The following is a 57,671-nucleotide window of genomic DNA, read 5'->3' as shown; positions in this document are numbered from 1 at the left end:
GAAGAACGGCAACATCCACTACGACTGGACCAATCCGGGCGAAAGCGCCGCGCGCGAGAAGTTCGTCGCCTACACCCACATCAAGGACTGGAACTGGGTCATCGGCGGCGGCACCTACCTCGACGAGATCACCGCCGCCGCGACCGTGCTGCGCAACCGCTTCATCCTGATCGGCCTGGCCGCGCTGGCGGTGCTGGCCGCGATCCTGTACGCCGTGGTGCGCGCCGCCGTCGCGCGTCCGCTGGCCCAAGTGCGCGACGTGGCCAAGCGCATTGCCGAAGGCGACCTGACCGCACGGGTGGACAGCACCCGGCGCGACGAGATCGGCCTGCTCACGGAGGCCATCAACACAGTCGGCGCCAGTTTGTCGACCGTGGTCGGCAAGGTGCGCGAAGGCGCCGAGCAGATCGCCAATGCCTCGCAGGAGATCTCGGCCGGCAACCTCGACCTGTGCCAGCGCACCGAAGAGCAGGCAGTCAGCCTGGCCAGCACCGCGTCCTCGATGGACCAGCTGACCGCGACCGTGCGCCAGAATGCGGACAACGCACGCCAGGCCAACCAGCTGGCGCTGAGCGCCTCCACCGTCGCGCAACAGGGCGGCGCCACCGTGGCCCAGGTGATCGAGCGCATGGACGCGATCAGCCAGTCGTCTCGCAAGATCTCGGACATCACCAGCGTCATCGACGGCATCGCCTTCCAGACCAATATCCTGGCCCTGAACGCGGCCGTGGAAGCGGCGCGCGCCGGCGAACAGGGGCGCGGCTTCGCCGTGGTCGCGGGCGAAGTGCGCAACCTGGCCCAGCGCTGCGCCGCCGCGGCCAGGGAAATCAAGGGCCTGATCGACGCCTCCAACGGCCAGGTCGACGCTGGCAGCAAGCTGGTGGCCGAAGCCGGCGTGACCATGAACGAGGTGCTCTCGAGCGTGGCGCGCGTGACCGACATCATGTCCGAGATCACCGCCGCCAGCCAGGAGCAGACCAGCGGCATCGAGCACATCAACCGCTCGGTGGGCGAAATGGATGAAGTGACCCAGCAGAACGCCGCCCTGGTCGAAGAAGCCAGTGCCGCCGCCCAGTCCATGCAGGACCAGGCAGCCGAGCTGGCCCGCGCGGTGCGCCTGTTCCGCCTTGCGGAAGACAGCGCGGCAAGTGCCGTTTCCGGCCCCAAGGCCCGGCTCGCGCTCGCTGCACGCTGATCCGCTTCACCGCGCCGGCAGCTTCGGTGTAGAGTGGCAGGCTTCCGACTGGAGCCTGCCTTGAACGACACCGAACTGCAACGCCGCTGCCACACCATCTTTCCGGGCCACCGCGCCCGCCCTCCCGCCGAACTGTTCGCCGCCATGGCCGCCTGGTGCGAAGCCCAGGGCGTCGAGCATGACGTCTACGGCCAGGGCGTTTTGCTGCAGGAATTCGAAGCGAAAATCGCACGCCTGCTCGGCATGGAAGCGGCGGTATTCTGCATCAGCGGCACGATGGCCCAGGTGACCGCGCTGCGCCTTGCCTGCCAGGACCGCGCGCGCGACCTGGTGGCGCTGCACCCGACTTCGCACATTTTTGTCCACGAGCGCTCCAACTACCAGCTGCTGGGGCACTTCAAGGCGCTGCAGGCGGGAGATCGCCATCGGCCCTGGTTCGTTTCCGACCTGGCCGCAATTCCCGACAGGCTGGGCGCGGTCGGCATCGAACTGCCGCTGCGCGAGATCGGCGGCCAGCTTTCGCCCTGGGCGGAACTCGAGGCGATCAAGGCGCACTGCAGGGAACGCGGGACCCACCTGCACATGGACGGCGCGCGCCTGTGGGAAGCCACCGCCGGCTATGGCAAACCGCTGCACGAGATCGCGACGGGCTTCGATTCCGTCTACGTCTCGCTGTACAAGGGGATCGGCGGCCTGGGTGGCGCCATGCTGGCGGGGACGCGCGAATTCGTCGAGCGCGCCGCCGAATGGTTCCGGCGCGAAGGCGGCAACGTCATCCACCGCTCACCCTACGTGGTTGCGGCGGCGATGCAGTTCGACGAGCGCCTGGCCGCGATGCCGGACTACTTCCGGCGCACCCAGTTCCTGTACGAGGCGCTGGCGGCCCATCCCATCATCCGCGTGAACCCGGCCGCGCCCCAGGCCAACATGCTGCACCTGCATCTTCCGGTGCCGCCGGAACGCGCGCTGGCGATCCGGCGCGCGCTGGCCGAGCGCCATGGCATCTGGATGTTCAACCGCATCGCCAGCGCCACCCTTCCCGGCACCAGCTCTTTTGAACTGTACGTCGGAGACAACCTTTTGCATGCGCCGGACGACAAGGTGCACGCAGCCCTGGCGCTGTTCGCGCAGGCGCTGGCGGCCGAAGCCTAGCCGCCGTCCTGCGGCGGCAGCGCCGCGTACCACTGCGCGTAAGGCGTATTGGCTACCATGCGCCGGTTGTAGTCGGGCGCGCCGTCGTTCCACCACACCGGGCCGCGCTCACCGAGACCGCGTTTGGCCGCATCGACGTCGGCGCGCGCCGCGTGCTCCGCCTGCACATCGCCTGCGCGCTTGGCCACGCCGACCTGGCGGCGCGCCCGCATCAGCCGGTCGACCAGCTCCTGCCGCACGTCAGGCGCGAGCGCGGGATTGCTGGTGCGCCAGAGGCGGCCCTTGACGACGAAGTAGCGGCCGTCCGGCGTGCCGGGATAGCGTGGAGAATTGGGCATCGCCGCACTATACGCCCCAGCCGCCTGCAGCGTCGCGGCGCTGGCTTGCTAGAATTGCAGCTTATGACCCAGCCCGCTTCCATTCCACGACTTGCCTTCGCCAGGGCGCCGCTACTGGCGCGCGCGCTAGCCGCCTTCCTGTGCGCCTTGTTCGCGCTGCTTTGCCTGTCCAAGGCGCGCCTGATCGGCGACGGCATGGAATACCTGACGATGGCGCAGGGCTTCGTCGCACATGGCTCGCCCGAGCTGCGCCGCAGCGACGTCGAGGCGATCAAGGCCATGCCGCCGGCGGCGCTGGCGCGCGGAGGACTGCCGGCCGACCTGCTCGAGCGCACCTACCAACGCGTCGCGCAGGAAGGGGCGATCGAGGGCGGCTACGCGCGCGCCCAGGACGGCGGCGTGCAGGCGATCCACTTCTGGCTGTATTCGCTGCTGGCCGCGCCCTTCCACCTCCTGGTAACCCTGCTCGGCAAGAATCCCTTCATGTCCCTGGTCGCGCTGAACCTGGCGATCCTGCTGGCGGGCGCGCTGTGCCTGCGCGCCTGGCTGCCGCACATCAAGCTGCCGGAGCTGGCACTGGCCGCGCTGCTCGGCCCCCTTTACTACACCGTCTGGATCGGCCCCGAAGTGATGGCGGGCGTCTGCGTGCTGCTCGCCACCCTGGCCGCGCTGCGCCGCGACCTGCCCATGACGGTGCTGCTGGCCGGCCTGGGGGCCACCCAGAATCCCTCGATCGCCGGCCTGATCCCCGCCGCGGGCGCCTACGCGCTGCTGTACCGCGCCTTCCCGGCGGCGGCGCTGTTCCCGCCGCGGCCGCAGCCGGCGTCGCGGCTGCGCGCCGGCGCGCTGGTGGCGGTCGGCATCGTCGCCGCGGCCCTGCCCTTCCTGTACAACCAGGCCCTGTTCGGGATGCCGAGCATTATCAGCCGCTACTACTTCGACCTCGGCCTGGTGACGCCGGAGCGCCTGTTCTCCTTCCTGTTCGACCTGAACCAGGGCCTGGTGATCGGCCTGCCCGCCCTGCTGTCCACCGCCGCCGTCGTACTGGTCGCGGGCGAACCCGGCCGGCGCCGCATCTGGCTGCTGCACCTGGCGATCGCCGTGCTGCTCATGCTGGGCATGGCGCTGCCGACCCTGGCTGCCACCAACTGGAACAGCGGCGCCCTGTTCGTCCCGCGCTACGCCTACTGGACTTCGATGCCCATCCTCGCGGTCTGCCTTGCGGCCCTGGTGCGCCTGGATACCCGCACCCGCGTGCTGGCGCTGGTGCTGGCCGTCGTCCTGCAGGGCCTGGCCGGCTATCAAGCCTACCGCGGCAGGACGCCGGCCTTCATCGCGCAGGGCCGCGTGGCCGACTGGGTGCTGGACCATGCGCCGCGCTACTACAATCCCGACCCAGAGATCTTCGTGGAGCGCGAGCGCCACAATGACGGCATCATGAGCTACGACGACGTCGTCATCCACCGCGGACCGGACGGTCCGACCAAGCTGCTGCGCTACTGGTCGAACGCGGGCGACGGCGGCATGTGCGCGCCCGGCACGCAGCTGGCCGCCGACCATGTGGTGAACCTGGCCTCCGGCTGGCGCTACTACAACGCGCCGCTGCGCTGCGAAGCGAGCACGAATGCCGCCCTGCGCATCGCGGTCGGGCCGTCGATGCCGGACATCCTCGCGGGCGGCTGGTCGAGCGTGGAAGGCAGCGCGGTCTGGACCGACGGTCCACGATCCTCCCTGCGGGTGCAGCTCCCGGCAGGACGGCGGGTCGCGTACCTCGGTATCGATGGCCGCTACTTCGACGGCGTGCGCGCTTCGCGCGTGCGCATCAACGGCATCGACCTGGGCGAACGCGAGCTCGGGCGCGGGCTGCTTTCGATTCCGCCAGCCCTTGCCTCCGCCCCGCAGCTGGACATCACGCTCGAACACACGCTGCCGCCGCGGCCACCCCAGGCTGGCGACCAGCGCGCGCTCGGCTTCTTCCTGCGCGGCGTGCTGGTCGAATTCCGGCCATGAACCGATTCGCGCGGACGGCCGCCAAACTCTGCTAGAGTCATGCGGCACAACGCCGATCCACTTGACAAGGAATCCGCCATGCCGCTGGTGCTCTACGGTCATCCATTTTCTTCCTACACGCAGAAGGCCCTGATCGCGCTGTACGAGAACGACATCCCCCATGAGTTCCGTTCGCTCGATCCCGAGACGCCCCAGCACGCGCCGGAATGGCTGCGCCGCTGGCCGCTGCGCAAGTTTCCGCTGCTGGTGGACGGCGAGCGCAACGTGGTCGAGACCAGCATCATCATCGAATACCTGCAGCTGGCCCATCCCGGTGCGGTGCGCCTGATCCCGGGCGATCCGAGGGAGGCCCTCGGCGTGCGCTTCCTCGACCGCTTCTTCGACCTGCACGTGATGGATCCGGTGCAGCAGGCGGTGGCCGGCGCGCTGACCGGCGACGCCGCCAAGCGCGAGGATGGCGTGCTGCTTGCACGCGAACGGCTGGAACGCGCCTATGCCTGGCTGGAGGGCGAACTGGCTGGCCGCACCTGGGCCGCGGGCGAAGCCTTCTCGCTGGCCGACTGCGCCGCCGCCCCATCGCTGTTCTATGCCGACTGGACCCACCCGATCGGCGCCGACTACCCGGCCGTCACCAGCTACCGCGCGCGCCTGCTGGCCCGTCCGTCGTTCGCGCGTGCAGTCGACGAGGCGCGCCGTTTTCGCCACTACTTCCCGCTCGGCGCGCCGGCAGGCGATTAAAAGATCGGGCGCTGGATGTCGAATCGGCGCCATGTCGTTCGTCGTGCCGGCAGAGGGATGTCCTCGACCAAGGGAGACCATCATGTCCGCCAATACCGTCCAGCTGCACCGCGTCTTCAAATCAAGCCCCGACCGCGTCTACCGCGCCTTCACCACCCCGGGCGCTTTCGCCAAGTGGCTGCCGCCATACGGCTTCTTCGCCACCGTCCATGACATGGACAGTCGGGTTGGCGGGGCTTACCGCATGTCCTTCACGAACCTCACCACCGGGGACAGCCATTCCTTCGGCGGCGAATACCTCGAACTGGCGCCCGGCCGGCGCGTGCGCTATACCGCCGCCTTCGACGATCCTCATCTGCCCGGGCAGATGCAGACCACCGTCGACTTGCACGAGGTGAGTTGCGGCGTCGAGGTCCGCATCGTGCAGGAAGGAATTCCCGAGATGATCCCGGTCGAATCCTGCTACCTCGGCTGGCAGGAGTCGCTGATGCAGCTGGCGACCCTGGTCGAACCGGAGATCAAATAGTTAGGCAAACGCAGTCCGTATTGACAACTTTGCCGCCGCACTCGGTTACAATATCGGGCTGTCACCCATAGTCCATCCGAATGCGCCAATACCTCGAGTTCATGCGCCATGTGAAAGAGCATGGCGCGGTCAAGACCGACCGCACCGGCACCGGCACGCTGTCGGTCTTCGGCTACCAGATGCGTTTCGACCTGCAGCAGGGCTTCCCCCTGCTCACCACCAAGAAGGTCCACCTGAAGTCGATCATCCATGAGCTGATCTGGTTCCTGCAGGGCTCGACCAACATCGCCTACCTGAAGGAAAACGGCGTCAGCATCTGGGACGAATGGGCAGACGCCAACGGCAACCTGGGCCCGATCTATGGCTACCAGTGGCGCAGCTGGCCGACGCCCGACGGCGGCCACATCGACCAGATCACCCAGGTGCTGGACCAGATCCGCAACACCCCGGACTCGCGCCGCATGATCGTCTCGGCCTGGAACGTGGCCGACGTGCCGAACATGAAGCTGCCGCCCTGCCACGCCTTCTTCCAGTTCTACGTGGCCGACGGCAAGCTGTCCTGCCAGCTGTACCAGCGCAGCGCCGACATCTTCCTGGGCGTGCCCTTCAATATCGCGTCCTACGCGATCCTGACCCACATGATGGCCCAGCAGGCAGGTCTGGAAGTGGGCGACTTCATCTGGACCGGCGGCGACTGCCACCTGTACAGCAACCACATGGAGCAGGTCGACCTGCAGCTGTCGCGCACACCCAAGGAGCTGCCGCGCCTGGTGATCAAGCGCAAGCCGGAGTCCCTGTTCGACTACCGCTTCGAGGATTTCGAGGTGACGGGCTACGATCCGGATCCGGCGATCAAAGCGCCGGTGGCTGTCTGAATGCCGCCACGCGCCGTGCATATTGCTTGACTTTCTGCTTACAAAGAGACAACATTTTAAACTGGAAATTACTTAAGAATGGTGACGGGAATGGGCAATGGGGTATCGCACCAGGTGCTTGCGGAAGGCAGCGTGAGCAGTGAGCCCACGCCGCGCCTGACCCTGGTGGTGGCGATCGATGCCCAGCGCGGCATCGGCGTCGACAACCAACTGCCTTGGCACCTGCCGGAAGACCTGGCCCATTTCAAGCGCGTCACGCTGGGCAAACCGATCGTCATGGGACGCAAGACCTTCGACTCGATCGGGCGCCCGCTGCCCAAGCGCCGTAACATCGTCGTCACCCGCAATCCTGACTGGACCCACGACGGCGTCGAGGTGGCGGGTTCGCTGCAGGCCGCCATCGAGCTGCTCGCCGGCGAGCCGGCCAGCATCATCGGCGGCGCCCAGATCTTCACCGAATCCATGGCCCTGGCCGACTGCATGATCGTTACCGAGATCGATCATGTGTTCCGCTGCGACACCTTCTTCCCGCCGATCGACCCAGCCCTGTGGCAGGAAACGGCGCGCGAAGTCCATCATTCCGAGGCGAACGGCTACGGCTACGCCTTCGTCACCTATACCCGAAGGAAAGCATGAACATCACGGACCAGGCAATTCGTACCCCGGGCACGCGGGGTGGAGACGGTTTTGCCGGCAAGGTGGCGGTCCTGATCGCCATCCTGGCCACGCTCGGCACCATGTTCGGCTTCATCGGCAGCGCCTCGCACAACAATGCGGCCCTGTACAAGAGCAATGCGGCGATCGAGAAGACCAGTGCGGCCAATGCCTGGGGCCATTACCAGGCCAAGACCAGCCGCCAGAACCTGGCCGAGCTCGCATCGGAAATGCCGGGTGTCGACCAGGCCCATTACCGCGAAGAGATGCGCCGCTACGGTGTCGAGAAGGACGCGATCCGCAAGGAAGCGGAACGCTTCGAAGCGGTCTCGAGCGAGTGGAATGCCCTGTCCGAGAAAGAGCTGCACCGCCACCGCCAGTGGGCCGCCGCCTCGGTGGCGCAGCAGATCGCGATCTCGCTGGCCGCCATCACCCTGCTGTCGCGCCGCACCTGGCTGCTGACCCTGACCAGCGCGGTCGCCGCCTTTGGCGTCACGCTGGCCTTCTTCGCCGCGATCCAGGCAGATCCGATGCCGTTCAGCGCCGGGCCGCTGATGGCCGCGGTCGGGGCGGCCGTCCTCACCGAAGCCTTCCGCCGGGTCGGGCGCAGGCTTGCGAGCTAGTGTGCGCCAGCAATTGCGTGAACTGCTTAGTCTTCATAGCTAGATTCGCAAAATAATTGCACCGGCGCGCCTGATTTCTGCGAAAATCCGTTTCCTCTTTTTTCCGGTGCCGTGGCCGGCGGATCGACCCATCGGGGTCAGCCGCTTCCACGGCGCTTAGCTTTGGAGCTGTCCATGAAATTTCGTTTCCCCATCGTCATTATTGACGAGGACTTCCGTTCCGAGAACACCTCCGGTCTCGGCATTCGCGCACTCGCGGCCGCGATGGAGCAGGAAGGCATGGAGGTGCTCGGCCTGACCAGCTACGGCGACCTGTCGCAGTTCGCCCAGCAGCAGTCGCGCGCCTCGGCCTTCGTCCTGTCGATCGACGACGAGGAATTCGGCGGCGGCTCGGTCGAGGAAACCGATTTCGCCCTGACCCGCCTGCGCGCCTTCGTGCTCGAGATCCGCCACAAGAACGCGAACATCCCGATCTACATCTACGGCGAGACCCGCACCAGCCGCCACATCCCGAACGACATCCTGAAGGAGCTGCACGGCTTCATCCACATGTTCGAGGATACCCCGGAATTCGTTGCACGCCACATCATCCGCGAAGCCAAGGCCTACCTCGATTCGCTGGCGCCACCCTTCTTCCGCGCGCTGGTCAACTACGCCTACGACGGCTCCTACTCGTGGCACTGCCCGGGCCACTCGGGCGGCGTCGCCTTCCTGAAAAGCCCCGTGGGCCAGATGTTTCACCAGTTCTTCGGTGAGAACATGCTGCGCGCCGACGTCTGCAACGCGGTCGAGGAACTCGGCCAGCTGCTGGACCACACCGGACCGGTCGCCAAGTCCGAGCGCAATGCCGCGCGCATCTACAATGCCGACCACTGCTACTTCGTGACGAACGGCACCTCGACCTCGAACAAGATGGTCTGGCACAGCACCGTGGCGCCGGGCGACATCGTGGTGGTCGACCGTAACTGCCACAAGTCGATCCTGCACTCGATCATCATGTGCGGCGCGATCCCCGTGTTCCTGATGCCGACCCGGAACAACCTCGGCATCATCGGCCCGATCCCGCTGGAAGAGTTCACGCCCGAATCGATCGCCCGCAAGATCGAAGCGAATCCGTTCGCACGCGATGCGGTGAACAAGAAGCCGCGCATCCTGACCATCACCCAGTCGACCTACGACGGCGTGGTGTACAACGTCGAGACCCTGCGCGAAATGCTGGACGGGAAAATCGACACCCTGCACTTCGACGAAGCCTGGCTGCCGCACGCCGCCTTCCACAGCTTCTACCAGAACATGCACGCGATCGGCGAGAACCGCCCGCGCGCCAAGCAGTCGATGATCTTCTCGACCCAGTCGACCCACAAGCTGCTGGCCGGCCTGTCTCAGGCCTCGCAGGTGCTGGTGCGCGAATCGGAAACCGTGAAGCTCGACCAGGATGCCTTCAACGAGGCCTACCTGATGCACACCTCGACCTCGCCGCAGTACTCGATCATCGCGTCCTGCGACGTCGCCGCCGCGATGATGGAAGCGCCGGGCGGCACCGCCCTGGTGGAAGAATCGATCCTGGAAGCGCTGGACTTCCGCCGCGCCATGAAGAAGGTCGACGCCGAGTTCGGCGACGACTGGTGGTTCAAGGTCTGGGGCCCGGACGTGCAGTCGGAAGAAGGCATCGGCACCCAGCAGGACTGGATGATCCACGCCGAGGACGACTGGCACGGCTTCGGTAAACTGGCGCCGGGCTTCAACATGCTCGACCCGATCAAGTCGACCATCGTGACCCCGGGCCTGTCGCTCGACGGCCGTTTCGGCGAGACCGGCATCCCGGCATCGATCGTGACCAAGTACCTGGCCGAGCACGGCGTCATCATCGAGAAGTGCGGCCTGTACTCGTTCTTCATCATGTTCACCATCGGCATCACCAAGGGCCGCTGGAACACCCTGGTGACGGCGCTGCAGCAGTTCAAGGACGACTACGACCGCAACAAGCCGATGTGGCAGGTGATGCCGCAGTTCGCTTCGGCCAATCCGCGCTACGAGAACCGCGGCCTGCGCGAGCTGTGCACCGAGATCCACCTGTTCTACAAGCAGTACGACGTGGCACGCCTGACCACCGAGATGTACCTGTCGGACATGGTCCCGGCGATGAAGCCGTCGGACGCTTTCGCGAAGATGGCGCACCGCCAGATCGAGCGCGTCGCCATCGACGAACTCGAAGGCCGCATCACCGCGATCCTGCTGACGCCTTACCCGCCGGGCATTCCGCTCCTGATCCCGGGCGAGCGCTTCAACAAGACCATCGTCGACTACCTGCGCTTCGCGCGCGACTTCAACGAGCGCTTCCCGGGCTTCGAGACCGACGTGCACGGCCTGGTCAAACGCGAGGTGGACGGCAAGCGCGGCTACTTCGTGGACTGCGTGATGCAGGACGCGTAAGCGGTCTGCTCGAAACGAAAAGAGGAGCCGCGCGGCTCCTCTTTTTTTGCGCTAAGCTGGCGGGTCATGGACCCCACCCTCTTCTTCACCGAACGCCGCCCGCGCCTGCAGCGCATCGCCTACCGCATGCTCGGCTCCGTCGCGGAAAGCGAGGACGTGGTGCAGGATGCCTGGCTGCGCTGGCACGGCGCCGACCGCGCCGCCATCATCGAGCACGAGGCCTGGCTGGTGCGCACGGTGACGCGCCTGTGCCTCGACGTGCTGAAATCCGCGCGCGTCAAGCGCGAGCAGTACGTCGGCCCCTGGCTGCCCGAGCCCTTCATCGAAGCAAGCGACGAGGGTGACGACATCACCCTGCCCCTGATGCTGGCGATGGAGCGCCTGTCGCCGCTGGAGCGCGCGGCCTTCCTGCTGCACGACGTGTTTGAGCTCGATTTCAAGGAGGTCGGCGAAGCGATCGGCCGTGAGAGCGCCGCGGCGCGCCAATTGGCCAGCCGCGCCCGCACGCACGTCGCCAACGCGCGTCCGCGCTTTCCGGTGCCGCTCGAGGAACAGCAGCAGATCGCCGGCGCCTTCTTCGCGGCCACGCGCGAGGGCGACCTCGCGCAGCTCAAGCAGCTCCTGGCCGATAACGTGGTGTTCTACGGCGACGGCGGCGGCAAGCGCAGTGCGGCCGTGAATCCGATCCATGGACTGGACAAGGTGGCGCGCTTCCTGCACGCGCTGGCGCAGAAAGGATGGAGCAAGGCCGAGGTGCTGCGCGAAGCCCTGATCGGCGGCTTGCCGGGACAAGTCACCCTCGAGGCGGACGCGCTGCCGCAGGCGATGGCGGTGCAGATCGACGGAGGCAAGGTCACGGCGATCTACGTCGTGCGCAACCCCGACAAGCTCGGGCACCTGGCTAGCGGCGCTTGAGCTCCACGGTGGCGGCAAGGGGCGCTGCCGCGGAGCGCAGTTCACGGCGCGCCTGGGTGATGACGGAATAGGCCGCCGTCAGGCCGAGCAGGCCCATGATGGTGGCGACCAGCAGGTCCGGAATGCCGCTGCCGGTCTGGGCCACGCCCAGCGCCGCCAGCATCACGGCCACGTTGCCGATCGCATCGTTGCGCGTGCACAGCCACACCGAACGCATGTTGGCGTCGCCGTTGCGATAAGCGTAGAGCAGCACGGCTGCCAGGCAGTTGGCCGCCAGGGCCGAGAAACCGATCCAGCCCATGGTGTGCGCTTCCGGCACGCTGCCGGTGCGCAGGTGCCAGAAGGCGCTGCCCAGCACGAAGACGCCATAGCCGCCCATGGTCGCGCCCTTCACCAGCGCGGTGCGCGAACGCCAGACCGGCGCCAGGCCCAGGACGAACAGGGAAATACCGTAGTTGGCGGCGTCGCCGAGGAAGTCGACCGCGTCGGCGAGCAGCGAGACCGAGCCGGCGCTAAGTCCGCCGACGATCTCGACGCCGAACATCAGCGCGTTGACCCAGAGCGCGATCCAGAGGATGCGCCGGTATTTCGGATCGGCGGGCGGCTTGCCGGAGGAGCAGCCGCCGCTACAGCAGTCGGACATGGTGGCTCAGCCCATCGATATGATTCATTTTCGGCAGCCTGCCACGAAAAAATGAATCAGGTTTTCGGCAAGGTGACGCCGTGCTGTCCCTGGTACTTGCCGCCGCGGTCCTTGTACGAAGTCTCGCAGACTTCGTCGGATTCGAAGAACAGCACCTGGGCGCAGCCTTCGCCCGCGTAGATCTTGGCCGGCAGCGGCGTCGTGTTCGAGAACTCCAAGGTCACGTAGCCTTCCCATTCCGGCTCGAACGGGGTCACGTTGACGATGATGCCGCAGCGCGCATAGGTCGATTTGCCGAGGCAAACGGTCAGCACGTTGCGCGGGATGCGGAAGTACTCGATGGTGCGGGCCAGCGCGAAGGAGTTCGGCGGGATGATGCAGACATCGCTCTTCACGTCCACGAAGGAATTCGAGTCGAAATTCTTGGGGTCGACGATGGTGCTGTTGATGTTGGTGAACACCTTGAACTCGTCGGCGCAGCGGATATCGTAGCCGTACGACGAAGTTCCCCACGAAATGACCCTGCGACCGTCCGATTCGCGCACCTGGCGCGGCTCGAAGGGTTCGATCATTCCGGTCTCTTCCGCCATGCGGCGGATCCATTTATCGCTTTTGATAGCCATTGTCGATATTCCAAGAAATCAATCCCGCGATTTTACGCTAAATGACCGCCTCCGGCACCTTCACCGGCAGCAGCCGTTGAATCATTTCATGCGTGAGGCGCGCGGTCTCCTCCGGTTTCTCGAGCGGATACAGATGCCCGCCCTCGATCATCACGAGGTTGCCGCCCACCAGCTTGCGGGTCGCATCCAGTCCGGCCTGGCGCAGTTCCTCGGAGGTGGTGCCGGCGATGAAACCGATCGGCAGCGGATACGGTTCGCGGATGATCGCGCCCATGTGGTGCGGGAGGGTGTTGTAGATCCGGGTTTCGACAGCGCGGTCGAAGCGCAGCTGCACGCCTTCCGGATGCGGCTTCAAACCATGCTCGAGGTAATCGTCGAGCGCGCCCGGCGCCCAGGCCTGGAACATCGGCTTCGCCATGAAGTGCTGGTAGGCCGCGGCGCGGTCGGGCCAGACATTACGGCGGCGCTCCGAAAAGCGCGCCGGCGAAAAACGCGAACCCATGCCGCGCCGCTTCACCAGCTTCCACAGGAAGGCGCGCCAGCCGGCCACCACGGGCGAATCGAGCATCACGACGGCGCGCGCCAGGTCTGGGCGCTGCTTGGCCGCCATCATGCTCAGCATGCCGCCGAGGGAATGGCCGACCAGGATCGGCGGCTGCTCGTAGGCCTCCAGGTGGTGGATCAGTTCGTCCACCAAGCCGTGCCAGCCATCGCCCACCGGGAAACGCGGGTCGTGGCCGAACATGTCCTGGGCGCGCACCTCGTAGTGCTCGCCCAGGGCCTGGAACAGCCGGCTATAGGTGCCGGCGGGATAGCTGTTCCCATGGGAGAAATGCAGCAGGGGTTTGCTCATGGACACGGCCTGGTGATGTTGACAACGGCCATTGTAAAGAAAGACGCCCCGCCGCGAACCCCATTTAGAAGGAAACGCCTACAGTCAGCGTCGCCACGTAGCCCTGGGTGGGATTGCCGGTGACGGTCGCCATTTGCAGCGCAGTACCGTCGCTGAACACCATGTCGGTCGCAAAGCTGATACGCGCCAGGTTGCTGACGCTGGCGCTATAGCCACTGGTCGCATAGGCCTCGTTCGTTGTCGCCAGCGGGAAGGCGAACTGCGAGGTCTTGATGCGGTTCGACGCATTGCTCGCTTTGGCCAGCGTCGGATAGACCTCGAAGTGCACGTGCGGCATGCGGCCGTCGTAGCAGCCCGGGAAGATGGTCTGGAAAGTGACCACACCCTGGCTGTCCGCTTCCTGCACGCCGCGCAGGAAGTTCTCGCCCGTGATCCCGCTCGAATACATCGAGTAGCCGCCCTCGCGGGTACAGTGCCACAGGTAGACCGCGGCGCCGCTCGCCGCCGCGCAGTTGGCGGCCACGTTCACCAGCTGCAGGCGAATCGTCAGCGGGATCCCCTGCGCCACACCGGTCGCCCCGGCCACGCTGGCGCGGATGTCGCTGCGCACGATGCCAGACAGGACCAGCGCATTCGCCACGCCGCTGGCATTGCGGTTGGTGCCGTCGCCCGGATAGGGGCCGCCGGTTTCTTCCGGGATGACCGAGCAGACGTTGCCGCTGCTGCCTGTGCCGCCCGTGCTGCCGGTGCTGCCGCTGCTGCTGGTGGACGATGCGGTGGCGCTGCTGTCCTCGCTGCTGCCGCCGCAGCCCGCCAGCGGGATCGCGGCGGCGCCGGCGAACAGCCAGCGCAGCGACTGGCGCCGGCTGGCGGCGCCGGCGAGCATGCGTTCGAGGTCTTCGCTCAAGGTGGTGTGGTCGTGTGCCATGGTTCTTCTCCTGGGGTCAATCGCGCGGGCCGCGCGGCGCACGGTCCTTGCGCTGCGCTTCGCGCTGCTGCGGGGTGAGCAGGGCCATCGCCTGGGCTTCGGTACGCACGCGCAGCAGTTCGTCGGCGGCCACCGCCTGGCCCAGCGCCTGGGCCGCCGCGGCGGCTTTGGCGTCGTCGAAACTGGCGCTGGCGGCTGCCTCGCGCAGGGCCTCGTGCGCCTTGCGCCGCGCCTTGTCGATCTCGCGGCGCTTGGGCGCCGCCTCGTGCATGATGGCGAACAGGCGATCCTGCTGGGCCTCGCTCAAGTCGACGCCGCGCAGGAAGTGCGGACCGGGACCGCCCGGGCCGCGGTCCAGGCCTGGAGGCGGTGGCCCGTCCTGGGCAAAGGCCGGCGCGCCGGCCAGGCAGGCGGCCGCCAGCAGGGCGGCGGCGCGGAGGGAAGTGAATGTCATGCTCGTGTCCTTCATGGGTTTCGGTGGCTGCATTCTGCTGTCCCGCCATGTAAAACGCGGTAGGACCCGTGTAAATCCGGGTAAAACTGCTCAACAAGCAACAGTCGAGCTGCGCGCCTTTTGCTATGCTGATGACATGAACCATGTTTTACTCATCGACGACGACGTCGAACTCGTCGGAATGTTTTCCGAGTACCTCGAACAAGAGGGTTTTCGCACCACTTGCGTCCACAATGGCGCGGACGGGGCGCGCGAGGCCCTGCGCGGCGACTATGCGATCGCCGTCCTCGACGTGATGATGCCCGGAACGAACGGTATCGACGCCCTGCGCCAGATCCGGGCCGCCAGCCGCATCCCGGTCCTGATGCTGACCGCGCGCGGCGACGATGCGGATCGCATACTCGGCCTGGAGCTCGGCGCCGACGATTACGTCGCCAAACCCTGCACCCCGCGCGAACTGACGGCGCGGGTGCGCGCCATCCTGCGCCGCACCCATGCCGCGGCCGGCGCCGGCCCCGGCGCGGTGCTCAGCGTGGGTAAGCTCAGCATGTACCCGGAACAGCGCCGCGCCACCTGGGACGGTGCGGTGGTGGAGCTGACCAGCACCGAATTCAACCTGCTCGAGGTGCTGGCGCGCCATGCCGGACGGGCTGTCAGCAAGAACGAGCTGTCGGAACAGGGCCTGGGCCGGCCGCTGGCGCGCTTCGACCGCAATATCGACGTCCACCTGAGCAGCCTGCGCCAGAAGCTGGGCATGCTGGCCGACGGCCGCTCTCCCCTGCAAACGATCTACCGCCAGGGCTACCAGCTGATACGGGACTGACATGGGCCGCCTGTTCTGGAAATTCTTCCTCTGTATACTGCTGGCCCAGCTGGCCGCCGCGGTCGGCATCGGCGGCGCCTTCTGGCTGCGCGAACGGGCCCGCAGCCAGGCTGCCGAACTGGATACCGGTCCGCCGGCCTGGATCGCGCTCGACGCGGCCGCTGCCACGCTCCGGCATGGCGGCCTGCCCGCCCTGCGCGGCATGGTGGGCGAGCTGCAGCGCCCCCAGGTGCTGGTGCTCGACCATCTCGGACAGGAGCTGCTGGGCCGCCCTGTGCCGCCCGGGCTGGCGGCGGAAGCCAAGCGCCAGCTGGCCTCGGGCGAGGCGGCGCGCGGCGTGCGCCGCCTGGCGGGGCCGGACGGCGCGGACTACATTGCCTTCGTGCGGCGCCCGGCGCGTGGAGCGCCGCCGGGGATGATCGAGGGCGGAGCCCCGCGGCCGGGCATGCTCGGCGCAGGGCCGCCGCCGGGGCCGGGTCCGGGCTTCGGCCACCGCGTCGGTCAGGTGGCGGGCATCGTCGCGGCTACCCTGGCCAGCCTGCTGTTTGCCGCCCTCCTCGCCTGGTACTTTTCGCGCCCGATCCGCGCCCTGCGCAGCGCCTTCGAGGCCGCGGCCGCCGGCGACCTGGCGCCGCGCTTCGCCAAGGGCGGCCGCGCGGGCGACGAGCTGAGCGACCTGGGACGCGACTTCGACCGCATGAGCGCACGGCTAGCCGCCCTGATGGACGGCCAACGCCGTCTGCTGCACGACGTCTCGCACGAACTGCGCTCGCCGCTCGCGCGCCTGCAGGCCGCGGTCGGCCTGGCGCACCAGCAGCCGGACAAGATCGGCTCCTCGCTCGACCGCATCGAGCGCGAAAGCATGCGCATGGATAAGCTGGTCGGCGAGCTGCTCACCCTGTCGCGCCTGGAAGCTTCACCCAAGCTGACGCGACGCGAGCAGCTTGACCTCACCGAACTGGCCGACCAGATCGCCGCGGATGCGCGCTTCGAAGCCGGCCCCTGCGTGCCCCGCATCGAGGTGCAGGCGCCGGGTGCGGTGGTCGTCCACGGCGACCCGGACCTGCTGTGGAGCGCGCTGGAGAACGTGGTGCGCAACGCGATCCGCCACGGCGGCAGCGGCGGCTGCGTCGAGATCGTGCTGCACGCGGCCGATGGCCAGGCCCACGTGGACGTCCTCGACCGTGGCCCGGGCATCGCGCCGGCCCACCTCGACGCCATCTTCCAGCCCTTCTTCCGCTCGCACCCGAACAACGTCGATGGCCATGGCCTGGGCCTGGCGATCGCCCAGCGCGTCATGGCGGCGCATGGCGGCGGCATCGGCGCCTTCAACCGCGACGGCGGCGGCCTGCGGGTGCGACTCAGCCTGCCGTTGCAGGCCTGAGGAGCTACTGGCCGTACCAGTAGCGCCGGCGCTCGGCGCGGAACTCGCTCACCTCCAGCCTCTTACTGAAACGTAGCGTGACGGCGCCCGAATCGTCGGTGCGCAGACGGCGGATGCCTAGATTGCCGTAACGTTCGTAGACCTCTTTTTTGGGGTGGCGATAGCGATTGCGATAGCCCACCTGGAACACGCCGACCTGGGGATCGACGGCATCCAGGAAGGCCGCAGTGGACGAGGTGCCGCTGCCGTGGTGCGGCGCCAGCAGGACGTCGGCGCGCAACTGGCCCTGCGCGCTGCGCAAGAGCTGCCCTTCCTGCGCCGCCTCGATGTCCGCCGCCAGCAGCATCGCGCGGCCGCCAGCGCTCACGCGCAACACGCAACTGCGCGCATTGGCCCTCAAGTCGGCCTGCTGGTACGAATCGGGGTCGGGACCCAGCATCTCGAAGCGCACGCCGTCCCACGACCATGCCTGGCCGGCCGCGCAGCGACTGTGACGCCGCGCCGCATGCACGACAGGGTGGCCGCTCCCCAGCGAGGAATGGACCTGTGCGACCGCGACACCCTTGATCAGTGTGCGGGCGCCGCCGGCGTGGTCGACGTCGCTGTGCGAGACCACCAGCGCGTCCAGCTGGCCGATGCCGCGACCCCTCAGGTAAGGCAGCAGGATGCGGCCAGCGGCATCGGACCCGGGCGCATACTGCGGACCGGCGTCGTACAGCAGGCGATGGCCGCTGGTTTCGACCAGCAGGGCCATGCCCTGGCCGACGTCGAATGCCGTCACCGTGAAGCTGCCGGCAGGGGGCGCGGTCGGCAGCTGGGTGAGCATCGGCGCCCAGGCCGCGAGCCCGGCCCACCGGTGCGGCCAGCCGCGCGGCGCCAGCATCCAGAAGGTGCCGGCCAGTGCCAGCACGAAGATCCACGGCGATGGTGCCGGGGCGTTTGCGACCGCCACCGGGCTGGCGGCCAGCAGCGCCAGGCCGTCGGCCAGCAGCTCGACCGCCAGGTGGGCCAGGCCGAGCACCCAACCCGCCAGCGGCGCCGGCAGCAGTGCGCCGACCAGCGCCAGCGGCGTCACGAACAGGCTGATCACCGGGATGGCGATCGCGTTCGCGAACGGGCTGGCCAGGGACACCTGGGAAAACAGCAGCATCGTCAGCGGCACCAGGCCGATCGTGACCGCATACTGGGTCTGGGCCGCCATCGACAGCGTGCGGCGCCAGCCGGCCGCGGGCTGTACCCGGCCGAGATTCGCGTACAGGATGACCGCCACCGCGCCAAACGAGAGCCAGAAGCCGGCGCCGAGCACCGCCCAGGGGTCGATGAGGATAACGACGGCCAGCGCCAGGCACAGGACGTGAGAGAGCGCCACGACGCGCCCGAACCACAGCGCCGCCGCCACCGCCGCCAGCATGTAGAAGGTGCGCTGCGCCGGCACGCCGAAGCCGGCCAGCAGCACATACAGCAGCGCCACCAGCGCGCCCGCCAGCGCCGCCGCTTTCTGGGCCGGCAGGCGCAAGGGCAACGCGGCGTCCTCCAAGAGAAAAGAACGGCGCCACAGTGCGGACACGGCCCATGCCGCAAGGCCCGCCACCATCGTGATGTGCAGGCCCGAGATCGACACCAGGTGGCTGATGCCGGTGCGGTTGAAGACGTCCCAGTCCGATTGGGGGATGCCGCGCTGGTCGCCGATCACCAGCGCCACGATCACGCCGGCATAGCGCTTGCCGTCGAGCTGCTGCAGGATGTGCCGGCGCAGCGCAGCGCGGGCGCGTTCGACCACATGGCCGAAACGCAGCACGAAGGCATCCAGGCGCTGGTTGCGCGCACCGGCGGGGCGCACGTAGCCGGTGGCGCGTATCCCCTGCTCCAGCACCCAGGCTTCGTAATCGAAGCCGTAGGGGTTCGCATTCCCGTGCGGGCGCTGCAGGCGCACGACCAGCTGCCAGCGTTCGCCCGGCTGCACCGCCTCGTCCGGGCCGTCGGCGCCGGCCAGCTGGCCATACCACGAAACGGCGATGCGCTTCGGGACGGTCGCACCAGGCGTCAGCACGCGCTCGACGTGCAGGTTGAAGCGCGCGCCGCCTTCGAACTCGTGCGGCAAACTGTCGACGGTGCCGACGATGACCACGTCCCTGCCCTCCATCTCGCGCGGCAGGCCGTCGGCGATCGCCAGATGCGCCAGCAAGGCCGCCCAGGACGCGCCGAACAAGGCGGCGGCGATCATGGCCGCCAGTTGCCTGCGTAAGGCGCACAGGGCGAGCGCGCTAGCGGCGGCGCCGGCTACGCAGGGTGGTGAAGGGAGTTCCGCGCAGGACTGCAGCCAGCAAACGCCGACGAGGAAAGCGAGGATGGCGCAGCGCATGGCTCCGGGCCGCGGGAAGCGCGCGATCGCTGGCGGTTAGATCGACGGACTGTCGTCGACGATCTGGAAGTCGTCGAAGCGGTCGGCCAGGAGTTTCGGCGGTGGCGAGCAGCCGCATACGCACAGGTCGTCGCTCAGCGCGTACTGCTTTCCCTCGGCCTGGTCCGGCAGACGCGGCGCCACACACTGGATCACGCCCTGTTCGCCGCATGCGGGACAGTCGACCGGATCGCCTTCCCGCGCCAGCGGGATGCCATCGAGGGTCGTGAATGTGCCGGATGCCTTCACGATGCCATCGGCCGTCGTCTGCGCGCCGTCGCGGATGTAATAGCGCTTGTGGCTCACCCCAGCTCTCCTGGATGCGGAAAGCTGGAATGTAACTGAGCTGTCTAACCTAACATTGCGCGATCGCATAATAGCCGCGTGCCTAAAATTGGCCGTGAGGCTTTTCGAGATCTCGCAATGGCTTAGCCGGAATCCTTAAACGGACGCTTGAAGATATTTTGTCCCATAAACCCACTGCGGCGTCTGCTGAAAGGGAACCAGGTGCTCCAGCGATTTCGCCCTTCTTAACCATTCTGAGGACCAGGTGGGGATAGAGCACATTGTCTTCGCTCCCATTCACCTCCCACCAGAAACTAGAAGTCATCGATTGATTTTCTTCGATGCTCTGTCTGACCAGCTCCTCCCCAACGAGGCCAGCAATTTCTCGCGGCGCCGCTCGAACTTTCTTGATCCGCATCCGGTCGACGAAGGGTAGTCGCGATTCAGCCGCTGCACTTCTCGCGAGGAGTCCCTCCGAATCGGGTTTGGTGCCAGCGGAAAGGATCAGCATGAGTTCGATCTCAGGGTGACTCGGCAGTCTGACAAACATCGTAGTTTGCTCACCCTGCTCCGCCCTGAGCGGATCGCGGACATACGCTCGATCAATGCAGAACCCTGGTTCGTCAGGGACAGAAAAGCCGGGATTTGGCACCAGCTTTGCAATCAAAGCCGGCAAGTTTCCAACCTGGTCCGGGTCGTAATACTCGGCGCCGAAATCAAAGCTGACACCCTCGAAATGGAGCAAGGCTTCGACCGCAACTCCTTCGTTCCGAAAGCGCTCCAGTTCGAGCCCGCGTGCTCGGGTACCTTCGGTCACTCGACGGCTGTGCACTATCAGCTTTCCCGTAACGCCATTCGCACCACCCATTTCCTCGACCTGTTCGAGCGTACTTCCTTTTTCGAGGACCGCGTCTGTGCCAGTCAGGTTAGCTATTCGTCCCGCGAGGCGTTCGTCGAACTCCGTCTTTGTCTCATACAGCGCACTGATATCGAAACCATCGATGTTCGATCGCGCAAATTCGATCTGAGCTTCGGCAGGGATGTCGATCAATATCCGGCCGACGCATACCGTTTTCATCGTTGCGGTAAGTCGGGTTAGAACGCGCTTCTCGCGCTCGATTCCTATGGATGGATTTGGAACGAGCGCAGCAAAAGCGATTCCGGCAACTGCAAGCGTTACCGCGACCGAATACAATCGCCTCATGTCGTCCCCGATGGAACATCGCACAATAGCTGGCACCAATTGCCGGCCCAATCGTGGCTGCCGATGGGGATAAACAACTTTGCGGACACGCGAACTTGTGGCCTTCCCCCTGGACGTAAACGAATACTCGACGAAATCTTGTCCCACAATTCTAATACAGCGTCTTCTGACATCGACGTCTTGACGGGACCATCATCGCCTTTCCCGGTAGTCATCGAAAACACAAGGTGTGGAGTGAACACATCGTCTTCCGTACCATTCAGTTCCCATCGAAAGGTGTACACCTGAGCATCACTCCTGTCTACGACGCGCCTGATGAGCTCTTCCCCTGCCAAACCTCCGATCGAACGCGGCTGGGCACGCAATCGAGTGACCCGCATTTTCTCAGCCAGTGAAAGTCGATTTTCAGAAGCGGCTCCCCGCTTGAGGAGCCCATCGTTGTCAGGTTTAGCGCCAGCTGCGAGGATTAACAGCAAGTCGAAATCTGGATGACTGGGCAGCTTGGCAAACATCGTGATTTGTTCTCCCTGGTCTGCACGAAGCGGATCGCGAATATAAGCTCGATCAAGACAGAACCCAGGCTCGCCAGGAGTTTCGCTTCGTGGATTTGGCACCAGCTGGGTGACGAGCTTGTGTATTTCGTCCAGCTTTTCCGGAAAGTAGAAATCCGAGCCGAGGTCGATACTCACGCCGTCACCGTGCACGAGCGCTTCGACAGCGATACCTTCATATCGGTAGTGTTCGGTCTCCAGTCCATTCCCGGCCGTTCCCTCATTCACCGCTCGGCTGTGAACAAATATCTTGCCTACCAAGCCACTTGCCGTACTCACCTCTTTGACCGACTCAAGGCTCTTATTTCCGCCAAGACGGTCCGGCTTGGCCTTGAGTTCTGCTTCCCGCCGAGCGATACGGGCGTTGAATTCGTCGGTCGATTCCATTAATGTCGCAATATCGAAGCCGTTGACACTGGCCCTCCCAACGTCTATCTGCGCCTGTTCAGGCATGTCGATCAGAAACCTGCCGACGCATACAGTCCTCATCTTCTCGGTCAATCGCGTCATCTGAGGCTTACCGCGGTTGCCGTGCCCTTCCCAAGTCCTTCCGAAAATCGCAATGACAAGTGCGCCTAACAGGACTACCAATCCAATAGGGGACGAATTACTCATTTCAGTTCCGCTAGATTCCGATTTGCAGCCGCTCGGCGAGTCGGCCGTGCGTGCACCCGACAACAGGGTTAAACATCTCGAAGCGAGGACGGTAGTTCCACGGAGGCGGTTGAACTAATGGCCGCTTGGTCAGCCGCACCTGCCAGGCGCATGAGGCGCCAGGCACTACGACGCTGAATAGCCTGCGGGGCGCCCGAGGCGTTTCCGAATATCCCTGGGGCGACGGCGAACGTGGCGGGAGGCAGCAAGCTTCCTTGGGCAAACCAACGCGTTCCATCAAGTGCATGAGACTCCTCGCAACGCCACCATCCGCTTGCCGGACATGCGATGCCGGTCGAAGAAAAGGTTCCAATAGCTGCTCGCGTACCATCTGCACCGTCGGGAATCCCGACTTCGACTGCGGTACCTGGGGGCGCGGTTGCCTTTGCTAGCGGCAAAGGCGATTCCAGTCTCTTACGCGCACGGTGATCGACGAGTTTCCACGAGGTCCGATTCTTGGATTCGTAACTCGGCTGCAAACCACGCATCCTCTCCCAAAGGCTTGGTTGAGGTAACAGTAGCGCCTGGGGCATCAAGTCGCCCTTCTTGATGTACTGTCGCTGGCCGCCGAGAACGCCAATACCATTGCCACCATCGCCGCAAAGCCACCAGCCGCTTTCAGGGCAGCTTTCGCCGGCTGATGCATAAGTGCCAAGCGGCGTAGTCGGCGCATCGATGGCTCTACTCGCTACAGGTTCAACCGACCTTAGCCGGATGCTGGCCGAGATCTTGTCCCACATCCCGAGTGCGGCACCGTCCGATAGCGATGATGGAACCGGTTTCCGATTGCCGTTCCCGGTGCTCATCCTAAATACGACGTGCGGGACGAAGACGTTGTTTTCGGTCCCATTCACCTCCCACCAGAAACTGTGACCACGTGCTTCATTTTTCTCGACGACCAGCTCCGCCAATTCCTCTCCGTTCAGGCCGCCAATTTCCCGCGGAGCCGCTCGCAATCTCGTGATACGCGTCCGATCAGCCATCGAAAGCGCTTCGTCTGCAGCTTCATTCCTTGCGAGGACTCCATGCGGCTCGGGTTTCAGTCCAGCCGAAACGATGAACATGAACTCGACATCCGGATGATCCGGCAGCCGGCCGAGCATCATGATTTGTTCGCGCTGATCGGCACCGAGCGGGTCGCGCACATAGGCGCGATTCATGCAGAATCCTGGTTCAGTAGGAGTACGGTTGTCCGGGTTCGCTACAAGCTGCTTAATCAGCCGGGGCAGATCCTCGATCAAGTCAGGGTTCCTGTCTTCAAAGAACAGGTCGATGCTGATGCCGTGGCCATGCACGAGGGCTTCCGTCGTGACGCCTTCATCGCGATAACGCTCCACCCCACCCAGACCGTTGCCCTGAGTTCCTTCTTCCACCGTCCGGCTATGTATAAAGATCTTTCCAGCAAGACCACTGTCGGTCGTGATTTCCCTCGCTGACTCTAGATTCTTGTCACCACCGCGCCAGTCCGGCTTGGCCTTGATCTGCGACTCGCGGTCGGCAACACGCTTCTGAAAGTCCTCCTCGGTTTCGTTGAACGTCGCAATATCGAAGCCATCGATGCGTGCCTGTGCCAGTTCAATCTCTGCCCTTTCCGGCACGTCAATCAAGAACCTGCCGACACATACGGTTTTCATTTTGTCGGTCATTCGAGCTACCTCACTTTGGTCTCGCCGGCTTTCTTCGCGTTTATCCAATACTTTGCCCACCGCCCACGTGGCGACCAAACCCGCGCACAGAGCTCCGGCCAGCATTCTTGCCGGCCTGCTCCGGAGCCAATTCTTCACGAGATCTCCTGGACAATCTTGGTGATCAATCGGAGCGTTAACATGAGCATGTCCTCATTGTTATACGATCCTTGATGGTCGTAGCCCTCCGTCGCAAACACTTGTTTTACTTTGCCGGCCGGTCCTGCACCGGATTGATATGGTACGGTCCCGTCCCCTCGCACATCCTGTTGATCGGGAGCGAAACGAAGCTCGGTTTGTCCCTCGACGAGCACGCGCCGCTGTCCCGTTTCAGATTGACCGATATACCGTGCGGCAGTGAGATTCGCCGGCGTAAGCGCCGTTGCCGAACCTGCCCGCTGAAGGGCAACCCACCGTACTTGCCCAAACGAGAGCTGCTCTTTATCGTCGCCATAGAAAGCATAGGTATTAGGGTGGTAGTAGTCCCCGAGCGTTCTATGGAAGGTCTCGGCAGTATTGGTTGCCTTTTTAATTGCAGATACCACGCCATCTCGCTTGCTATTGGCATATTTGCCAGCCGGATCGGCAAGCTCCGGATTGATCAAGCGGAACCAAAATTTCATGTCACGGTACAGGTCGTAGGGATTCTGCAAGTTTGCGTTAGGAAAGGACAGCGCGTCATACGGTTTTGTTTGATACCCGTATGTGCCATTTTTTCCCGCCTGATTCGCTCCTTGCGATCCGCCGACAAATCTGATCACGCGGACGTGTAACCAAGGATGGGGATACAAGTGATTTGGCAAAAGCTCGAGCGCCCCGGGCGACGTGGCTAGAACAGGCGTCGTTTTTTCAGCACTATTCCCTAAAATCATTGCCAGTTTTGAGTCTGCGAATTTCTTGAGTGGGCTACTATTTAGTGAGAACGGCTCAGTTCCACAGGCAATTCTGCGGTAGGCAACCGGTGCACCCAGCGCTGGCATGACACCATGGATGACACCGGCAATCTTGTCCGGAATTCGTCTCGCGCATGCTCGTGCCACCAGGCCGCCCATCGAATGAGTTACCAGGATCACTTTGGAGCACTGCCGATTCGCTCTCTTCCATGAATTGATGATTTCAAGAATGCGCTTTTCCAATAGTTCCGCCGAAGTTTTGCAGTCTTGCAACCAGCAGTACCCCACCGCGTAAACTGGAAAATAGTACTGCGCGTGCTTCACGAGTTGATCTTCCGTTAGCGGCGCGAAGTGGCTCAGGCCCCATCGCTGAGGATCACACGCGATCACGTCTTTCCAATGCTGCTGGATGAAACGCTTCTTGCCTGGTTCGTCAAACCCGAACGTTTGATTAAGGCGAGTCTGCAGGCCGTAGAGAAGTCCGCCATACGAGTCGGCATACAATTCCCCCCAGCCGCGCTCCCGTACCTCACGCTCGGTCAGAACATAACCGTCCTCAGATTTCGGTATGACGATAGGTCCGTCGGGGTCGACTTCCAGAGTGGAAGGGTCAAGGAGCAACTGGCGCTCGCGCGGCGTATACCTGCCCCAGATTTTGGCGGCTTTAAGCCCCTCGTCGTCGCCGTTAGGCGGGCGCCATGCGGGTTGGCCAGCGCCGACCATCCTGTTCCGCTCATCTTCTATCCGTCCCAAACGTGGCTTTTGTTTGGCCCGCAGATTCGTGCCCATGATTCCAGGTACGACAATGACCGGCACGATATTATTGGGAGGGACGAGTCCAAGACCACGGATCGTATAGTCCGCTGAGGACATGTAAGAATCGGCCCGCCATCCGCCGTGTGGTAAAGGGACGAGCGGAGGCAATGGCCTGGTCGGTTCACGCATGACGGTCCCGACTGCTTAATTTGTGGACGGAAGAAGCTCGAACTGCACCGGCCCCAGCTCATCACTCTGCATCAGCGAAGTGCGACCTTCCGCGTCACTAATGCCCTGGATAGTCCTGCCGTCGCTGAGGTGGGCAATGTAATTTTGATATGGAATCGGTTCCCGCGTTTGGAGATGGCGCAGGACAAGACGTTCCGTCGTCTTTAAAGAAGTTTTGGCGAAATCCGGTTTGGTGGGATCGCCACCACCCGGTCCACCCCGAATCAGGCTGCTGGCTTTGATCGTGTGTTCGCCGCCGCTTTGCTGCGTAATCGTGCCATTCGCCCAATCCGTCTGCGCTCCCTGCGAGATAATCCGGACATTCGGCGCCTCGATATGGATCGCTTCCGCTGAAATCAGGCTGATTTTTCCCGAGGATTTGACTTCGACATTCCCCTGATGGGCCTCCAGCAGGATATTTCCCCTCCCCGCCACCAGTTTTACGCCAAGCGCCTGGGCAAAGGCGCTGATGCCGCGTGCGGCGCGCAGGAAGATGTTGCGGCCCGCCGAAGTGCGCGCGTCGCCGCCGCTGACCACGTCGAGCTGGATCTGCGAACCGAGGGCGACGCTGTCCTGGCTGGCCAGTACGATGCCGGCCGGGGCGGTCACCGCTACCACCGGGTCGCCGCCCTTCTCGCCCGGAGCGACGTTCGATCCCTGGTCCCAGCGGCGCAGCTTGTCCGACAAGTCGGCCAGGCGGGCCCCGCTCGGCTCGTCGTCCGTGTGCTGCTCCGCCAGCTTGGCGACCTCGTCCGCGATGCTCTGCATTAACTCCGCTAGGCCGATCAGTCCGGCGCGCGCCAGATGGGTCCCCTCGGCCGCCGGCGCGGACTCGGCGGTGAGCAGCACGCCTTCCTTGCCGCGGATCGCCACCGTATGGTCGCTGCGCAGTTCCGCGCCTTCGCCGCGCGGCTCGGCGGTGCCGTTGGCTTTCGGCTGGGTCAGCCAGCCCAGGTTCAGTTGGGCGGCGCCGTGGTCGCTGGCCAACTGGGCGCTGATTTCGCCGCGGGTGTCATCGAAGCGCAGCTGGTTGCCGCGCACCCCGCCGATCTCGTGGGTGCGGGTGCCGGACAGGTAGCGGTTGCCGGGCAGGCTACCCTGGCTGCTGAGCGCCGGCGGTTCGCCGCGCTGGTTGAAGACCTGCGACAGGATCACGGGGCGGTCCGGATCGCCGCCCAGGAAGGCGACCAGCACTTCACTGCCGACGCGCGGCAGCGACAGCGTGCCGCACTGCTGGCCGGCGCCGGGACCGCTTCCGGCCCAGTTGGAGGCGACCCGCACCCAGGCGGAATCGGCCGGGGTGTCGGAGGCGCCGGCGCCGTGCGCATGCTTGTGGTCGAGCGGGCGCATGCCCGGGAAACGGATCTTGACCCGTCCCAGCGCGTCGCAATGCACTTCCTCGCCCGGCGGGCCGGTGACGATCGCGGTCTGGAGCTGCGGGTGCGGCAGGTCGATGCGCGGATCGAAAGCCGGCGCCAGCGGGATGCCGCGCCGCACTGCGTCGAAACGCATCTTCACGCGCACACCGTCGCCACCCACCGGGTGCTCGTTCGGCGCCAGCATGGCCTGCTGCGGGCTGTAGGGGCCCATCAGGCGGCGTACCCGTGCCGACAGGTCGGCCGGCAGGTTGTTCTCGGCTTCCAGCCAGACGCAGGTAGCGACGAAGTCGCGCTCGGCTTCCGGGTGGGTGTCGATCTCCGGGTGGCCGCTCAGGGTGAAGTATTCGCCGGCGCACAGGTCGCGCACGCTGCCTTCGCCGTGGAAGCACTTGGTGTCGAATTCGTGGCGGTTCATGCGCACCTGCCCGAGGCGCCAGTGGTCCTCGACGTCGTTGCCGGCGTGCGGCAGCTCGACCAAGTAGTCGTCCAGCGTGGCGGCCAGCGCGTTGCCGCTGCGGCCCTGGTCGGCCATGCTGCGCGCGGTGGTGGTCATGTGCTGGGTGCCGGACGGGTTGCGATAGTCCCAGCTGTGGCGCGTGATGCTGCCCGGCTGCAGGCGGCGCGCGGCGCACCAGGAGACGACGGTGTCGCGCTGTTCGGTGGCGTCGTCGCGGTGGTAGCGTACGCTGCCGGCCGCGCTGCGCGGCAGCGAGGCGGGATCGGAGAACAGCACCATGGTGTGGGCCGGGGTGTCGTCCGGCTCCTGGTCGGCGGCGCCGGCACGCGCGCGGCCCGGGCGGAAGGTCCAGGCGATGCCGCGGCGCTTGAGCAGGCGGCGCACGAAGGCGGCGTCGGATTCGTTGTACTGCATGGTTTGCTCGCGCGGCGGGTACAGGCGCATGTCGAACAGCGGGTCGAGCTCATAATCGAAGGCGCTGGCCATGACGCTGTTGGAGTGGCGCCATTCGTCAAGCAGCACCTGGACGATCTCGAGTTCGTTCTGGTAGCGAAAGACGCGGCTGTTGATGCGCTTTTCCATGATCGCCAGGGCGTCGCGCAGCACCAGCTGGTAGACGGCCAGGCCGCCGTCGTGGTCGCCAGCGCGCACTTCGGCCACGATGCCGCAGATGCCGCGCAGCTGGCCGCGGTCGGTGACCATCTGAAGTTCGACCGGGAGGGCGATGAGTTCCTTGAGCGGGAGGCGCGGGGTATCGGCGACGCAGGTGATCAGGTATTCGAAGCCGCCGCAGACCGACTCCTGGCCCTGCACCCGCTGCGGCAGCAGCAGTTCGTCGGCAAGGTGGTCGGCGTGGCCCAGGCGCAGCCGGATCGGCCGGTGGGCGGTGGTCAGCGATTTCTCGTGCCGTAGCATCCGCAGGAATTCGCTCGCGCTGTCCATTCACTCTCCGTGGTGTCGATTGCTGCGGCTGCAGCGAAGAGTGCATCTTGGCAGAACGGAATAATCGCAGCCTTGTGTTGCCTCAGCGCTGCAAACGAACTAAAGCTGCCAGCCACGGTCGTGCTAGCCGATTACGCGCCGCCTGCTACCTGGCGGAGCAGCGTCTGCTACTTTGCTAATTAGTTATTTGTCCAGAGTCCGGCTGGCGGCCGCGAGCCGTGGAATCGCGGCCAGGGTGTTCGCGTGGACGGCATCACGCACCGCATCGACGCCGATCCCGCGCAGTTCGGCCAGGGCGGCGCCGATCGCCGGCAGCTGTTCGGGTGTATTACGCCCAGGGTGGATCCAGGACGGCGCGATATCCGGCGAATCGGTCTCCAGCACGATGCTGGAGAGCGGCAGCTCGGTCGCCAGGCGCCGGATCTGCAGCGCCCGAGTAAAGGTCATGGCGCCGCCGAAGCCCAGGTGAAAACCCAGGTCGACGAAGTTCTGGGCCTGCTGGAAGCTGCCGTTGAAGGCGTGCGCGATGCCGCTCGGGGCGCGGATTTGCCGCAGGTGCTTGAGCACCTGGTCCTGTGAGCGGCGCACGTGCAGGAACACCGGCAAAGCGAAATCGCGGGCAATGCGCAGCTGCTCGCGCAAAAAGCGCTCCTGCTTGGCGCGCATGTCCGGCTCACACAGGAGCGGAATGAAGAAATCGAGCCCGATCTCGCCGATCCCAACGAAGTTCGGGTCGCTCATCGCCGCTTCTACTTGCGCGCGCAGGGCGTCCAGGTCTTCGTCGCGGGCTTGCGGGATGCAGATCGGGTGGATGCCCAGCGCATAGGTGACGTTCGGCGCCCGCGCGGCCAGGCTGGCGACGGTGTCGAAATTCGCCCGCTCGATGGCCATCGCCACGATCGTCGACACACCCGCCGCTGCCGCCTGTGCGGCGACGCTAAGTGACGCGTCGCCGAATTCGGCCGCGTCGATGTGGCAGTGCGTGTCGATCCACATGGCTAGGCTTCCACCGCCTGCAGCCCGTGCTCGGTGAGGCGGAACACGCGGTCGCAGCGGCGCGCCAGTTCCATGTCGTGGGTGACGATCACGAAAGCGGTGCCGAGGGTACGCGACAGCTCCAGCATCAGGTCGAAGATCGACTGCGCAGTGCTGTGGTCGAGGTTCCCGGTCGGTTCGTCGGCCAGCACGCAGGCCGGCTCGGTGACGAGGGCCCGCGCCAGGGCCACGCGCTGGCGTTCGCCGCCCGACAGCTCGCCCGGCCGGTGCACCACGCGCTTGCCCAGGCCGACGCGGCCCAGGATCGCTTCGGCCTTCTTCAATGCCACGTCGCGCGGCTCGCGCCGGATCATCAGGGGCATCATGACGTTGTCGAGCGCCGAGAATTCCGGCAGCAGGTGGTGGAACTGGTAGACGAAGCCGAGCGAAGAGTTGCGCAGCTCGCCGCGCCGGGTCTCGGACAGGGTCGCGAAATCCTCGCCCAGCAAGGTAACCTTCCCGGTCGACGGCGTATCGAGCCCGCCCAGCAGATGCAGCAGGGTCGATTTGCCGGAACCCGAGGCGCCGACGATGGCGACGCGCTCGCCGCGGTGGATGGCGAAGTCGATGCCGTCCAGGACCTTGACGGTATAGTCGCCCTGCTTGAAGGTTTTGCCCAGGCCGCGGCAGGACAGGACTGGTGGATTATTCATAACGCAGCGCCTCCGCAGGTTTCACGCGCGACGCCGACCAGCTCGGGTACAGGGTCGCAGCAAACGCCAGCAGCACGGACACGCCGCCGATCTTGAACACGTCCGGCCAGCGCAGGTCGGACGGCACCGCGCTGATCAGGTAGATATCTTTCGACAAGAACTGCACTCCCAACAAACGTTCGATAAAGGGGACGATGACGTCGATGTTCAGGGCGACCAGCACGCCGCCGCCCACACCGAGCGCGGTGCCGAGGATGCCGACCAGCGCGCCCTGCACCATGAAGATCTTCTGGATCGAGCGCGGCGAGGCGCCCAGGGTACGCAGGATCGCGATGTCGGCCTGCTTGTCGGTCACCGTCATCACCAGGGTCGACACCAGGTTGAAGGCGGCCACCGCGATGATCAGGGTGAGGATGATGAACATCATCTTCTTCTCGGTCTGTACGGCGGCGAACCAGTTGGCGTTGAGCTTGGACCAGTCACGCATCTCCAGGTTGCCCGGCATCGACTTCTTGAGTTGCGCGGCCACGATCGGGGCCTTGTTCATGTCGTCGATGCGCAGGCGCAGGCCCATCGGCGCCGGCAGGCGTTCCATGCGCTGCGCGTCCTCGACGTGGATGAAGGAGAGCGCGGCGTCGAACTCCATGTGGCCCGCTTCGAAGATCCCGGTCACGGTGAAGCTGCGGCTGCGCGGCAGCAGGCCGGCCGGGGTGACCTGGCCCTGGGCCAGCAGCATGCTCACCTTGTCGCCGATGCCGACATTCAGCGAGCGCGCCAGCGCATAGCCCAACACGATGTTGAAGGAACCAGGCTTTAATGAATCGAGGCTGCCCTGGCGGATCTGCTTGGCGATGTCCGACACCTTGGGTTCTTCCAGCGGCAGGATGCCGCGAATGACCGAAGGCCGCATCACGCCCTGCCCTTCGAGCAGGCCCTGGGTCTCGACGAAAGGCGCGGCGGCGCGCACGCTCGGGTGCTTCAGCGCTTCCCGTCCGGCCGCGCGCCAGTCCGGCATGCTGCCCGACTGGTCGAACACCTCGATGTGGGCCAGCACGGACAGCATGCGGTCGGTGACTTCCTTCTGGAAGCCGTTCATCACCGAGAGGACGATGATCAAGGCGGCCACGCCCAGCGCGATGCCGGACACAGAGATCAGGGAAATGAAGGAAATGAAGCTGTTGCGGCCACTGCGCTTGCCGGCGCGCGTGTAGCGCAGGCCGACCAGCCATTCATACGGCAAATTCTGGGTAAGTCTCATGGTCTCCGTCGTTGTTACGCGAGGCCGCAGTGTGCCATACAACGCACGGCCGCGGTTATCACAATGGAATCATCTATACGCATCATTCATACCTGAGGGCTTCGGCCGGCTTCACCCGCGATGCCGACCAGCTCGGGTACAGGGTCGCAACAAAAGCCAGCAGCACGGCCACGCCGCCGATCCAGCCGACGTCGCCCCAGCGCAGTTCGGACGGGATCTCGCTGATCAGGTAGACCTCCTGCGACAGGAACTGCACGTCGAAGCTGCGCTCGATGAAGGGCACGATGAGGTCGATGTTGAGCGCAACCGCCACGCCCAGGCTCACGCCCAGGACGGCGCCGAGCACGCCGACCAGGGTGCCCTGCACCATGAAAATCGTCATGATCGAGCGCGGCGAGGCGCCGAGGGTGCGCAGGATGGCGATGTCGGACTGCTTGTCGCGCACCGTCATGACCAGGGTCGAGACCAGGTTGAAGGCCGCCACCGCCACGATCATGGTGAGGATGATGAACATCATGCGCTTTTGCGACTGCACCGCCGCGAACCAGACGGCATTGACCTTGGACCAGTCGCGGATGTACAGCTCGCCCGACATGCTGCGCTGCAGTTCGGCGGCCACGCGCGGGGCCTGGTGCATGTCGGCCAGGCGCAGGCGGATGCCGGCGGGCGCCGCGACGCCGGCCAGCTGCTGGGCGTCCTCGATGCTGGCGAAGGCCAGCGTGGAATCGAATTCGAAGTGGCCGGCCTCGAAGATGCCGGTGACCGTCAGCGGCCGGGTGCGAGGCAGCGTGCCGCCGGGCGTGCCCGGCGCTGGCGCGCCGTTCGCGGTCGGGATCGAGGCCATCAGCATCGTCACGCGGTCGCCCACGGCCACGTCGAGCGACTTGGCCAGCGCGCGCCCGATCACCACGTTGTAGCTGCCGGGCTGCAGGGTGTCGAAGCGCCCTTCGCGCATGTGCTTGGCCACGTCGGACACCTTCACCTCCTGCGCCGGGTCGATCCCGCGCAGCAGCACCGGCTTCATGACGCCGTCGCTGAGCAGCATGGCCTGGGTCTCGGCGAAGGGAGCGGCAGCGCGCACTTCGGGGTTGCGCAGGGCTTCCTGCACCGCGCCGCGCCAGCCCGGCATCTCGCCGCGCGCGTCGAACACCTCGACGTGTGCGAGCACCGACAGCATGCGCGCCGTGACTTCCTTCTGGAAGCCGTTCATCACCGACAGCACCACGATCAGTGCGGCCACGCCGAGCGCGATGCCGGCCACCGAGGCCATCGAAATGAAGGAAATGAAGCTGTTGCGCCCGCTGCGCTTGCCGGCGCGGGTGTAGCGCAGGCCGACCTGCCATTCGTAGGGCAGCTTGTGGGTGAGGCTCATGAAGACGGTAAATGTGCGTTATTGGTTTGCCAACCCGACAGTTTGCCAGACATCGGGCATTCATGGCGCAAAAACGACGAACGCGGCCGCCGCACGACCGTTCGCTGACTCCGTATTTGCCCTAGAATAGCGGTATGTCGCACATTACGCTCGTCCTGCCCCACCTGCTGCCGCTCCCCGAATTCGCGCCCGACCTGGTGCGCGCCCTGCAGGCTCCTGCCCTGGCCGCCCTGCTCACCCGCACCAGCGCCCATGAACGCAGCGCGGCGCCGGATACCGCGCTCGCCCTGCCGCACGAGCAGTGGCTGGCGCGCAGCCTCGGGGTGGCCCCGGACGGCCAGCCGGCCTTCGCCGCCGCATCGATGCGCGGCTTCGGCCTCGATCCGGAGGGCGGCACCTGGTTCATCGTCAACCCGGCCCACATCCAGATCGCGCGCAGCCATTCGATGATGGCCGATCTGCGCCATCTAGGCTTAACGGACGATGAAAGCCGGGTTCTGTTCGAGGCCGCCGCCCCGCTGTGCGAGGAGATCGGCCATCCGCTGCGCTACGGCGACGCTTCTACCTGGTTCCTGCGCGCCGACGACTGGCGCGGCATCGACGCCGCCACCCCGGACACCGTCACCGGCATGGACCTCACCGATTTCGTCCCGCGCGGGAAGCTGGCGCTGCCCCTGCGTCGGCTGCAGAACGAAGTCCAGATGCTGTGGCACAGCCATCCGGTCAATGCCGCGCGCGAGGCGCGCCGGCTGCCGGCGGTGAACTCGTTCTGGCTGTGGGGCGCGGCCAGCGGCGCCAAGCGCGCCCCGGGAAAACTCAGCGGCGTCGACGTGCCGGGCTGGGTGCGCGGCATGGCCGACCGCAGCTATGACGGCCTGGACGGCATCGACGGTGCGCTGGCCGAGGACGGCACCGTTGTCGTTGGCACCCTGGCCGGGTCTGCCATCGCCGCCGACTGGGGCAGCTGGGTGCTGCAGGTGCAGCACCTGGAGGAAAAATTGTTCGCGCCGCTGCATACGGCGCTGGTGCAGGGCCGCGTGAAAAAGCTGCGCCTCGTGCTCAGCAGCCGCGAAGCCCTTGCCGAATTTACTACGACTGCCATGGCCCAGCGCAAGTTCTGGCGCCGGCCGACATTGGAACGACTGACTTGAGCATTACCACCCGCATCACCACCCGTCCCTGCTCCTTCCGCAACTCCGAGATGCTGCGCCAGGGCGGGATCCATCCGGTCCTCGCGCGCATCTACGCGTCGCGCGGCCTCACCGACCCGCGCGAGCTCTCGAGCGAGCTGGCGGCCCTGGTGCCGCCCGGCGCGCTGCGCCACATCGACGCCGCGGCCGTGTTCCTGGCCGACGCCATCGCCGCGAACAAGCGCATGACCATCGTCGCCGACTACGACTGTGACGGCGCCACCGCCTGCGCCACGGCGCTGCGCGGCCTGCGCATGATGGGCGCGAACGTCGACTACATCGTGCCGAACCGCTTCGAGTACGGCTATGGCCTCACGCCCGAGATCGTCGAACTGACGGCGCGCGAGAAGTCGCCCGACATCATCATCACGGTCGACAACGGCATCGCCAGCATCGATGGCGTGCTGGAGGCCAACCGGCGCGGCATCGAGGTCGTCGTCACCGACCACCACCTGCCCGGTGACGCCCTGCCGCCCGCGCGCGTGATCGTCAACCCGAACCAGCCCGAGTGCGGCTTCCCCAGCAAGCACCTGGCCGGCGTCGGCGTGGTCTTTTATGTGCTGCTGGCCCTGCGCGCCGAGCTGCGCCGCCGTGGCGTCTTCGATGCGCAGAGCCAGCCCAAGCTCGACAGCCTGCTCGACCTGGTGGCCTTGGGCACGGTGGCCGACGTGGTCCGCTTAGATACCAACAACCGCATCCTGGTCGCGCAGGGCATCAAGCGCATGCGCGCCGGGCGCATGCATGCCGGCGTAGCCGCCCTGTTCCGGGTGGCGGGCCGCGAAGCGCGCTGCGCCTCGCCTTTTGATCTCGGCTTCGCCCTGGGACCGCGCCTGAATGCCGCCGGCCGGCTGGAAGACATGGCGCTCGGGATCGAATGCCTGGTGACCGACGACGTCGGCCGCGCCTGGGCCATCGCCCAGCAGCTCAACGAGATCAATCTCAAGCGCCGCGAGATCGAAGCCGAGATGCAGGACACCGCCCTGCTCCACCTGGACAGCTTCGAACCCTCGGGCGCGAGCACGATCAGCGTGTTCGACCAGGGCTGGCACCAGGGCGTGATCGGCATCGTCGCCTCGCGCCTGAAAGAAAAGTTCTACCGGCCGACGATCACCTTCGCACCGGGTAGCGCAGGCTGGATCAAGGGTTCTGGCCGCTCGATTCCGGGTTTCCACCTGCGCGACGCGCTCGACCTGGTGTCCAAGCGGGTGCCGGGCCTGATCGACAAGTTCGGCGGCCACGCCATGGCGGCCGGCCTGACCATTCGCGCCGACCACTTCGACAGCTTCCAGCAGGCGTTCGAGGCGGTCGGCCAGGCCTGGCTGACGCAGGCGCAGCTGGAGCGGATCGTCGAGACCGACGGCCCGCTCGAGGACGAGTTCTACTCCACGCAGTTCATCGAAGAGATGGACGGCCAGGTCTGGGGCCAGGGCTTCGCGCCGCCGGTGTTCTGCGACGAGTTCCGCGTGGTGAGTCAGCGCATCCTCAAGGAGCGCCACCTCAAGCTGCTGCTCGAGAAGAACGGCCGCCGCTACGACGCCATCTGGTTCGGGCATACGGACAGCCTGCCGGAACGCGCGCGCGTCGCCTTCCGCCTGGACGCCAACGAGTACAACGGCGTCACCAAGGTCCAGCTGCTGGTCGAGCACGCGGAACCGGCGTAAAGACCGCTGCAGCCTAGTTCAGCGCGGCGCAGAGCGCGTCTTCGATGCAGCGCCGCACCAGCTGGATTAGGGCGTTGTCGCGCTGCGCCCCGTGAAATACGAGGTACACCGGCTTTTCCAGCGGCGCCGTCCCCGCCAAGGCTTCCAGGCCGCCGTTCAGCCGCGCCAGGTACTCGGGTAGCAGCGCGCAGGCCGCGCCGCTGCGCACGCACTCGTAGTGGGCCGCCAGGCTATTGCTGCGGATTGCCGGCTCGCGTCCCGGATAATGCTTGCGCAGGTAGTGCGATTCCGGCAGCGCGTCCCACGCGCGGTCGTAGCCTGCCAGCGGCAAGGCGTGCGGATCGGCCGTCCCGGCTGCGGCATACATCGCATATCGCAACGGGGCCAATGCCAGCGCGACCAGGTTGCCGTCCTCCGGATAGGCCAGCCTGACAGCCAGGTCGGCCTCCTTGTGGCTGATGCTCAGGACGGCGGAGCTGGCGTGCAGCTCGATCCGCAAGCCCGGATGCGCATGCTGCAGGCGCGCCAGCGCCGGGGCCAGCAGGTAGGCGGAAATGCCCTCAGGTGCTGTCACCCTCACCAGTCCCGACAGGCCGGCCGCGGGCGGGGGCTGCTGCCCGATCGCGGCCACCAGTTCATTCATCTCATGCGCCGTCGCCACGACCTGGCGCGCCGCTTCCGTCAGGCTGACCTGCCCCACGCGCTCTTCGACCAGGGCGTAGCCGAGCGCCTCTTCGAGCCGGCGCATGCGGCGCGCCACCGTCACCCGTGTCAGCCCCAGCGCACGGGCCGTGGCGGCATAGCTGCCGTTGCGGGCCAGCGTGGACAGGGTCAGCAAGTCGTCCCAGGACAAGGATCTTTTTTGTACGGTGCCATCCATTTTCGTGCCTTGGTTCAGGTGTGCAGCCTCCCTAGAATAGGCGGCAGACAAGCGACGGAGGAAGGTATGAAAGCTGTAGTGTATCGGAGTATGGGCGCAGCGCAGCAGGTGCTCGAGCTGGTGGACATGCCGGTGCCGGCGCCCGGCCCTGGCGAAGTGCGCGTGCGGGTAGGCTATTCGGGCGTGAATCCTTCGGACACCAAGGCCAGGGCGGGCATATCGCTCGCGGCCATGCCCTATCCCTACGTGGTACCGCACAGTGACGGCAGCGGCGTTGTGGACGATGTCGGTCCGGGCGCCGACCGCGGCCTGCTGGGCCGCAGGGTCTGGTTCTTCAATGCGCAATGGCAGCGCCAGCACGGCTCGGCCGCCGACTACGTCTGCTTTCCGGCCGGCCTGGTTCGCGCATTGCCGGGCAATGTCGGCATGGCGCAGGGTGCCGGGATCGGCATCCCGCTGCTCACCGCCTGGCACGCAGTGCACGGCCATGTCGACGTCGCCGGCAAGACCGTGCTGGTCACGGGCGGCGCGGGCAATGTCGGCTTTCACGCGATCCAGCTTGCCCGGCGCGCCGGGGCGCGTGTTCTTGCCACCGCCTCGCCGGCCAAGGCAGCCCTTGCGCGCGAGGCAGGCGCGCATGCGGTCTTCCCCTATGAGGATGTGGCGGCGCTGGCGCAGGCCGTACGCGACGCCAGCGGCGGAATTGGGGTCGCGCTGATCGTCGATGTCGATGCCTCCTTCTACGCGCCGCTCTATCCCGCCCTCCTGGCCGAAGGCGGTTGCGCCGTGGTCTACGGCTCCAGCACGCCCGAGATCCGGCTCGATTATCGCGGCATGATGCGGGTGGCCGGCACGGTCAGCCACTTCCTGGTGTACAAGCTGGCCGGTGAAGCACTGGCGTGCGCGCTGCGCGGCGTCGACACCCTGCTGGAGACCGACGTACACCGCTTTCCGGCGGCGACCTGCTTCGACTTGCGCGATGCAGCCCTGGCGCATACTTTCGTCGAACAGTCGCGCGCCGGCAAGGCGCTGCTTGGCTTCGATCCCGGCTTGTAAGACCGCGGCTTCGTCAAGCCAGCGCGGCGCGCTTGACCGCCTCTTGCGCCACCTGCATGCGTTCGCCCAGGCGCTCCTGGTAGGCCGCCACCCGGGCGCTGCCCGCGCGCTCCGGCGTGCCGCAGTCGAAGGGCGGGCGCGGGTCGTACTCGAAGCCCAGCTGGAGCATCCGCGCCGTTTCCTCCCCCGCCAGCTCGGCCGCCAGCGCCAGAGCGAAGTCGATCCCGGCCGTCACGCCGCCGCCGGAAATGCGGTTACGGTCACGCACGATGCGCTCGGCCACCGGAATCGCGCCAAAACTTGGCAGGAAGCCGCGCCAGTTCCAGTGGCAGGCCGAGCGGTAACCCTGCAGCAGCCCCGCCGCGCCCAGCACCAGCGAGCCGTTGCACACCGAGCTCACGAAACGCGCCCCAGCCGCCTGGCGGCGCAGGAAGTCCAGCGTTTCGGTGTCGCCCAGCAGCTCGATGATGCCGAAGCCGCCTGGCACGCACAGGACGTCGAGCTGCGGGCAGTCGCCGAACGTGGTGGTCGGATTGATCGAAAAGCCGGCGTCGGTCATCACCGGCGCCGTGTCCTTCCACACCAGGTGGATGCGGGCGCCGGGCACGCGGCTGAGGATTTGCGCGGGACCGGTCAGGTCCAGTTGGGTAACTTGCGGGAACAGCAGCAGGCCGATGTGGCAGGTTTCGCTCACGGTGCGTCTCCATTACGTTGGTAGAGACGCCATTCTAGGAAGCCGCGCCTTGGCAGGAATGCCATTCTCTGGTTAAATCCTGCCAATGCATTCACTCCGCCATATCGCCCTGATCGCCTTCGATGGCGTCCAAATTCTCGACGTCACCGGCCCGGCAAGCGTGTTCGCCGCCGCCAACGAGGCAGCCGGCCGTGCCAGCTACCAGATCCACATCCTGTCGCCGCGCGGCGGCGTGGTCGCTTCCGGCAGCGGGGTGCGGCTGCTGACCGAGGCCATTGGCGAGGCGGATCCGGCTGCCTTCGATACGGTGCTGGTCGGCGGCGGCAACAAGGCGGGCCTGTCGGCTCTGGCGCGCGACGCCAGTTTCGCCGACTGGATGGCGCGCGCCTGCGCCAATGCGCGCCGCTACGGTTCGGTGTGTACCGGCGCCTTCGCCCTCGCCCATCTCGGCCTGGTGAGGAACCACCGGGTCGCTACGCATTGGGAAGGCACGGCCTTGCTGGCGCGCGCCTACCCGGCGCTGACGGTCGATCCGGACGCGCTCTACGTGGAAGATGGAAAAGTGTGGACCTCGGCCGGGATCACCACCGGCATCGACATGTGCATGGCGCTGGTGGCGCGCGACCTGGGCGATGCGGTGGCCAACGCCGTGGCCAGGATGCTGGTGGTGTATGCGCGCCGGCCGGGCTACCAGTCACAGTTCAGTCCCGTGCTGGGCGCGCAGGCAAAAGCCACGCACGGCTTTGCCGCGCTGCTCGACTGGATCGGCGAACACCTCGACCAGCCGCTCGATGTGGCCCTGCTGGCCGACCGCGCCGGCATGTCGCGGCGCAGCTTCCACCGCAAGTTCACTGATGCCACTGGGGAGACGCCTGCGCGCTTCATCGAAACCCTGCGCCTGGACCGCGCCCGCGCGCTGCTGGCGACGGTCGCTTCACTGAAGGAAGTGGCGGTCAGGACGGGCTATGCGACGCCGGGCCAGCTGTCGAAAGCCTTCCTGCGCCGCTTCGGCGTAAGCCCGGCCCTGTTCCGCGACATGCACGGCCAGGCGTGAGCCCAGCTTATTTCTTTGGCGGTTGCGGCGGGCCGAAATCGGAACCGCGGTCGAACACCACTTCCCACTGTCCCGGCGCTTTCAGGCGCCAGATCGAGTTGAAGCGGCCGATGCGCTGGCCCGCCGGGTTGTAGACCGGGCCGCCGCTATAGGCCAGCGTGCCCGAGTCGACTACCTCGACCTCTTCCGGCTCCCACGAGAACGGCGCCTGCGGCTTGTCGTAGAACTGGCGCCAGCCCTTGGCGATCGCCTGCTTGCCGCGCAGCGGACCTTCAGCCCCGAAGAAGATCGCCTCGTCCGCGATATAGCGGGTAAAGCCCTCGAAATCGCGCGCCTTCATGGTGGCGGCGAAGCCGCGCTCAGCTTCCATGACCTGCTTTTTCAGGTCGCTGTTCGATTCGCGCGCCTGGATGGCGCCGCTGGCGGCAGCCGCCAGCACGAGCATGGCAGAGAGAAGAGAAAGGAACGCAGGCGCATCTGTGACTCCTATCAAGCTTTTCTATGAGGAAAGATTGACGATTCTGTCACGGGACCACACCGCTGACAACCGGTAGTTGCAATCATTTCGAAATCGGAGTATAACCACTCCAATTACGGAGAATACCATGAGCCTAGCCTACTCCTACCCCAAGAGCCGCTTCGAGCCGGCGGTGCTGGTCGACCTGAATTCACGGGCCGAGCGCGAGCGCCTGTCGCGTTCGGCCCTGCTCGGCTTTTTCAAGCTGGCCGCAAGCTGGCAGGTGCGGGACGACGATGCGCGCGAGCTGCTCGGCGGCCTGTCCTCCTCGTCCTATTACGACTGGAAGAAGAATCCGGACCGGGTGCTGGAGGTCGACCGCATCACCCGCATTTCCTACCTGCTCGGCATCTACAAGGCCCTGCACATCCTGTACGGCGACAAGCTGGCCGACGAATGGGTCCACCTGCCGAACACCAATCAGGTCTTCGCCGGCCGCACGCCGCTGGCCTACATGCTAGCGGGCGGCCTGATCGCCATGCAGACGGTGCGCAAGCTGCTGGACGCGCGCCGCGGAGGTCTCTGATCTTGCCGCTGCTGCACAAACTCACCCAGCTGCGCCAGTACGACACCTGCCGCCTGATTCCCTCGCGCTTCGCCGACGTCGAGGATTCCGTGCTCGCCCCGCTGGCCGAGAACGACCGGGTCCTGCGCGACCTGTTCGACCTCGACAACGCCACCAACGAGCGCCTGCGTGGCGAATCCGGCTTGCTGCCGGGGATCGGGATGGACGAACTGGTCTTCGGCGTGCCCAACTTCCGCATCATTAACGCGGCCTACACCTACGCGCGTCCGGAAGGCAGCCGCTTCAACGATGGCGAACGCGGCGCCTGGTACTGCGCCTTCGCGCCCGAGACGGCGCTTGCCGAAGTCATCTTCCACAAGACCGTCGAGTACGTCGAGATCGACCGCTTCGACGACAGCGTCAGCTACCAGATGCTGCTGGCCGACTTCAGCGCCGGCTTTCACGACCTGCGCGGCGTGGAAGCGCACAAGGCCTGCCTCGACCCGGACAGCTACATCGCCTCGCAGGCGCTGGCGGCCGAGCTGCTCGATCAGGGCTCGATGGGGGTCATCTACCCGAGCGTGCGCCACCCGGGCGGCACCTGCCTCGCCTGCTTCCGCCCCGCACTGGTGGGCAATGTACGCAAGGCGCAGACCTATCGGTTAACATGGGCGGGCTCGCCGCAACCGGCGGTCGAGGTCATTTGCAATTGAAGAGTATGAAAACGAATCCCGAAAAAGACACCGAACTGCACGACAAGATCAACCGCGAGACCGGCCGCATCCCCTGGAGCGAACTGGCGCGCCATTTCGCCAGCGGCTCGGTGATCTACGTCAGCGAGGAACTGGACCTGATCGAGGTCGCGCTGCGCGTCGCGCATGACGACAAGGAAAGCATCACGAAGTGGATGGCGGCCGGCAGCCTGGCCAAGGTCAGCGACCTGCAGGCGCAGACCTGGACGGAGTCCGATGCGACGCTGTGGGCGTCGGTGGTGAGTCCGTTTGTGTTGGTGCAGCCGGAGAAGAAGCAGCTGCATTGATCGGAGCAACCGGCTCTCGAGCAAACTTGGATCCCGGCCTGCGCCGGGATGACGGTTTTAAAGCCACTAGCCTAAAGATCGTCATGCGCGCCACTGGCGCCCATGACTCCCCGCGCAGGCGGGGATCCAAGTTTGCATGCATTACGTTAGCGCTTGAGCTCACCGCGATGCGTGAGCGCATGCGCCGCCCGCCGCATATACTGAGCCGCCTTCTCCGGATCCTTCTCCATCATTCCCAGCTGCTGCCAGGCCTCCGGATAATCCTGTTCGGTCGCCGCCTCCAGCCAGCGCCGCGCGGCCGCTTCGTCCTTCGGCACGCCGTCCCCTTCGAGCAGCATGTTCGCCAGCAGGAACATCGCTTCCGGCATGCCCCGCGCCGCCGCGACGCCGAGCCAGTGCGCGGCCAGCGGCGCATTGCCGCCGTCACGATAGCTGAGTCCTCGGCGCAGGGCGATGTCGCCCTCGTCGCCATGCTGGGCCATCACCGGCTGTGCCAGCACGAGGGCGGCCAGCAAGACCGCCAGGGAGCGCTTCATTTCGCCAGGTCGATCGCGTACAGCGCCATGCCCTTGCCGCGGCCGTCGTCGGCTACGACCTGGCTGACATTGTGCAGCCCGGCCTCATGGGCCAGATCGAGCATGCCCGGCGCCGAGGAGAACACCACCGGACCGGCCGTCTTCACCTGCACGAAGCGCCAGCTGCGGGTCGCCGCATTGGCCACGCGGGTCAGGTGCTTCGCTTCGCGCACGTAGGCGATCATGACGTCACGGTTGTTGTCGGGCGAGGCGATCACGGTCTTGCTGCCGTCCAGGCCGGGGAAGTGGCCGCCGCCGCTGGCGCGGTAATTGTTGGTCGCGACCAGGAATTCCTGGCCAGGGGCCACCGGCTTGCCGCGCCAGACCAGGTTGCGGATACGCTCGCCCGGTGCGCGCGTAACGTCGATCTCGTACGCCACTTCGGGCGAGGTCAAGGTGTCGAAGTTATAGCTCGCCACGGCCAGGTTGACCAGCTGCTGCGGCTCGGTCTTTGCCGGGTCGATGGTGTTGAAGCGCTGGGCCGCCTTTTCCAGCCACGCTTTCAGTTGGGCGCCGTTCACCTTCACCGCATACAGCGCGTTCGGGTACAGGTACAGGTCGGCCGCATTGTTCAGGGCCAGGTCGCCGGCCTTGACGTCGGTGTAGTCGGCCGGGCCCGCGATGCCGCTCTTGAACGGCGCGGTCATCGACAACACCGGCAGGTCCTTGTAATGCGGCAGGTTGGCAGCGACGTACTTGAGCACGTAATCGGTCTGGGCCTGGTTGATCACCTGCAGGGCCGAGATGTCGCCCACGTCGGCGAAATAGCTGGACATGCGGAACTCGGTGGAGCCGACCGGCGTCTTGACGTAGCGGATGGTCGCCTCGTGTTCTTCCTTCACCAGCGCCATCACGGCCGGATCGGCGTCGACGTAGCTCTTGGCGCCGGTCTGCGCCGCGCGCGCCTCGACGCTGGTCTTGTCGCGCTCCACCATCCAGCGTTTGCCGTCATGCTTCAGGTGCAGGCCGATCACGCCCAGGTGCTTGCCCCACAGGTTCGCCATCACGGTCGGCACGCCGTGCACCAGGCCGGTGGCCTTGTCCACGCCCGGCAGGTTGAACTGCGGCGCAGTGCTGTCCTTGCTCGGGAACAGCTGGTGCGAATGGCCGAGCAGCATGGCGTCGATGCCTTCTACCTTCGCCAGGTACCAGTTGGCGTTTTCCATGGCCGGCGTGTAGGGCGCCGCATCCAGGCCGCCGTGCGAGATCGCGATCACCAGGTCGGCGCCCTTCTTGCGCATCTCCGGCACGTACTTCTGCGCGGCTTCAACCACGCCGGTGGTGTAGACGCGGCCCTCGAGCCAGCGCTTGTCCCACTCCATGATGGTCGGCGGCGCAAAGCCGATGATCCCGACGCGCACCACGGCCTTCACCGGCTTGCCGCGGGCGTCCAGCGCCTCCACCTGCTTGTCGATGATGGCGTAGGGCATGAACAGCGGCTTCTTCGTCCTCGCGCTGTAGACGTTGGCCAGCACCATCGGGAAGGCCGGGCCGGCGCATTTCTTCGGCTGGTCGACGCCCTTGACCTGGAAGCGGTTGCCGGTCACCTGGCTGAGGTAGGCCAGGCCGTAGTTGAATTCGTGGTTGCCGATGCCTGCGCCGTCGAACTTCAGGCCGTTCATGATCTTGTAGATGCCCAGCGTCTCGTCGCACCCGAGACGCTTGACCTGCGCCTGGTAGTCCGCCAGCGCGGTGCCCTGGATGGTGTCGCCATTGTCCAGCAGGAGCGTGTTCGGGAATTCCTTGCGCGCCTGGTGGATCAGCGTGGCGGTGCGGTCCAGCCCATGCGAGGGTTCGACGGCCAGCTTGTAGTAGTCGTAGCCGACCACGTTTGAGTGCAGGTCGGTCGTCTCCAGCACGGCCAGTGTCGCGGTCGTGCCGGCCTTGGGCGCCTGCGCCGCGAGGACGGGAACGCTGAACAGCACCGGGACCAGTGCGATGCCATATTTGCAAGTAGAACGAAGGGCCATGATGGATCCAGAGGACAAAACCGGGCGATGATAAGGCACTAAGATGCGGCGGAGCAAGCGAACACGCCGCTAAGCCGATTCCGAATGCGGCTTGGGGTATAATCTAGGGTTCGATTCAACCCATTCATAAGACTAGCAAAGACCATGGAAGCTGAACGCATCAATGCCATCTCCGCCCTGCTGAACGACCTGACCAGCCGTGAAGCCGAACTTCGGAGGTATCTTTGACTTCGATCGCAAGTCAGAGAAACTAGAACAGGTCAACCAGGAACTCGAGGACCCGACCATCTGGAATGACCAGAAGCGGGCCCAGGACCTCGGCAAGGAAAAGAAAGCGCTCGAAGGCGTCGTGCTGACGCTCGAGAAAGCGAAGAGCGACCTGGCCGACGCCACCGACCTGTTCGAGATGGCAAAGGAAGAAGGCGACCACGGCACGCTGGAATCGATCGGCGGCGACGCCGAAGAGATCCAGAAGACCATCGAAGCGATGGAATTCCGCCGCATGTTCAGCAACCCGATGGACCACGCCAACTGCTTCATCGACATCCAGGCCGGCGCCGGCGGTACCGAGGCCCAGGACTGGGCCTCGATGCTGCTGCGCCAGTACCTGCGCTACTGCGAACGCAAGGGCTTCAAGGCCGAGATCCTGGAACAGTCCGAGGGTGAAGTCGCGGGCATCAAGACCGCCACCATCAAGGTCGATGGCGAGTATGCCTATGGCCACCTGCGCACCGAGACCGGCGTGCACCGCCTAGTGCGCAAGTCGCCGTTCGACTCGGCCAACGGCCGCCACACCTCGTTCACCTCGCTGTTCGTCTATCCGGAAGTCGACGATTCGATCGAAATCGAAATCAACCCGGCCGACGTGCGCATCGATACCTACCGCGCATCGGGCGCCGGTGGTCAGCACATCAACAAGACCGACTCCGCGGTGCGCCTGACGCACGGCCCGTCGGGCATCGTGGTGCAGTGCCAGAATGACCGTTCGCAGCACCGCAACAAGGCCGAGGCCTGGGACATGCTGCGCGCGAAGCTGTACGAACTCGAGCTGCGCAACCGCATGAGCGAGCAGCAGAAGCTGGAAGACTCCAAGACCGACGTCGGCTGGGGCCACCAGATCCGCTCCTACGTGCTGGACCAGTCGCGCATCAAGGACCTGCGCACCGGTTTTGAAACCGGCAATACCAAGAACGTGCTGGACGGCGACCTGGACGACTTCATCTCCGCTTCGCTCAAGCAGGGTGTGTAAGCGATGACGACTCCGCAGCAGGCTTTCGTGTTCGACATGGATGGCACCATCGTCGACAACATGGCCTTCCACACCGACTCGTGGATCACCTTCTTCGAGCGCCGCGGCGAGAAGATCGACGCGGATGAATTCTTCCGCGCGACGGCCGGCCGCCAGGGTGGCGAGATCATTCGCACTTACCTGGGCGAGCAGCTGAGCGACCAGGAAGTCGCGGCGCTCAACCACGAGAAGGAATCGGTCTACCGCGAGCTCTACGCACCGCACCGCAAGGCGGTCGACGGCTTCGATGCCTTGATCGCGCAAGCCAAGGCGAAGGGCGTGAAGCTCGCCGTCGGCACCGCCGCGCCGCCGGCCAACGTCGAGTTCACCCTCGACGGCCTGGATTTGCGCCGCCACTTCGACGCGATCGTCGGGGCGACCGACGTCGCCCGCGGCAAGCCGCATCCGGACGTGTTCCTGAAAGCGGCCGAGCTGTGCGGCGTGGCGCCCGAGCACTGCATCGTGTTCGAAGACGCGCCGCTGGGCGTGGAAGCGGCGCGCCGCGCAGGCATGCGCTGCATCGTCCTGACGACCACCCTGCCCGCATCCAACTTCGCCGGCTTCGACAACGTCATCGCCATCGTGAGCGACTTCACCGAACTGAAGGCCGAACTCCTGTTCGCCTGAACTTAATAAGAACTGTCTATCCAATCATGACTACGGAAAACCAAGAGCAGACGCCGGTGCCGGCGCTCGATGAAAACAAGATCATGGCCGAGCGCCGCGCCAAGCTGGGCGCGCTGCGCCAGCAGGGCAATCCCTTCCCGAACGACTTCGTCCCCCAGCACAAGGCGGCCGACCTGGTCGAGACCTACAGCGGCAAGACCCGCGAGGAACTGGAAGCCGAGCCGGTGAACGTGGTCGTGGCCGGCCGCATGATGCTGCGCCGCGAAGCCGGCAAGAAGGCCGCGTTTGCGACCCTGCAGGACAGCTCGGGCCCGATGGCCAGCGGCCGTATCCAGATCTACATCACGCTCGATTCCGCCGGCGAAGAAGCCATGGAAGCGCTGCGCAGCTACGACCTGGGCGACATCCTGGGCATCGAAGGCACGCTGTTCAAGACCAAGACCGACGAGCTGACCGTCAAGGTCGCCAAGCTGCGCCTGATCTCGAAGTCCCTGCGTCCGCTGCCGGACAAGTTCCACGGCCTGGCCGACCAGGAGACCAAGTACCGCCAGCGCTACGTCGACCTGATCATGAACGAAGAGACGCGCCGCACCTTCAAGGCGCGTACCGCCGCGATGTCTTCGATGCGCCGCTTCATGGAAAAGCACGGTTTCATGGAAGTCGAAACGCCGATGCTGCACCCGATCCCGGGCGGCGCCGCGGCCAAGCCTTTCATCACTCACCACAACGCGCTGGACATGGAAATGTACCTGCGCATCGCGCCTGAGCTCTACCTGAAGCGCCTGGTGGTGGGCGGCTTCGACCGCGTGTTCGAGATCAACCGCAACTTCCGCAACGAAGGCGTGTCGGTCCGTCACAACCCGGAATTCACGATGATGGAATTCTATGCGGCTTACACCGACTACAAGTGGATCATGGACTTCACTGAACAGGTGATCCGCCAGGCCGCCATCGATTCGAACGGCAGTGCCGTGCTGACCTACGGCGGCCGCGAGCTGGACCTGTCCAAGCCCTTCCAGCGCCTGACCATCGTCGAAGCGATCGACAAGTACGCCCCGGGTTACACCCAGGAGCAGCTGAACTCGATGGACTTCCTCAAGCAGGAACTGCTCAAGTTCGGCGTCAAGCCTTTCGCCACGTCCGGCCTGGGCGCGCTGCAGCTGGCGCTGTTCGAAGAGACCGCCGAAGCCCTGCTGTGGGAGCCGACCTTCATCATCGACTATCCGGTCGAAGTGTCGCCGCTGGCGCGCGCCTCGGACACCCGCGAAGGCATCACCGAGCGCTTCGAGCTGTTCATGGTAGGCCGCGAGATCGCCAACGGCTTCTCGGAGCTGAACGATCCGGAAGACCAGGCCGCGCGCTTCCTGTCGCAGGTGGCCGCCAAGGATGCCGGTGACGATGAAGCGATGTTCTACGACGCCGACTACATCCGCGCGCTGGAATACGGCATGCCGCCGGCCGGCGGCTGCGGCATCGGCATCGACCGCCTGATGATGCTGATCACCGACTCGCCGAACATCCGCGACGTGCTGCTGTTCCCGCACCTGCGCAAGGAAGACTGAGCCCTCAAGCTCACATGAAAAAAGGCGGCCCGCGCAAGCGTGGCCGCCTTTTTTTATCGCCGTGCGATTATTGAATCACCGTGTAGCAAGGCGTATAGGCCTTGCCCGGCAGTTTCATGCGGCTCTGCTCCACGAAGGAGGCCAGCAGCGCATCCATCGGCCCCATGATGGCGCTTTCGCCGTGGATCTCGTACTTGCCGTGCTGTTCGATCGCGCGGATCCCCTCTTCCTTCACGTTGCCGGCCACGATGCCCGAGAAGGCGCGGCGCAGGTTGGCCGCCAGATTGTGCGACTCCTGGTTGCGATGCAGCTTCAGGTTGCGCATGTTCTCGTGGGTCGGACGGAAAGGCTTCTGGAATTCCGGGTCGATCTTCAGGCGCCAGTTGAAGTAATAGGCGTCGCTGTGCGCCTTGCGGAACTCGCGCACCATCTTGATACCGTTGTACATTTCCCTGGCCACGGCATCCGGATCGTCGATGATGATCTTGTAGCGCTTTTGCGCCTGCGCGCCGAGGGTCAGGCCGATGAACTGGTCGATCTGCTCGAAATACGCGCGCGCCGTCGCCGGACCGGTAAAGATCAGCGGGAACGGCTGTTCCGCATTGTCCGGGTGCAGCAGGATGCCGAGGATGTACAGGATTTCCTCGGCGGTGCCCGCGCCGCCCGGGAACACGATAATGCCGTGGCCGGTGCGCACGAACGCCTCGAGGCGCTTTTCGATGTCCGGCATGATCACCAGGTCGTTCACGATCGGATTTGGCGATTCGGCCGCGATAATGCCCGGCTCGGAAATGCCGAGATAACGCCCGCCCGAAATGCGTTGTTTCGAATGGCCGATGGCCGCGCCTTTCATGGGGCCTTTCATCGCGCCCGGACCGCAGCCGGTGCAGATATCGAGCTCGCGCAGGCCGAGCGCATAGCCGACTTCCTTGGTGTAGTTGTATTCCACCCGGTTGATCGAGTGGCCACCCCAGCACACGACCATGTTCGGGCTGCGCTGCGGCTGCAGCACGTTGGCGTTGCGCAGGATATGGAACACCGCGTCGGTAATGCCTTCCGGGCGGTTCAGGTCGAATTTCGGATTATCGGTGACTTCGAAATGTACATAAACGATATCGCGCAGCACCGAGAACAGGTGTTCGTGGATCCCGCGGATCATTTTGCCGTCGACGAAGGCGTGGGCCGGCGCACTGCGGATGTCGAGCTTGATGCCGCGCTCGCGCTGGAGGATGCTGATTTCGAAATCTTTGTAACGCTCCAGCAGTTCCTTGCCGTCGTCGATCGAGCTGCCAGAATTGAGCACGGCAAGCGCGCATTTGCGGAAGATATCGTACAAACCGCTCTTGCTGGTGTCGAGCAGCTTGGCGACTTCGGCTTTCGACAGGACTTCGAGGCGGCCTTCCGGAGAAATGAGAACGTCGATTACTTCATGGGTCATGGTTTTTTTATCCCTTTCTACGAGGGTGTGAAAAATTCGTCCCTGGCTGCGTTGCCTCGTCTCGCCGTACTAACGTACTGTCTTCGACTCGGCGCCTTGCCATGGCCGTTTTTTCACACCCTCTAACGGTAAAACGGACTGGCCTGGCTGCCAATATACGCGAAAGCGGGAGGTTTTGCGCCCCGATTGGGACAAGGCTCATAGGCAAATCACCCCGCTCAAGGCCGTCAATACCACAACCAGAAAAAGTTCGCTTGCGATGACCGATTTACACTAAAATGCGTGCCAACTGGAATTTCCATGCATACGGCGATTCCATCAAAAAACCATCGAGTTGATAACTAATTTCGGGAGGAACCGCATGAGCGGTGCAGCTACTTCAGCCAAGGGACCGATTCCAGAATTCAAACAGATCATGGGCCATCCAGCTCCGCTGTGGATGCTCTTCATGACTGAATTCTGGGAGCGTTTCGCGTTCTACGGCATTCGTTGGGCCCTGGTGCTCTACATCGTCGCCCAGTTCTACGGCGGCGACGCGGTCGGCCAGGCCGACGCCAACCTGACCTACGGTTCCTACCTCGCGCTGGTCTACGCCGGCGCCGTCTTCGGCGGCTACATTGCCGACCGCGTCATCGGCTACCAGCGCTCGATTCTCGTCGGCGCGATCTTCATGGCGGCCGGCCTGTTCATGATCACGATCCCGAACCAGGACCTGTTCAAGCTGGGCCTGGCCACCATCATCGTCGGTAACGGCATGTTCAAGCCGAACATCTCGGCCATGGTCGGCCAGCTGTACACGCTGAACGACACCCGCCGCGATTCGGGCTTCACCATCTTCTACATGGGCATCAACGCCGGCGCATTCATCTCGCCGATCCTGACCCAGCAGCTGGCGCAGAACGTCTTCAACACCGGCGACACACCGGCCTACAAGGTCGTGTTCTTCGCATCCGGCATCGGCATGCTGATCTCGCTGGTGTGGTTCTACATCGGCCGCAAGCAACTGAAGGGCATCGGCGCCCCGGTCGGCGAGCTGGCCAATCCGAAGCGCCTGATCGGCGTCGTGATCGGTTCGCTGGTCGTGATCCCGGGCGTCTACCTGCTGCTGCAGGCCGGCGCCGCCAACCTGCAGATCGTGCTGTCGGTGCTGTTCGTCGCCCTCGCGCTGATGCTGATCGTCGAAGGTGTCCGCGAAGGCAAGGTTGCGCGCGACAAGACCATCGCCATGATGATCATCTTCGTCTTCAACATCCTGTTCTGGTGCTTCTTCGAGCAGGCCGGTTCCTCGTTCACCTTCCTGGCAGACCAGATCGTGAACCGCAACTTCGGCGACTGGACCTTCCCGGTGGCCTGGTTCCAGTCGGTGAACTCGATCGCCATTATCGTCTGCGCACCGATCATCGCCGCGATCTGGGTCGCGATGGGCAAGCGCAACGTGAACCCGTCGATCCCGCGCAAGTTCGGCCTCGGCATCATCTTCAACGGCCTGGCCTTCGGCCTGCTGATGTACGCGCTGACCCAGCTGATCGACGACAACGGCAAGATTCCGTTCTGGACCCTGTTCGCGGTCTACGTGGTGCAATCGATCGGTGAGCTGTGCCTGTCGCCGATTGGCCTGTCGATGGTTACCAAGCTGGCGCCGACGCGCCTGGTGGGCCTGGGCATGGGCGGCTGGTTCCTGTCGACCGGTATCGGCAACAACCTGTCGGGCATCTTCGCCTCGCACGTCTCGGGCGAGACCGGCATGTCGGTGGCCTCGGCCCTGGACGGCTACACCTTCGGCTTCTGGATCCTGCTGGGCGGCGGCGTGCTGCTGTTCCTGCTGGCGCCGCTCATCCAGAAGATCATGCACGGCGTGAAGTAAGCGTCTCGCTACCCAATGAAAAACGGCAGCTCTCGAGCTGCCGTTTTTTTATCTCGTTGATTCAGCGCCGGTCGAGCGTCGACTCCATCTCGCGCATCTCGGCCACCATCCAGTCGCGGAAGCGCTGCACCTTGAGCATGTGCTCCTTGTGCGGATTGACCAGGAAGCGGTAGCCGCTCTCGAAGCGCGCGCTCTTGCAGGGGATCTGGCGCAGCGCGCCCGACTTGATGTCTTCATACGCGATCCCGTAGGGCACCAGCGCCACGCCCTGCCCCGCCACCGCCGCCTGCACCAGCACGCCCCAGTGCGTGTAGACGCGCGAGAAGTCGTATTTGCCCTTCAGCGCCCGGTTCTCGTTCAGCAGCTGCAGCCACGCTTCCGGCGACTGCACCACCAGCAGATTATGCTGCGGCAGGTCGGCCAGGCTCAAGGCCTCCTGGCCGGGCGCCAGCAGCTCGGGGCTGTAGACCGGCACCAGGCGCTCGCGGAACAGCACTGCCGGATCGGCATCGACCACCGTTCCGTAACGGACGGCGACGTCGGTGCTGTCGGCCTGCAGGTCGACCGGCGCGTCGTTCGAATCGATCCGGATGTCCAGTTCCGGATAGAGCTTGGTGAAGCGGTGCATGCGCGGCACCAGCCATTTGATGGCGAAGGAATGCGTGGTCGAGATGCGCAGCACCGCTTCCTCGTCGCCGCGCTGCAGCGCCGCCACCTTGGCGCGCAGGTCGGCCAGCATGCGGCCGGTGGCGATCGCCAGTTCCTGCCCCTTTTCGGTCAGCGAGATGTGGCGCGGATGGCGCACGAATAGCGGGAAGCCGACGTTTTCTTCCAGCTGCTTCACCTGTAGACTGACTGCCGCGGGCGTCTTGTGCAGCTCGCGGGCGGCCAGCTTGAAGCTGCCCCAGCGCGCCGCGCAGTCGAAGTCGATCAGGCCGGACAGGCTGCGCAAGGGTTTCATGCCGCCTCCATGCATAAGTTTTTCTTATTCAACGTCTGTACTTTTTCTCGGTTGAAGGTTTTTGCTGCTTTGCAGAAAATATACTCGATCCAATAAGGAAAAGTCATGCCAAAAAATATACTGGTGATCGGCGGTACCCGTTATTTCGGCAAACTCCTCGTCCAGCGCCTGCTGCGCGCGGGCCACCGCGTGACCATTGCCACGCGCGGCTACGCACCGGACCCCTTCGGCACGCGGATCTCCCGCATCCGCGTCGACCGGCGCAGCGAACAGGCGATGCGCAATGCCTTCCGCGACCTACGTTTCGACATCGTCTACGACCAGATGTGCTATTCGCCGCTGGACGCCGCCATTTCGGTGCGCGTCTTCGCCGGCAAGGTCGGGCGCTACGTGATGACCTCGACCATCGACGCCTACCGCGACGCCGCTCCGCGCGACGCCTTCCGCGAAAGCGACCTGCCGGTGCTGGCGCAGCCGATCGACACCGCCTATCCCTGGCACGACCCGGCGCGCGCCATCGAGAGCTACGTGGCGGGCAAGGTACAGGCCGAGGCCTACCTGGTGCGCGACGGCAGCCTTCCCTTGGCGACCGTGCGCCTGGCCCACGTACTGGGCGGACCGGAAGATTTCACCGCGCGCCTGGCCTACTACGTCGACCTGGTGCGCATGAAAGGCACCCTGCGCTATGCGAACGCCGCCGCCAGGGTCTCCTTCATGGAAGCCCACGAAGCAGCCGATTTCCTGGCCTGGACCGGCATGCAGGACTTCGTTGGCCCGGTCAACGCCGCCTGCGATGGCGCCCTGTCGGCTTTCGAGCTGCACGCCCGCGTCGCGGAAGTGCTCGACGAGACCCCGCGCAGCGGGAAAGTGCAGCCGGAAGCGCCGGGACTGCTGTCGCCCTTCGATTTCGCCACGCCTTTGGCGCTCGACACCTCGCGCGCCAAGGCGCTTGGCTACCGTTTCGGGCATACCAGGGACTGGCTGGACGACGCGATCCGGCATCACGACCTGGCCTTCGTCTGAAGGAGCATGGATAAAAAAATGGCCCGGGATTCCGGGCCATTTGCTTTAGCGCTTCGCTTTCTCTCGCGCCACCCAGTACAGCAGCGCGATGATCAAGGCATACGGGATCAGGGTCAGGAGGTTCGAATCCGGCCCCGCGAAGAAGGGGTTCGCGCTTTCCGCCCACTTGGCCATGCGGCTGTCGAAGTCAGTCAGCACGCCCGCGGTAATCGCGATGATAATGCCGGCCAGCGCGCCGCCGGCGATGTAGCCCGACGCCAGCAGCGTGCCGGAGCTGCGGTCGCCCGCGGCCTGGCGCTCTTCCTCGTTCATCTCGGCGTACTGCGGCAGCTTGCTGTTGCGGCGATCCGCCACCCAGCGCACCAGGCCGCCGACGGCAATCGGCAAGGTCGAGACCAGGGGCAGGTAGACACCCACCGAGAAGGCCAGCGCGTGCACGCCCGCCATCTCCAGCACCACCGAGATCATCACGCCGAACAGCACCAGGGTCCATGGGAGCTGCTGGTCGAGGATGCCCTTGATGATGTAGGACATCAGGACCGCCTTCGGTGCGTCGTACTTCTTCACTTCGGTACCGTCAGGACGGACCTTGTGGGTGCCGTTGATGCCCGGGTCGACCAGGTAGGCCAGCTTGCCGTCGTCCGCCACCAGGTATTTGCCGGCCGGGCCGCCCACGGTATCGCTCTTCTGCCACACCTTGTAGGTTTTGCTATCGGTGGCCGCCTGTGGGCCCTGCAACTGCGCGGTTTCATGCAGCTTCGACGCATCCACGGTCAAGCCAGGCGCCACCTGGGCTGCCGGCACATAGACCGTGCCCGCTTCGTTCAGTTTCAGCAGGATCGGGCCCAGGATCAGCGCCGAGGCAAAGGCGCCGCACAGGATCGCGTACTGCTGCAGGCGCGGGGTCGAGCCAACCAGGTAGCCGGTCTTCAGGTCTTGCGAGGTGGTGCCGGCATTGCTGGCGGCGATACAGACGATCGCGCCGACCGACAGCGCGGTGACGTAATAGCGCCCGCCGGTCCAGCCCATCACCAGGAAGATCAGGCAGGTGAACAGCAAGGTGGCCACCGCCATGCCCGAGATCGGGTTCGAGGACGAGCCGACTTCGCCGGTCAGGCGCGAGGACACGGTGGCGAACAGGAAGCCGAACACCAGGATCAGGAGCGCGCCCAGCAAATTCATGTGCAGCGGGGTGGCGACGGTGATCACGGCGATGATGGCGAGGCAGCCGATGAAGACCCACTTGAGGGGGATGTCCTGGTCGGTGCGTTTGCTCTTGTCGGCGGCGGAGCCCTTGCCGATGCCGGACAGGCCGCCCGTGAGACCCTTCCAGATGGTCGGCATCGAGCGCACCAGCGAGATCAGGCCGCCCGCGGCCACTGCGCCGGCGCCGATGTAGAGCACGTAGGCGTTGCGGATGTCGTCTGGGCCCATGTCGCGGATCAGCGTGGTGGCCGGCGCCAGCGGCACTGTCAGCAGATCGCCGAAGAATTTAATCATCGGGATCAAGAGCAGATAGGACAGCACGCCGCCCGCCGCCATGGTCAGCGCGATGCGCGGGCCGATGATGTAGCCGACGCCCAGCAGTTCCGGGGAGACTTCGGCGCCGGCCGAGCCGCCCTTGAGCGGGCTGCCGAATTCAAAGTTGACGTAGTCGCGCCAGCCCTTGAAGGACACGCTCAGGGTCTTGTACAGCAGGCCGATGCCGAAGCCGCCGAAGATCAGCATGGCGCGGCGCTTGGCGTCGCGGGCGGCATCCGAACCGTCTTCGCGCGCTTCGCCGGCGGCCGCGCGCGAGGTCTCGGTGGCCGCGGCCTTGAGCACTTCGGCGCAGGCCGTGCCTTCCGGGTACTTCAGTTCGCGGTGGGCGTCGACGATCATGGTGCGGCGCATCGGGATCATCATCAGGATGCCCAGCAGGCCGCCCAGGATTCCGACCAGCATCACCCGCGAAATCTCCAGGTCGAAGCCGAGGATCATAATCGCCGGCATGGTCACACCCAGGCCGAAGGCAAGCGACTCGCCGGCCGAACCGGCGGTCTGGGTGATGCTGTTTTCGAGGATGGTCGATTCGCGCGCGCCGAACTTCTTCGCGGTGTGGAACAGGGTGATGGCGATGACCGCCACCGGGATCGAGGCGCTCACCGTGAGGCCTACCTTGAGAACCAGGTAGAGCGAGGAGGCGCCGAAAATCATGCCCAGCACGGTGCCCATGACGAGGGCGCGCAGCGTCATCTCGGGCAGCTGCGCACTGGCCGGGATATAGGGCTTGAAAGCGGTCCCGGACGGATCGGAAGGCGAATCGTAAGGCATGGACGGTCCCTTGGAATACATACTTTGGTAAGACTTAAGGCGTGACTATGGCATATGCCGAAATGGAATGAAAGCAGTTTGAAGCCTTAGAATGCGCAAGATACAATGTGCCGTACCGGCACGTACATACGGCCCGTTTTGAAAGTAGCGTAGTGACCAAGCCAGAGACCAAGCCCGTAAAACGCCCGCGCCGCCTGCGCATGTTTGTCTTCTTCGCCCTCGCCGCCATGGTCGGGCTGGCGGCCGGCATCGTCATCTACGTCATGACGGTGATCCTGCCGAACGTGCCGAAGATCGACGCGGTGCTCGATTATCAACCCAAGATTCCGCTGCGCGTCTACACCGCCGACAATCACCTGATCGGCGAATTCGGCGTCGAGCGGCGCGACTTCGTCACCATCGACAAGATCCCGGCGCGCATGAAGCAGGCCCTGCTCGCGATCGAGGACGCCCACTTCTACCAGCACAAGGGCATCGACTGGCGCGGCGCGGCGCGCGCCGTCATCGCCAACGTGCGCGAAGGCTTCGGCGCCGGCGGCGCTTCCACCATCACGATGCAGGTGGCGCGCAATTTCTTCCTCTCGAAGGAAAAGGTCCTGTCGCGCAAGCTCACCGAGATCGCCCTGGCCTACCGCATCGAGGATGCGCTCACCAAGGACCAGATCCTCGAGCTGTACATGAACCAGATCTTCCTCGGCAACCGCTCCTACGGCTTCTCGAGCGCGGCGCGCAGCTACTTCGGCAAGTCGCTCGACGAGCTGACCTGGGCCGAGACCGCGATGCTGGCCGGCCTGCCGCAAAACCCTTCACGCCACAACCCGATCGCCAACCCGAAGCGCGCGCAGCAGCGCCAGCACGCGGTGCTCAAGCGCCTGTACGAACTGGGCGAGATCGGCGAGGCGGAATACCGCCAGGCCCTGGCCGAACCCTTGCGCCTCAAGCGCGGCGGCCAGGTCTTCGATACCAAGGCCGACTACGTCGCCGAACTGGCGCGCCAGGCGGTGTTCTCCCAGTTCGGCGAGGAAGCCTACGAGCGCGGCATCGTGGTCACCACCACCATCCTCAAGGCCGAGCAGGACGCGGCCTACGAATCGGTGCGCCGCAACGTGTTGGACTACGACCAGCGCCACGGCTACCGCGGCCCGGAGGCGCGTATCGAGCTGCCGCAGGATGCGGCCGAGCGCGAGGAAGCGATCATCGAAGCGCTGCAGAAGCGCCCGCAGAGCGACGGCCTGATCCCGGCCATGGTGCTGGCGGCGTCGCCGCAGCAGGTGCGGGTCGAGCTTCTTTCTGGCGACGAACTCACGATCGAAGGTGCGGGCCTGAAGTTCGCCGCGCGCGGCCTGGCCGCCAATGCCAAGGAAACCCTGCGCATCGCGCCGGGCGCGGTGATCCGCGTCAGCCAGAAAAAAGAAAAGGACAAGGAAAGCTGGGCCATCACCCAGGTGCCGCAGGTGGCTGCCGCGTTCGTGGCGATCGACGCCGACACCGGCGCCTACCACGCGCTGGTCGGCGGCTTCGACTACAACCTGCAGAAGTTCAACCACGTGACCCAGGCCTGGCGCCAGCCCGGCTCCGCAATCAAGCCCTTCGTCTACTCGGCCGCGCTCGACAAGGGCTATTCGCCCGGCACCCGCATCCTCGACGAGCCGCTCGACATGCCGGGCGAGAACGCGGGCGAGACCTGGTCGCCGCAAAACGACGACGGCGTGTTCGACGGCCCGATCACGATGCGCAATTCGCTGGCGCATTCGAAGAACGTGACCACCGTGCGCCTGATCCGCGCGCTCGGCGTCGACTACACCCACGAGTTCCTGGGCCGCTTCGGCTTCGATCTGCCGCGCCACCCGAAGAACCTGACCCTCGCCCTGGGCACCGGCGCGGTGACGCCGCTGCAGATGGCCGGCGCCTACGCGGTGTTCGCCAACGGCGGCTACCGCGTGAAACCCTACCTGATCGCCCAGATCCGCGACGGCAACGGCGCCATCCTGCAGGAGACCAAGCCGCCCGCGCGCACCGACGCCGACCGCGTGCTCGACGCGCGCAACGCGTTTGTTGCGAACAGCATGCTGCGCGACGTGACCCGCTACGGCACCGGCGCCGCCTCGGTCAAGCAGCTGGGACGAACCGATATCGCCGGCAAGACCGGCACCACCAGCGACGCAATCGACGGCTGGTTCGCCGGCTACGGCGGCAAGGTCGTGGCGGTGGCCTGGATGGGCTACGACGAACCGCGCTCCCTCGGCGGGCGCGAGTTCGGCGCCACGCTGGCGCTGCCGATCTGGATCGACTACATGCGCGTGGCCCTGGCCAAGGTGCCGCCGCAGGAAGAACAGCTGGAGCCGGAAGGCGTGGTGCGCGAGAACGACGACTGGGTGTTCGAGGAATTCGTCGAGCGCCCCGACCTGCGCGCCATCGACATCGACCCGGGCGTCGACAATCCGCCGGTGGAGGTGGATCCGGTCACGGGCGAGCCGGTGACGCCACCGCCGCAGCCAACGCCGGCGCCCGCGGCGCCGGCCACCCCGCCGCCC

The 57,671-nt window shown here is 65.3% G+C and carries 50 protein-coding genes (1 of these 50 only partly in view); 25 read left to right on the top strand and 25 right to left on the bottom strand.

Features of this window, described 5'->3' with window-relative positions:
* Together GV068_RS08040 and GV068_RS08035 are read left to right on the top strand one after the other, a co-directional pair.
* Positions 1-1,195, top strand: the 3' portion of a protein-coding gene (locus GV068_RS08040; RefSeq protein WP_159696832.1) for a Cache 3/Cache 2 fusion domain-containing protein. Its footprint begins 833 nt before the window's first position; only the last 1,195 of its 2,028 coding nucleotides appear in the window; the start codon falls outside the window, past its left edge; its stop codon occupies positions 1,193-1,195.
* Between the two features lie 60 nt (positions 1,196-1,255).
* The gene (locus tag GV068_RS08035; protein WP_159696831.1) at positions 1,256-2,347 is read left to right on the top strand and encodes a low specificity L-threonine aldolase; all 1,092 of its coding nucleotides are present in this window, start codon (positions 1,256-1,258) and stop codon (positions 2,345-2,347) included.
* Here the strand turns inward: GV068_RS08035 and GV068_RS08030 are convergent.
* A complete protein-coding gene (locus tag GV068_RS08030; protein WP_159696830.1) occupies positions 2,344-2,685 on the bottom strand; it encodes a hypothetical protein in 342 nt (113 codons plus the stop codon). The two genes, GV068_RS08035 and GV068_RS08030, sit on opposite strands and share 4 nt — an antisense overlap.
* A gap of 63 nt (positions 2,686-2,748) precedes the next feature.
* On the opposite strand from GV068_RS08030, the gene GV068_RS08025 reads away from it, so the two are divergent.
* The 8 genes from GV068_RS08025 to GV068_RS07990 all read left to right on the top strand — a co-directional run bounded on the left by GV068_RS08025 (position 2,749) and on the right by GV068_RS07990 (position 11,459).
* A complete protein-coding gene (locus tag GV068_RS08025) occupies positions 2,749-4,695 on the top strand; it encodes a hypothetical protein (RefSeq protein ID WP_159696829.1) in 1,947 nt (648 codons plus the stop codon).
* Between the two features lie 78 nt (positions 4,696-4,773).
* Entirely contained in the window at positions 4,774-5,433 is a 660-nt protein-coding gene (locus GV068_RS08020; protein ID WP_159704733.1) for a glutathione S-transferase family protein, read from the top strand.
* Positions 5,434-5,515: 82 nt separating this feature from the next.
* Positions 5,516-5,959 carry an SRPBCC family protein gene (locus GV068_RS08015; RefSeq protein WP_159696828.1) on the top strand — a complete coding sequence of 148 codons (444 nt, stop codon included), beginning with the start codon at positions 5,516-5,518 and terminating at the stop codon, positions 5,957-5,959.
* 80 nt (positions 5,960-6,039) lie between these two features.
* Positions 6,040-6,834 (top strand): thymidylate synthase, encoded by a 795-nt coding sequence (thyA, locus tag GV068_RS08010; protein WP_159696827.1) that lies wholly within the window; start codon positions 6,040-6,042, stop codon positions 6,832-6,834.
* Between the two features lie 90 nt (positions 6,835-6,924).
* The gene (locus GV068_RS08005) at positions 6,925-7,470 is read left to right on the top strand and encodes a dihydrofolate reductase (protein ID WP_159696826.1); all 546 of its coding nucleotides are present in this window, start codon (positions 6,925-6,927) and stop codon (positions 7,468-7,470) included.
* Positions 7,467-8,111: a DUF4337 domain-containing protein gene (locus tag GV068_RS08000; RefSeq protein WP_159696825.1), complete on the top strand. Its 645-nt coding sequence runs from the start codon at positions 7,467-7,469 to the stop codon at positions 8,109-8,111. Before GV068_RS08005 ends, GV068_RS08000 begins: the two co-directional genes overlap by 4 nt.
* Positions 8,112-8,285: 174 nt before the next feature.
* Positions 8,286-10,544: an arginine/lysine/ornithine decarboxylase gene (locus GV068_RS07995; RefSeq protein ID WP_159696824.1), complete on the top strand. Its 2,259-nt coding sequence runs from the start codon at positions 8,286-8,288 to the stop codon at positions 10,542-10,544.
* A gap of 66 nt (positions 10,545-10,610) precedes the next feature.
* Complete coding sequence (locus GV068_RS07990) at positions 10,611-11,459, top strand: sigma-70 family RNA polymerase sigma factor (RefSeq protein WP_159696823.1); 849 nt, start codon at positions 10,611-10,613, stop codon at positions 11,457-11,459.
* Here GV068_RS07990 and GV068_RS07985 read toward each other — a convergent pair.
* The 5 genes from GV068_RS07985 to GV068_RS07965 all read right to left on the bottom strand — a co-directional run bounded on the left by GV068_RS07985 (position 11,446) and on the right by GV068_RS07965 (position 14,960).
* Positions 11,446-12,102 (bottom strand): cation transporter, encoded by a 657-nt coding sequence (locus tag GV068_RS07985; protein ID WP_159696822.1) that lies wholly within the window; start codon positions 12,100-12,102, stop codon positions 11,446-11,448. The genes GV068_RS07990 and GV068_RS07985 overlap by 14 nt on opposite strands.
* Positions 12,103-12,158: 56 nt before the next feature.
* The gene (dcd, locus tag GV068_RS07980) at positions 12,159-12,725 is read right to left on the bottom strand and encodes a dCTP deaminase (protein WP_036247129.1); all 567 of its coding nucleotides are present in this window, start codon (positions 12,723-12,725) and stop codon (positions 12,159-12,161) included.
* Positions 12,726-12,762: 37 nt separating this feature from the next.
* Positions 12,763-13,578: an alpha/beta fold hydrolase gene (locus GV068_RS07975; protein WP_159696821.1), complete on the bottom strand. Its 816-nt coding sequence runs from the start codon at positions 13,576-13,578 to the stop codon at positions 12,763-12,765.
* 64 nt (positions 13,579-13,642) lie between these two features.
* Entirely contained in the window at positions 13,643-14,506 is an 864-nt protein-coding gene (locus GV068_RS07970; protein ID WP_159696820.1) for an intradiol ring-cleavage dioxygenase, read from the bottom strand.
* A 16-nt stretch (positions 14,507-14,522) separates the two neighbouring features.
* The gene (locus GV068_RS07965; protein WP_159696819.1) at positions 14,523-14,960 is read right to left on the bottom strand and encodes a Spy/CpxP family protein refolding chaperone; all 438 of its coding nucleotides are present in this window, start codon (positions 14,958-14,960) and stop codon (positions 14,523-14,525) included.
* Between the two features lie 136 nt (positions 14,961-15,096).
* Between GV068_RS07965 and GV068_RS07960 the strand changes: the two genes are divergently transcribed.
* On the top strand, positions 15,097-15,783 hold the full coding sequence (locus tag GV068_RS07960; RefSeq protein ID WP_159696818.1) for a response regulator transcription factor: 687 nt from the start codon (positions 15,097-15,099) through the stop codon (positions 15,781-15,783).
* 1 nt (position 15,784) lies between these two features.
* Positions 15,785-17,167, top strand: a complete 1,383-nt coding sequence (locus GV068_RS07955) for a cell wall metabolism sensor histidine kinase WalK (protein ID WP_159696817.1) — start codon at positions 15,785-15,787, stop codon at positions 17,165-17,167.
* Between the two features lie 4 nt (positions 17,168-17,171).
* Here GV068_RS07955 and GV068_RS07950 read toward each other — a convergent pair whose 3' ends face one another.
* From GV068_RS07950 to GV068_RS07900, 11 genes are all read right to left on the bottom strand, one after another.
* Entirely contained in the window at positions 17,172-19,529 is a 2,358-nt protein-coding gene (locus GV068_RS07950) for a DNA internalization-related competence protein ComEC/Rec2 (protein WP_159696816.1), read from the bottom strand.
* Between the two features lie 36 nt (positions 19,530-19,565).
* Positions 19,566-19,874 carry a PAAR domain-containing protein gene (locus GV068_RS07945; protein ID WP_229463895.1) on the bottom strand — a complete coding sequence of 103 codons (309 nt, stop codon included), beginning with the start codon at positions 19,872-19,874 and terminating at the stop codon, positions 19,566-19,568.
* An 82-nt stretch (positions 19,875-19,956) separates the two neighbouring features.
* Positions 19,957-21,057, bottom strand: a complete 1,101-nt coding sequence (locus tag GV068_RS07940; RefSeq protein WP_159696814.1) for a T6SS immunity protein Tli4 family protein — start codon at positions 21,055-21,057, stop codon at positions 19,957-19,959.
* The gene (locus GV068_RS07935; RefSeq protein WP_159696813.1) at positions 21,054-22,223 is read right to left on the bottom strand and encodes a T6SS immunity protein Tli4 family protein; all 1,170 of its coding nucleotides are present in this window, start codon (positions 22,221-22,223) and stop codon (positions 21,054-21,056) included. Before GV068_RS07935 ends, GV068_RS07940 begins: the two co-directional genes overlap by 4 nt.
* Positions 22,224-22,291: 68 nt before the next feature.
* Positions 22,292-23,908, bottom strand: a complete 1,617-nt coding sequence (locus GV068_RS07930) for a T6SS immunity protein Tli4 family protein (RefSeq protein ID WP_159696812.1) — start codon at positions 23,906-23,908, stop codon at positions 22,292-22,294.
* A gap of 134 nt (positions 23,909-24,042) precedes the next feature.
* Entirely contained in the window at positions 24,043-25,785 is a 1,743-nt protein-coding gene (locus GV068_RS07925; RefSeq protein WP_159696811.1) for a triacylglycerol lipase, read from the bottom strand.
* Between the two features lie 15 nt (positions 25,786-25,800).
* Positions 25,801-28,602 (bottom strand): type VI secretion system Vgr family protein, encoded by a 2,802-nt coding sequence (locus GV068_RS07920; protein WP_159696810.1) that lies wholly within the window; start codon positions 28,600-28,602, stop codon positions 25,801-25,803.
* Between the two features lie 183 nt (positions 28,603-28,785).
* On the bottom strand, positions 28,786-29,598 hold the full coding sequence (locus GV068_RS07915; protein ID WP_159696809.1) for a TatD family hydrolase: 813 nt from the start codon (positions 29,596-29,598) through the stop codon (positions 28,786-28,788).
* Between the two features lie 2 nt (positions 29,599-29,600).
* Complete coding sequence (gene lolD, locus GV068_RS07910) at positions 29,601-30,290, bottom strand: lipoprotein-releasing ABC transporter ATP-binding protein LolD (RefSeq protein ID WP_159696808.1); 690 nt, start codon at positions 30,288-30,290, stop codon at positions 29,601-29,603.
* On the bottom strand, positions 30,283-31,548 hold the full coding sequence (locus tag GV068_RS07905; protein ID WP_159696807.1) for a lipoprotein-releasing ABC transporter permease subunit: 1,266 nt from the start codon (positions 31,546-31,548) through the stop codon (positions 30,283-30,285). Before GV068_RS07905 ends, lolD begins: the two co-directional genes overlap by 8 nt.
* Before the next feature lie 82 nt (positions 31,549-31,630).
* Positions 31,631-32,920: a lipoprotein-releasing ABC transporter permease subunit gene (locus GV068_RS07900; protein ID WP_159696806.1), complete on the bottom strand. Its 1,290-nt coding sequence runs from the start codon at positions 32,918-32,920 to the stop codon at positions 31,631-31,633.
* Positions 32,921-33,054: 134 nt separating this feature from the next.
* Here GV068_RS07900 and GV068_RS07895 point away from each other — a divergent pair, with 134 nt between their 5' ends.
* Positions 33,055-34,071, top strand: coding sequence for a hypothetical protein (locus tag GV068_RS07895; protein ID WP_201303258.1), 1,017 nt, complete (start codon positions 33,055-33,057; stop codon positions 34,069-34,071).
* Positions 34,072-34,121: 50 nt separating this feature from the next.
* Positions 34,122-35,771: a single-stranded-DNA-specific exonuclease RecJ gene (gene recJ, locus GV068_RS07890; RefSeq protein ID WP_159704727.1), complete on the top strand. Its 1,650-nt coding sequence runs from the start codon at positions 34,122-34,124 to the stop codon at positions 35,769-35,771.
* Positions 35,772-35,784: 13 nt separating this feature from the next.
* Here recJ and GV068_RS07885 read toward each other — a convergent pair whose 3' ends face one another.
* The gene (locus GV068_RS07885) at positions 35,785-36,624 is read right to left on the bottom strand and encodes a LysR family transcriptional regulator (RefSeq protein WP_159696805.1); all 840 of its coding nucleotides are present in this window, start codon (positions 36,622-36,624) and stop codon (positions 35,785-35,787) included.
* A gap of 117 nt (positions 36,625-36,741) precedes the next feature.
* On the opposite strand from GV068_RS07885, the gene GV068_RS07880 reads away from it, so the two are divergent.
* On the top strand, positions 36,742-37,707 hold the full coding sequence (locus tag GV068_RS07880; protein WP_229463892.1) for an NADPH:quinone reductase: 966 nt from the start codon (positions 36,742-36,744) through the stop codon (positions 37,705-37,707).
* 13 nt (positions 37,708-37,720) lie between these two features.
* On the opposite strand, the gene GV068_RS07875 is transcribed toward GV068_RS07880, so the two are convergent.
* On the bottom strand, positions 37,721-38,401 hold the full coding sequence (locus GV068_RS07875; RefSeq protein ID WP_159696803.1) for a DJ-1/PfpI family protein: 681 nt from the start codon (positions 38,399-38,401) through the stop codon (positions 37,721-37,723).
* Between the two features lie 85 nt (positions 38,402-38,486).
* Between GV068_RS07875 and GV068_RS07870 the strand changes: the two genes are divergently transcribed.
* A complete protein-coding gene (locus GV068_RS07870) occupies positions 38,487-39,455 on the top strand; it encodes a GlxA family transcriptional regulator (protein ID WP_159696802.1) in 969 nt (322 codons plus the stop codon).
* Between the two features lie 7 nt (positions 39,456-39,462).
* Here the strand turns inward: GV068_RS07870 and GV068_RS07865 are convergent, their stop codons facing one another.
* On the bottom strand, positions 39,463-39,900 hold the full coding sequence (locus GV068_RS07865) for a DUF4440 domain-containing protein (RefSeq protein WP_159696801.1): 438 nt from the start codon (positions 39,898-39,900) through the stop codon (positions 39,463-39,465).
* Positions 39,901-40,060: 160 nt separating this feature from the next.
* Between GV068_RS07865 and GV068_RS07860 the strand changes: the two genes are divergently transcribed.
* The 3 genes from GV068_RS07860 to GV068_RS07850 are packed head-to-tail and all read left to right on the top strand — an operon-like array spanning position 40,061 to position 41,516.
* Positions 40,061-40,498 (top strand): antitoxin Xre/MbcA/ParS toxin-binding domain-containing protein, encoded by a 438-nt coding sequence (locus GV068_RS07860; RefSeq protein ID WP_159696800.1) that lies wholly within the window; start codon positions 40,061-40,063, stop codon positions 40,496-40,498.
* 2 nt (positions 40,499-40,500) lie between these two features.
* Complete coding sequence (locus GV068_RS07855) at positions 40,501-41,190, top strand: RES family NAD+ phosphorylase (RefSeq protein WP_373888409.1); 690 nt, start codon at positions 40,501-40,503, stop codon at positions 41,188-41,190.
* 5 nt (positions 41,191-41,195) lie between these two features.
* Positions 41,196-41,516 carry a DUF2288 domain-containing protein gene (locus GV068_RS07850; RefSeq protein ID WP_159696799.1) on the top strand — a complete coding sequence of 107 codons (321 nt, stop codon included), beginning with the start codon at positions 41,196-41,198 and terminating at the stop codon, positions 41,514-41,516.
* A 146-nt stretch (positions 41,517-41,662) separates the two neighbouring features.
* Here the strand turns inward: GV068_RS07850 and GV068_RS07845 are convergent, their stop codons facing one another.
* Both GV068_RS07845 and GV068_RS07840 read right to left on the bottom strand, forming a co-directional pair.
* Positions 41,663-42,052, bottom strand: a complete 390-nt coding sequence (locus GV068_RS07845) for a tetratricopeptide repeat protein (RefSeq protein ID WP_159696798.1) — start codon at positions 42,050-42,052, stop codon at positions 41,663-41,665.
* Complete coding sequence (locus tag GV068_RS07840) at positions 42,049-44,061, bottom strand: bifunctional 2',3'-cyclic-nucleotide 2'-phosphodiesterase/3'-nucleotidase (RefSeq protein ID WP_159696797.1); 2,013 nt, start codon at positions 44,059-44,061, stop codon at positions 42,049-42,051. Before GV068_RS07840 ends, GV068_RS07845 begins: the two co-directional genes overlap by 4 nt.
* Before the next feature lie 144 nt (positions 44,062-44,205).
* On the opposite strand from GV068_RS07840, the gene prfB reads away from it, so the two are divergent.
* The 3 genes from prfB (at position 44,206) to lysS (ending at position 47,538) form a co-directional block, all read left to right on the top strand.
* A protein-coding gene (gene prfB, locus GV068_RS07835; RefSeq protein ID WP_159696796.1) for a peptide chain release factor 2 occupies positions 44,206-45,310 on the top strand; the annotation gives its coding sequence in 2 pieces (ribosomal slippage) (positions 44,206-44,286 and positions 44,288-45,310; 1,104 coding nt in all).
* Positions 45,311-45,313: 3 nt separating this feature from the next.
* A complete protein-coding gene (locus GV068_RS07830) occupies positions 45,314-45,976 on the top strand; it encodes an HAD family phosphatase (protein WP_159696795.1) in 663 nt (220 codons plus the stop codon).
* 26 nt (positions 45,977-46,002) lie between these two features.
* On the top strand, positions 46,003-47,538 hold the full coding sequence (lysS, locus tag GV068_RS07825) for a lysine--tRNA ligase (protein ID WP_159696794.1): 1,536 nt from the start codon (positions 46,003-46,005) through the stop codon (positions 47,536-47,538).
* Positions 47,539-47,605: 67 nt separating this feature from the next.
* Here lysS and ppnN read toward each other — a convergent pair whose 3' ends face one another.
* Positions 47,606-48,976: a nucleotide 5'-monophosphate nucleosidase PpnN gene (ppnN, locus tag GV068_RS07820; protein ID WP_159696793.1), complete on the bottom strand. Its 1,371-nt coding sequence runs from the start codon at positions 48,974-48,976 to the stop codon at positions 47,606-47,608.
* Positions 48,977-49,337: 361 nt separating this feature from the next.
* On the opposite strand from ppnN, the gene GV068_RS07815 reads away from it, so the two are divergent.
* Positions 49,338-50,840, top strand: a complete 1,503-nt coding sequence (locus GV068_RS07815) for a peptide MFS transporter (RefSeq protein ID WP_159696792.1) — start codon at positions 49,338-49,340, stop codon at positions 50,838-50,840.
* 61 nt (positions 50,841-50,901) lie between these two features.
* On the opposite strand, the gene GV068_RS07810 is transcribed toward GV068_RS07815, so the two are convergent.
* Positions 50,902-51,801 (bottom strand): LysR substrate-binding domain-containing protein, encoded by a 900-nt coding sequence (locus GV068_RS07810; RefSeq protein ID WP_159696791.1) that lies wholly within the window; start codon positions 51,799-51,801, stop codon positions 50,902-50,904.
* Between the two features lie 105 nt (positions 51,802-51,906).
* Between GV068_RS07810 and GV068_RS07805 the strand changes: the two genes are divergently transcribed.
* The gene (locus tag GV068_RS07805; RefSeq protein WP_159696790.1) at positions 51,907-52,824 is read left to right on the top strand and encodes an NAD-dependent epimerase/dehydratase family protein; all 918 of its coding nucleotides are present in this window, start codon (positions 51,907-51,909) and stop codon (positions 52,822-52,824) included.
* Positions 52,825-52,869: 45 nt separating this feature from the next.
* Here the strand turns inward: GV068_RS07805 and GV068_RS07800 are convergent, their stop codons facing one another.
* Positions 52,870-55,137, bottom strand: coding sequence for an OPT family oligopeptide transporter (locus GV068_RS07800; RefSeq protein WP_159696789.1), 2,268 nt, complete (start codon positions 55,135-55,137; stop codon positions 52,870-52,872).
* A 200-nt stretch (positions 55,138-55,337) separates the two neighbouring features.
* Between GV068_RS07800 and GV068_RS07795 the strand changes: the two genes are divergently transcribed.
* Positions 55,338-57,671: PBP1A family penicillin-binding protein (locus GV068_RS07795; RefSeq protein ID WP_159704721.1), on the top strand; the 2,334-nt coding region annotated here is incomplete at its 3' end.

Origin of the sequence: Massilia sp. 9I (assembly GCF_902506415.1) — a bacterium.
Taxonomy (GTDB): Bacteria; Pseudomonadota; Gammaproteobacteria; order Burkholderiales; family Burkholderiaceae_D; genus Telluria.
The sequence above is the reverse complement of the archived record's forward strand: the minus strand, read 5'-3'. Positions and strand labels throughout refer to the sequence as shown.

Coding starts and splice junctions, on each gene's coding strand:
- GV068_RS08030 (WP_159696830.1), bottom strand. CDS start 2,685: ATGCCCAATTCTCCACGCTATCCCGGCACGCCGGACGGCCGCTACTTC.
- GV068_RS08025 (WP_159696829.1), top strand. CDS start 2,749: ATGACCCAGCCCGCTTCCATTCCACGACTTGCCTTCGCCAGGGCGCCG.
- GV068_RS08020 (WP_159704733.1), top strand. CDS start 4,774: ATGCCGCTGGTGCTCTACGGTCATCCATTTTCTTCCTACACGCAGAAG.
- GV068_RS08015 (WP_159696828.1), top strand. CDS start 5,516: ATGTCCGCCAATACCGTCCAGCTGCACCGCGTCTTCAAATCAAGCCCC.
- thyA (WP_159696827.1), top strand. CDS start 6,040: ATGCGCCAATACCTCGAGTTCATGCGCCATGTGAAAGAGCATGGCGCG.
- GV068_RS08005 (WP_159696826.1), top strand. CDS start 6,925: ATGGGCAATGGGGTATCGCACCAGGTGCTTGCGGAAGGCAGCGTGAGC.
- GV068_RS08000 (WP_159696825.1), top strand. CDS start 7,467: ATGAACATCACGGACCAGGCAATTCGTACCCCGGGCACGCGGGGTGGA.
- GV068_RS07995 (WP_159696824.1), top strand. CDS start 8,286: ATGAAATTTCGTTTCCCCATCGTCATTATTGACGAGGACTTCCGTTCC.
- GV068_RS07990 (WP_159696823.1), top strand. CDS start 10,611: ATGGACCCCACCCTCTTCTTCACCGAACGCCGCCCGCGCCTGCAGCGC.
- GV068_RS07985 (WP_159696822.1), bottom strand. CDS start 12,102: ATGTCCGACTGCTGTAGCGGCGGCTGCTCCTCCGGCAAGCCGCCCGCC.
- dcd (WP_036247129.1), bottom strand. CDS start 12,725: ATGGCTATCAAAAGCGATAAATGGATCCGCCGCATGGCGGAAGAGACC.
- GV068_RS07975 (WP_159696821.1), bottom strand. CDS start 13,578: ATGAGCAAACCCCTGCTGCATTTCTCCCATGGGAACAGCTATCCCGCC.
- GV068_RS07970 (WP_159696820.1), bottom strand. CDS start 14,506: ATGGCACACGACCACACCACCTTGAGCGAAGACCTCGAACGCATGCTC.
- GV068_RS07965 (WP_159696819.1), bottom strand. CDS start 14,960: ATGACATTCACTTCCCTCCGCGCCGCCGCCCTGCTGGCGGCCGCCTGC.
- GV068_RS07960 (WP_159696818.1), top strand. CDS start 15,097: ATGAACCATGTTTTACTCATCGACGACGACGTCGAACTCGTCGGAATG.
- GV068_RS07955 (WP_159696817.1), top strand. CDS start 15,785: ATGGGCCGCCTGTTCTGGAAATTCTTCCTCTGTATACTGCTGGCCCAG.
- GV068_RS07950 (WP_159696816.1), bottom strand. CDS start 19,529: ATGCGCTGCGCCATCCTCGCTTTCCTCGTCGGCGTTTGCTGGCTGCAG.
- GV068_RS07940 (WP_159696814.1), bottom strand. CDS start 21,057: ATGAGGCGATTGTATTCGGTCGCGGTAACGCTTGCAGTTGCCGGAATC.
- GV068_RS07935 (WP_159696813.1), bottom strand. CDS start 22,223: ATGAGTAATTCGTCCCCTATTGGATTGGTAGTCCTGTTAGGCGCACTT.
- GV068_RS07930 (WP_159696812.1), bottom strand. CDS start 23,908: ATGACCGACAAAATGAAAACCGTATGTGTCGGCAGGTTCTTGATTGAC.
- GV068_RS07925 (WP_159696811.1), bottom strand. CDS start 25,785: ATGCGTGAACCGACCAGGCCATTGCCTCCGCTCGTCCCTTTACCACAC.
- GV068_RS07920 (WP_159696810.1), bottom strand. CDS start 28,602: ATGGACAGCGCGAGCGAATTCCTGCGGATGCTACGGCACGAGAAATCG.
- GV068_RS07915 (WP_159696809.1), bottom strand. CDS start 29,598: ATGTGGATCGACACGCACTGCCACATCGACGCGGCCGAATTCGGCGAC.
- lolD (WP_159696808.1), bottom strand. CDS start 30,290: ATGAATAATCCACCAGTCCTGTCCTGCCGCGGCCTGGGCAAAACCTTC.
- GV068_RS07905 (WP_159696807.1), bottom strand. CDS start 31,548: ATGAGACTTACCCAGAATTTGCCGTATGAATGGCTGGTCGGCCTGCGC.
- GV068_RS07900 (WP_159696806.1), bottom strand. CDS start 32,920: ATGAGCCTCACCCACAAGCTGCCCTACGAATGGCAGGTCGGCCTGCGC.
- GV068_RS07895 (WP_201303258.1), top strand. CDS start 33,055: ATGTCGCACATTACGCTCGTCCTGCCCCACCTGCTGCCGCTCCCCGAA.
- recJ (WP_159704727.1), top strand. CDS start 34,122: ATGCTGCGCCAGGGCGGGATCCATCCGGTCCTCGCGCGCATCTACGCG.
- GV068_RS07880 (WP_229463892.1), top strand. CDS start 36,742: ATGGGCGCAGCGCAGCAGGTGCTCGAGCTGGTGGACATGCCGGTGCCG.
- GV068_RS07870 (WP_159696802.1), top strand. CDS start 38,487: ATGCATTCACTCCGCCATATCGCCCTGATCGCCTTCGATGGCGTCCAA.
- GV068_RS07865 (WP_159696801.1), bottom strand. CDS start 39,900: ATGCTCGTGCTGGCGGCTGCCGCCAGCGGCGCCATCCAGGCGCGCGAA.
- GV068_RS07860 (WP_159696800.1), top strand. CDS start 40,061: ATGAGCCTAGCCTACTCCTACCCCAAGAGCCGCTTCGAGCCGGCGGTG.
- GV068_RS07850 (WP_159696799.1), top strand. CDS start 41,196: ATGAAAACGAATCCCGAAAAAGACACCGAACTGCACGACAAGATCAAC.
- GV068_RS07845 (WP_159696798.1), bottom strand. CDS start 42,052: ATGAAGCGCTCCCTGGCGGTCTTGCTGGCCGCCCTCGTGCTGGCACAG.
- GV068_RS07840 (WP_159696797.1), bottom strand. CDS start 44,061: ATGGCCCTTCGTTCTACTTGCAAATATGGCATCGCACTGGTCCCGGTG.
- GV068_RS07830 (WP_159696795.1), top strand. CDS start 45,314: ATGACGACTCCGCAGCAGGCTTTCGTGTTCGACATGGATGGCACCATC.
- lysS (WP_159696794.1), top strand. CDS start 46,003: ATGACTACGGAAAACCAAGAGCAGACGCCGGTGCCGGCGCTCGATGAA.
- ppnN (WP_159696793.1), bottom strand. CDS start 48,976: ATGACCCATGAAGTAATCGACGTTCTCATTTCTCCGGAAGGCCGCCTC.
- GV068_RS07815 (WP_159696792.1), top strand. CDS start 49,338: ATGAGCGGTGCAGCTACTTCAGCCAAGGGACCGATTCCAGAATTCAAA.
- GV068_RS07810 (WP_159696791.1), bottom strand. CDS start 51,801: ATGAAACCCTTGCGCAGCCTGTCCGGCCTGATCGACTTCGACTGCGCG.
- GV068_RS07805 (WP_159696790.1), top strand. CDS start 51,907: ATGCCAAAAAATATACTGGTGATCGGCGGTACCCGTTATTTCGGCAAA.
- GV068_RS07800 (WP_159696789.1), bottom strand. CDS start 55,137: ATGCCTTACGATTCGCCTTCCGATCCGTCCGGGACCGCTTTCAAGCCC.